Origin of the sequence: Citrobacter sp. HN-141 (assembly GCF_033341895.1) — a bacterium.
GTDB lineage: Bacteria > Pseudomonadota > Gammaproteobacteria > Enterobacterales > Enterobacteriaceae > Citrobacter.
The window spans coordinates 171,641-217,299 of record NZ_JAWPBF010000010.1 but is presented as its reverse complement, the minus strand read 5'-3'; the positions used below and the strand labels follow the sequence as shown (position 1 = coordinate 217,299).

41 protein-coding genes, 1 tRNA gene and 4 pseudogenes (1 of these 46 cut by a window edge) are annotated in these 45,659 nt (G+C 50.1%); 15 read left to right on the top strand and 31 right to left on the bottom strand.

The features are described 5' to 3' along the window. Positions 1-75: 75 nt before the first annotated feature. The 3 genes and pseudogenes from RYZ59_RS14510 to RYZ59_RS24785 form a co-directional block, all read right to left on the bottom strand. Positions 76-249 (bottom strand): annotated as a pseudogene (locus RYZ59_RS14510) (lipid A biosynthesis palmitoleoyl acyltransferase); the annotation flags it as partial. Between the two features lie 202 nt (positions 250-451). Then, entirely contained in the window at positions 452-724 is a 273-nt protein-coding gene (locus tag RYZ59_RS14505) for a hypothetical protein (RefSeq protein WP_016239704.1), read from the bottom strand. A gap of 79 nt (positions 725-803) precedes the next feature. Continuing rightward, positions 804-980, bottom strand: coding sequence for a YnfU family zinc-binding protein (locus RYZ59_RS24785; protein ID WP_220132834.1), 177 nt, complete (start codon positions 978-980; stop codon positions 804-806). Positions 981-1,133: 153 nt separating this feature from the next. Here RYZ59_RS24785 and RYZ59_RS14500 point away from each other — a divergent pair, with 153 nt between their 5' ends. Beyond that, a complete protein-coding gene (locus RYZ59_RS14500) occupies positions 1,134-1,367 on the top strand; it encodes a hypothetical protein (RefSeq protein WP_004132711.1) in 234 nt (77 codons plus the stop codon). Positions 1,368-1,386: 19 nt separating this feature from the next. Here RYZ59_RS14500 and RYZ59_RS14495 read toward each other — a convergent pair whose 3' ends face one another. The 3 genes from RYZ59_RS14495 to cspF all read right to left on the bottom strand — a co-directional run bounded on the left by RYZ59_RS14495 (position 1,387) and on the right by cspF (position 10,583). Further along, the gene (locus tag RYZ59_RS14495; protein ID WP_318048523.1) at positions 1,387-9,969 is read right to left on the bottom strand and encodes a GH36-type glycosyl hydrolase domain-containing protein; all 8,583 of its coding nucleotides are present in this window, start codon (positions 9,967-9,969) and stop codon (positions 1,387-1,389) included. A 155-nt stretch (positions 9,970-10,124) separates the two neighbouring features. Further along, positions 10,125-10,289, bottom strand: coding sequence for a YnfU family zinc-binding protein (locus RYZ59_RS14490; RefSeq protein ID WP_213076230.1), 165 nt, complete (start codon positions 10,287-10,289; stop codon positions 10,125-10,127). An 81-nt stretch (positions 10,290-10,370) separates the two neighbouring features. Continuing rightward, the gene (gene cspF, locus RYZ59_RS14485) at positions 10,371-10,583 is read right to left on the bottom strand and encodes a cold shock-like protein CspF (protein WP_001446195.1); all 213 of its coding nucleotides are present in this window, start codon (positions 10,581-10,583) and stop codon (positions 10,371-10,373) included. 266 nt (positions 10,584-10,849) lie between these two features. Here cspF and RYZ59_RS14480 point away from each other — a divergent pair, with 266 nt between their 5' ends. From RYZ59_RS14480 to RYZ59_RS14460, 5 genes and pseudogenes are all read left to right on the top strand, one after another. After that, positions 10,850-11,068, top strand: coding sequence for a cold shock domain-containing protein (locus tag RYZ59_RS14480; RefSeq protein WP_318048533.1), 219 nt, complete (start codon positions 10,850-10,852; stop codon positions 11,066-11,068). 300 nt (positions 11,069-11,368) lie between these two features. Beyond that, positions 11,369-11,596, top strand: coding sequence for a hypothetical protein (locus RYZ59_RS14475; protein ID WP_016239708.1), 228 nt, complete (start codon positions 11,369-11,371; stop codon positions 11,594-11,596). A 526-nt stretch (positions 11,597-12,122) separates the two neighbouring features. Continuing rightward, positions 12,123-12,527: an H-NS family nucleoid-associated regulatory protein gene (locus tag RYZ59_RS14470; RefSeq protein ID WP_024195748.1), complete on the top strand. Its 405-nt coding sequence runs from the start codon at positions 12,123-12,125 to the stop codon at positions 12,525-12,527. A 52-nt stretch (positions 12,528-12,579) separates the two neighbouring features. Further along, positions 12,580-12,742: pseudogene (locus RYZ59_RS14465) on the top strand (arsenical resistance protein ArsH); the annotation flags it as partial. Between the two features lie 248 nt (positions 12,743-12,990). Continuing rightward, positions 12,991-13,305, top strand: coding sequence for a hypothetical protein (locus RYZ59_RS14460; RefSeq protein ID WP_286563247.1), 315 nt, complete (start codon positions 12,991-12,993; stop codon positions 13,303-13,305). A gap of 254 nt (positions 13,306-13,559) precedes the next feature. On the opposite strand, the gene arsC is transcribed toward RYZ59_RS14460, so the two are convergent. From arsC to arsR, 5 genes are read right to left on the bottom strand one after another with little or no spacing between them, the layout of a single operon-like run. Beyond that, the gene (gene arsC, locus RYZ59_RS14455) at positions 13,560-13,985 is read right to left on the bottom strand and encodes a glutaredoxin-dependent arsenate reductase (protein WP_048998205.1); all 426 of its coding nucleotides are present in this window, start codon (positions 13,983-13,985) and stop codon (positions 13,560-13,562) included. A 12-nt stretch (positions 13,986-13,997) separates the two neighbouring features. Beyond that, the gene (arsB, locus tag RYZ59_RS14450; RefSeq protein ID WP_049014746.1) at positions 13,998-15,287 is read right to left on the bottom strand and encodes an arsenite efflux transporter membrane subunit ArsB; all 1,290 of its coding nucleotides are present in this window, start codon (positions 15,285-15,287) and stop codon (positions 13,998-14,000) included. Positions 15,288-15,334: 47 nt separating this feature from the next. Beyond that, entirely contained in the window at positions 15,335-17,086 is a 1,752-nt protein-coding gene (gene arsA, locus RYZ59_RS14445) for an arsenite efflux transporter ATPase subunit ArsA (RefSeq protein WP_286563708.1), read from the bottom strand. 16 nt (positions 17,087-17,102) lie between these two features. Next, positions 17,103-17,465 carry an arsenite efflux transporter metallochaperone ArsD gene (gene arsD / locus RYZ59_RS14440; protein ID WP_046449097.1) on the bottom strand — a complete coding sequence of 121 codons (363 nt, stop codon included), beginning with the start codon at positions 17,463-17,465 and terminating at the stop codon, positions 17,103-17,105. A gap of 47 nt (positions 17,466-17,512) precedes the next feature. After that, a complete protein-coding gene (gene arsR, locus RYZ59_RS14435) occupies positions 17,513-17,863 on the bottom strand; it encodes a transcriptional regulator (RefSeq protein WP_248188261.1) in 351 nt (116 codons plus the stop codon). A gap of 195 nt (positions 17,864-18,058) precedes the next feature. Here arsR and RYZ59_RS14430 point away from each other — a divergent pair, with 195 nt between their 5' ends. From RYZ59_RS14430 to RYZ59_RS14425, 3 genes are read left to right on the top strand one after another with little or no spacing between them, the layout of a single operon-like run. Next, positions 18,059-19,021 (top strand): ABC-three component system protein, encoded by a 963-nt coding sequence (locus RYZ59_RS14430; RefSeq protein WP_155403059.1) that lies wholly within the window; start codon positions 18,059-18,061, stop codon positions 19,019-19,021. Continuing rightward, a complete protein-coding gene (locus tag RYZ59_RS24780; RefSeq protein ID WP_046449099.1) occupies positions 18,984-19,277 on the top strand; it encodes an ABC-three component system middle component 6 in 294 nt (97 codons plus the stop codon). Before RYZ59_RS14430 ends, RYZ59_RS24780 begins: the two co-directional genes overlap by 38 nt. Next, positions 19,278-20,975 (top strand): DUF2326 domain-containing protein, encoded by a 1,698-nt coding sequence (locus RYZ59_RS14425; RefSeq protein ID WP_318048547.1) that lies wholly within the window; start codon positions 19,278-19,280, stop codon positions 20,973-20,975. A gap of 81 nt (positions 20,976-21,056) precedes the next feature. On the opposite strand, the gene RYZ59_RS14420 is transcribed toward RYZ59_RS14425, so the two are convergent. The 5 genes and pseudogenes from RYZ59_RS14420 to RYZ59_RS14400 form a co-directional block, all read right to left on the bottom strand. Further along, entirely contained in the window at positions 21,057-21,992 is a 936-nt protein-coding gene (locus RYZ59_RS14420; RefSeq protein ID WP_318048549.1) for a hypothetical protein, read from the bottom strand. Between the two features lie 192 nt (positions 21,993-22,184). Beyond that, positions 22,185-23,411: a tyrosine-type recombinase/integrase gene (locus RYZ59_RS14415; RefSeq protein WP_250671738.1), complete on the bottom strand. Its 1,227-nt coding sequence runs from the start codon at positions 23,409-23,411 to the stop codon at positions 22,185-22,187. A 164-nt stretch (positions 23,412-23,575) separates the two neighbouring features. Then, positions 23,576-23,649, bottom strand: a tRNA-Gly gene (locus tag RYZ59_RS14410). An 80-nt stretch (positions 23,650-23,729) separates the two neighbouring features. Then, positions 23,730-24,452 (bottom strand): amidase activator ActS, encoded by a 723-nt coding sequence (actS, locus tag RYZ59_RS14405; RefSeq protein WP_202037829.1) that lies wholly within the window; start codon positions 24,450-24,452, stop codon positions 23,730-23,732. A 98-nt stretch (positions 24,453-24,550) separates the two neighbouring features. After that, positions 24,551-24,759 (bottom strand): annotated as a pseudogene (locus RYZ59_RS14400) (LysR family transcriptional regulator); the annotation flags it as partial. Positions 24,760-24,768: 9 nt separating this feature from the next. On the opposite strand from RYZ59_RS14400, the pseudogene RYZ59_RS14395 reads away from it, so the two are divergent. Further along, positions 24,769-24,897 (top strand): annotated as a pseudogene (locus RYZ59_RS14395) (DUF554 family protein); the annotation flags it as partial. A 53-nt stretch (positions 24,898-24,950) separates the two neighbouring features. Continuing rightward, positions 24,951-25,499 carry an isopentenyl-diphosphate Delta-isomerase gene (gene idi / locus RYZ59_RS14390; RefSeq protein ID WP_202037828.1) on the top strand — a complete coding sequence of 183 codons (549 nt, stop codon included), beginning with the start codon at positions 24,951-24,953 and terminating at the stop codon, positions 25,497-25,499. Between the two features lie 95 nt (positions 25,500-25,594). On the opposite strand, the gene lysS is transcribed toward idi, so the two are convergent. The 5 genes from lysS to xerD all read right to left on the bottom strand — a co-directional run bounded on the left by lysS (position 25,595) and on the right by xerD (position 31,683). After that, the gene (gene lysS / locus RYZ59_RS14385; protein WP_318048556.1) at positions 25,595-27,112 is read right to left on the bottom strand and encodes a lysine--tRNA ligase; all 1,518 of its coding nucleotides are present in this window, start codon (positions 27,110-27,112) and stop codon (positions 25,595-25,597) included. A gap of 9 nt (positions 27,113-27,121) precedes the next feature. Next, positions 27,122-28,220 (bottom strand): peptide chain release factor 2 gene (prfB, locus tag RYZ59_RS14380; protein WP_096878465.1). Its coding sequence is split into 2 segments (ribosomal slippage): positions 27,122-28,144 and positions 28,146-28,220, totalling 1,098 coding nucleotides; the frame shifts between segments, so codons are not numbered across the junction. Between the two features lie 90 nt (positions 28,221-28,310). After that, complete coding sequence (recJ, locus tag RYZ59_RS14375; protein WP_318048560.1) at positions 28,311-30,044, bottom strand: single-stranded-DNA-specific exonuclease RecJ; 1,734 nt, start codon at positions 30,042-30,044, stop codon at positions 28,311-28,313. A gap of 5 nt (positions 30,045-30,049) precedes the next feature. Further along, complete coding sequence (gene dsbC / locus RYZ59_RS14370) at positions 30,050-30,763, bottom strand: bifunctional protein-disulfide isomerase/oxidoreductase DsbC (protein WP_318048562.1); 714 nt, start codon at positions 30,761-30,763, stop codon at positions 30,050-30,052. A 23-nt stretch (positions 30,764-30,786) separates the two neighbouring features. Then, complete coding sequence (xerD, locus tag RYZ59_RS14365) at positions 30,787-31,683, bottom strand: site-specific tyrosine recombinase XerD (protein ID WP_318048563.1); 897 nt, start codon at positions 31,681-31,683, stop codon at positions 30,787-30,789. Positions 31,684-31,796: 113 nt separating this feature from the next. Between xerD and fldB the strand changes: the two genes are divergently transcribed. Then, positions 31,797-32,318 carry a flavodoxin FldB gene (fldB, locus tag RYZ59_RS14360; protein WP_048213164.1) on the top strand — a complete coding sequence of 174 codons (522 nt, stop codon included), beginning with the start codon at positions 31,797-31,799 and terminating at the stop codon, positions 32,316-32,318. Positions 32,319-32,409: 91 nt separating this feature from the next. Here the strand turns inward: fldB and RYZ59_RS14355 are convergent, their stop codons facing one another. Both RYZ59_RS14355 and sdhE read right to left on the bottom strand, forming a co-directional pair. Next, positions 32,410-32,817 carry a protein YgfX gene (locus RYZ59_RS14355; protein WP_137382657.1) on the bottom strand — a complete coding sequence of 136 codons (408 nt, stop codon included), beginning with the start codon at positions 32,815-32,817 and terminating at the stop codon, positions 32,410-32,412. Then, positions 32,798-33,064 carry an FAD assembly factor SdhE gene (gene sdhE, locus RYZ59_RS14350; protein WP_005123351.1) on the bottom strand — a complete coding sequence of 89 codons (267 nt, stop codon included), beginning with the start codon at positions 33,062-33,064 and terminating at the stop codon, positions 32,798-32,800. Before sdhE ends, RYZ59_RS14355 begins: the two co-directional genes overlap by 20 nt. A 255-nt stretch (positions 33,065-33,319) precedes the next feature. Here sdhE and ygfZ point away from each other — a divergent pair, with 255 nt between their 5' ends. Then, positions 33,320-34,303: a tRNA-modifying protein YgfZ gene (gene ygfZ, locus RYZ59_RS14345; protein ID WP_318048565.1), complete on the top strand. Its 984-nt coding sequence runs from the start codon at positions 33,320-33,322 to the stop codon at positions 34,301-34,303. Positions 34,304-34,443: 140 nt separating this feature from the next. Here ygfZ and trhA read toward each other — a convergent pair whose 3' ends face one another. After that, the gene (gene trhA, locus RYZ59_RS14340) at positions 34,444-35,097 is read right to left on the bottom strand and encodes a PAQR family membrane homeostasis protein TrhA (protein WP_271442484.1); all 654 of its coding nucleotides are present in this window, start codon (positions 35,095-35,097) and stop codon (positions 34,444-34,446) included. A 163-nt stretch (positions 35,098-35,260) separates the two neighbouring features. Next, the gene (gene yqfB, locus RYZ59_RS14335; RefSeq protein ID WP_318048566.1) at positions 35,261-35,572 is read right to left on the bottom strand and encodes a N(4)-acetylcytidine aminohydrolase; all 312 of its coding nucleotides are present in this window, start codon (positions 35,570-35,572) and stop codon (positions 35,261-35,263) included. A gap of 52 nt (positions 35,573-35,624) precedes the next feature. Between yqfB and RYZ59_RS14330 the strand changes: the two genes are divergently transcribed. Together RYZ59_RS14330 and bglA are read left to right on the top strand one after the other, a co-directional pair. Then, the gene (locus tag RYZ59_RS14330) at positions 35,625-36,353 is read left to right on the top strand and encodes a MurR/RpiR family transcriptional regulator (protein ID WP_318048684.1); all 729 of its coding nucleotides are present in this window, start codon (positions 35,625-35,627) and stop codon (positions 36,351-36,353) included. A gap of 119 nt (positions 36,354-36,472) precedes the next feature. Then, positions 36,473-37,906, top strand: coding sequence for a 6-phospho-beta-glucosidase BglA (gene bglA / locus RYZ59_RS14325; RefSeq protein ID WP_318048567.1), 1,434 nt, complete (start codon positions 36,473-36,475; stop codon positions 37,904-37,906). Positions 37,907-37,995: 89 nt separating this feature from the next. Here bglA and RYZ59_RS14320 read toward each other — a convergent pair whose 3' ends face one another. The 6 genes from RYZ59_RS14320 to ubiH form a co-directional block, all read right to left on the bottom strand. Continuing rightward, complete coding sequence (locus tag RYZ59_RS14320) at positions 37,996-38,739, bottom strand: SDR family oxidoreductase (RefSeq protein ID WP_137382652.1); 744 nt, start codon at positions 38,737-38,739, stop codon at positions 37,996-37,998. Positions 38,740-38,817: 78 nt separating this feature from the next. Then, positions 38,818-41,691 (bottom strand): aminomethyl-transferring glycine dehydrogenase, encoded by a 2,874-nt coding sequence (gene gcvP / locus RYZ59_RS14315; RefSeq protein ID WP_318048569.1) that lies wholly within the window; start codon positions 41,689-41,691, stop codon positions 38,818-38,820. Between the two features lie 127 nt (positions 41,692-41,818). Continuing rightward, positions 41,819-42,208 carry a glycine cleavage system protein GcvH gene (gcvH, locus tag RYZ59_RS14310; protein ID WP_137382650.1) on the bottom strand — a complete coding sequence of 130 codons (390 nt, stop codon included), beginning with the start codon at positions 42,206-42,208 and terminating at the stop codon, positions 41,819-41,821. Positions 42,209-42,233: 25 nt separating this feature from the next. Then, entirely contained in the window at positions 42,234-43,328 is a 1,095-nt protein-coding gene (gcvT, locus tag RYZ59_RS14305; RefSeq protein WP_318048571.1) for a glycine cleavage system aminomethyltransferase GcvT, read from the bottom strand. Between the two features lie 452 nt (positions 43,329-43,780). After that, positions 43,781-44,983 (bottom strand): FAD-dependent 2-octaprenylphenol hydroxylase, encoded by a 1,203-nt coding sequence (ubiI, locus tag RYZ59_RS14300; RefSeq protein WP_318048572.1) that lies wholly within the window; start codon positions 44,981-44,983, stop codon positions 43,781-43,783. A gap of 139 nt (positions 44,984-45,122) precedes the next feature. Continuing rightward, on the bottom strand, positions 45,123-45,659 hold the final stretch of the coding sequence (ubiH, locus tag RYZ59_RS14295; RefSeq protein ID WP_318048574.1) for a 2-octaprenyl-6-methoxyphenyl hydroxylase. The gene runs 642 nt beyond the window's last position; the window shows 537 of its 1,179 coding nt (coding positions 643-1,179); its start codon lies off the right edge, out of view — the gene reads right to left on this strand; its stop codon occupies positions 45,123-45,125.

The window sequence follows — 45,659 nt, the reverse complement described above, 5'->3', positions numbered from 1 at the left end:
AGCTGATAGAAACAGAAGCCACTGGAGCACCTCAAAAACACCATCATACACTAAATCAGTAAGTTGGCAGCATCACCTCGTAATTCCTTCCCGGCGTTTCAGAAAGGGTCTGGATATTTTTCCAAGGCCAGAACCCAGAATATGTAAAACCGGGTAAGGAAGTTGAACGAGAAGCCACAGCAGACCCAAACCAGACCAGGTAAGCCAGTGGCGAGGATGAAGTAAATTATGAGTAAAAGTCTGTGCCATAAATTTCCTTAATGCTAATGAAGGTTATAACGCAAAAGGAAAACAATGAGGCAATTCGTCTTTAGCGATACATTTTGTTTAAGATAATTTAAATTCATCTAAATTCAGGAAAAAATATTTTGCAATGACTGGTGAATAATTTAAATAGCCAGGGGTGAATTGTAAGCCAGCAAATTTATTCTGTTATAAATCCATGGTTTTATCATTGATACTCAAGGAATTGTCTTCTTGATTCATCATCATCAAGGTACTCAAAAGAAAGAAGCCGAATTTTGGTAAGTTTATAAAACCACTCACAATCGTTTCGTTGAATAATTTCGCCTGGTTTGAAACATATCCCGGATGCCACCCGAATAATCGCATATTTACCATTACTAAACCTGACCCGGTGAATACAGAAAGGTTGGCCAGCCTGTCCGTGACAGCTGTTTGACAGGATATGCCCTTCAATAAAAACAGATTTTTTAGATTTCATTATCATACCCTCGACAACAGCAGTACAGGAGGAATGTTGTCATTTTCCGACATCACTGACGTTACGTGGCAGAAGCTGATCAGCCGCCGATACACCAGCATTCTGAAGGTCTGAACAACAGTCCGCAGGCAGGGCACTCAAGAACCGCATCTTTTCTTAGTTTACCTGCTTTCTGATCGGCTCTGTGTGCACATACCGGGCAGGCAACATGAACCGGTCTTTCTTTAAAATACCTGAGCCCATTTGCATAAGACATAAATAATTCTCTGAGGAATACAGTAATTATTATACGCTTTAATATAAAAATAACTGGCATAAGTTATGTTAAGTTGTGTCTGAATCAGGATATCAGATATTGAAAATTGAACGTCTCATTTATGATACACTACCCTTCCGTGAGAAATTTAAGATGAAATCAGAAGACACCCTTGACTGGTATCCGGCACAACTACCGCCTGTGAAAATTATTCTTGGCGAAGCCGTGCTGGCTGTGGGTAAACAGGGCCGACCGATTAATACCCGCACCTTGCTGGAATACCTTCAGGTCATGCAGGACAAACAAAAAAGGCGGGATGACAAAATCGCCATGCAGACTGCGATTGATGTTCTCAGGGATAATCAGCGCATTAACGGCAGACGTTAATGCACCTCCGGGATCAGTGTCAGTTCTGAATGATCTCAACCGTATGGTTTTGTCCATCATCCTTCAGCGGTATTCTGTCATCAGGGAGGAGAACACCATCCAGCGTCACGCAATATTCTGCATCGCCGCGTGAAACACTAATCTGATAATGGCTTTCACCATATTGATATGCCATAGAAAAAGACGACCACTCATCCGGTAACCTGGCATTAACACTAAAGTCAGTGCCGGAACGTTTTATCCCCAGTAATTCCTCGGTAAGTAAACGCCAGGCCCAGCCTGCGGAACCGGTATACCAGCTCCACCCTGCACGTCCGGTATGGGGAGCGACGCTGTAGACATCAGCACTCATGACATAAGGCTCAGCTTTATAAATCCCGACAGAGCCCGCATTCAGGGTATGATTTATAGGGCTGAGCATTGACCAGAGTTGCCAGGCTCGTTCGGCATTCCCCATTCGGGCAAAGGCCATCACTGCCCAGATGGCGCCATGCGTATACTGCCCTCCGTTTTCCCGCACGCCGGGCAGGTACCCCTGTATGTAGCCCGGATTTGGACCGTGTCCGTCGAAAGGAGGCGTTAACAGTTTGATCAGCCCTCCTTCGTTATCCACAAGGTGCTTATCCAGCGCCTGCATGGCCTTTGCGCACCGTCCCGGGCTCGCGGCGCCGGACAATACAGACCAGCTCTGCGCAATCGCATCAATCCGGCAGTCCTGTGAGGTTTTCGATCCCAGGGGAGTACCATCGTCAAAATACCCGCGCCGGTACCATTCCCCATCCCAGGCGTGGGCTTCGAGATTACTTTGCAGGCGCAGAGCCTGTGAACGGCACATCGCGGCGACGCTTTCATCCAGCCTGCGCTCCGCCAGCGCTGCAAACTGCTGCAAAATGTCGTACAGGAAGAAGCCCAGCCAGACGCTTTCACCTTTGCCTTCGATACCCACCCGGTTCATCCCGTCATTCCAGTCACCAGCCCCCATCAGCGGCAGGCCATGCTCCCCGAAGCGAAGTCCATAGTGAATAGCTTTGACGCAGTGTAACCAGAGTGTCTCTTCGGTGCCGCTGATGACCGGCGTGTCATAGACAGACTCTTCACCAGGCTGAAGCGAGCGTCCCTCCAGATAAGGAATGCGTATTTCCAGTGCATCCATATCCCCCGTCGTTTCAACATAGTGGCAAACAGCAAGCGGCAGCCAAAGATAGTCATCGGAACAGCGGGTACGGACACCGTTGCCGTGTGGCGGGTGCCACCAGTGCTGCACATCCCCCTCGATAAACTGCCGTGATGCACAGAGTATTATCTGTTCACGCATCCGGTCCGGAGCAGCGTGGCTCAGAGCCAGCGTATCCTGCAGCTGATCGCGAAAACCAAATGCACCGCCAGACTGATAGTAGCCACTCCGGGCCATAAGACGGCAGGCGACCGCCTGATACAACAGCCAGCCATTAACCAGTAAATTTACGGACGTGTCGGGGGTGTTAACTACGATTTTATCGAGAACATTGTGCCAGTGATTATGAATCCGGTTCAGCTCCTGGCGGACCGTATCCTCGTTCATGTAGCGGGCCAGCGTCTCCTGAGCACAAACATCATTCTCCTCTGCGCCGAGGATAAAAATAAACGTCCTCTGGTCCCCGTCAATTAATGTAACCGCCGATTGCACCGCTCCGCAGGGATCCAGACCGGCCCCCGTCTTACCGGAAAGCTTTTGCAGTTTCATGGCCGACGGGGCGTGAAGGGAACCATTACGGCCAATAAACTCCCGGCGGTCCCCTGTCAGAGAACAGTCATTACCGCTGACGGCAAAAAATGCAGTTCGGCCGCCACCATTATCACCATAAAAGTTATTCGCAAGCACCCCGCAGCCGCCGGGCGTTCTGGCCACATGTGTCACAATGTGAGGGGCTGAGCGCGTTCGTGTTTCTCCGAGCGTCCACTCTACATAGCCTGTGACGGAAAGTTGACGTGTCCGTCCCGAAGAGTTACTGAGCGTCAGGAGCACCAGTTTAACCGGATCTTCTTCAGCAACCAGGACCGTCAACTCGCTGTCTATACCACTCTCACGATGGGCAAAAACGCTGTAGCCAAAACCATGGCGGGTCAGGTAATCACCGTGTCCGCGAACAGGTAAAGCCGTCGGCGACCAGCACTCCCCGCTCTCTTCATCGCGCAGGTAAAATGCCTCGCCGCTGCGATCGCTCACCGGATCGTTCTCCCACGGCGTCAACCGGTATTCATGGGCATTCTCATACCAGGTATAGGCCTGCCCTGCCTCTGAGATCACACTGCCAAAACGGGAATTTGCCAGTATGTTCGACCAGGGAGCCGGTGTAAGCGCATTTTCCCGAAGGACGATCTGATACTCCCGCCCATCCTGAGAAAATCCACCGTACCCATTGAAATGGCATAACTGACTGGTATCAGGGCTCCAGTCCGTATGTTGATTACGCTCGCGCGCAGCACGCGGAATGAATGCCCTTGCAGGCGATTTCAGGGTATGAATACGCTGGTTAAGCTGCTCATTAATACCCCCTGCGCGGTCATCAAGATAAAGACAGGCCACGCTCATCAAAAGCAACTTATCCTCAGCGGAGAGATGCTCACCGTTGCGGACAAAAAGCCCGCCCTTTTTATCCAGCAGACTGGCTTCAGACCCGGCATAAATTAACTCCATAATCTGATTTTGTAATCCCTGCTGGTAGCCGCCGGGGCTGTTATTCAGGATAACCAAATCAACATCCAGCCCTTTCTGTCTCCAGTAACGGTGTGCCTGAATCAGTGTGGTCACTGAGGTGATACTTTCCTCGCTGGTTATACTCAGCAGCACTATCGGCAGATCCCCTGAAATTGCCCAGCCCCACAGTCCGGACTGGCCACGCCGGTTGCGGCCGATCGCCTGGCCTTCGGCGCGCAGCTCCTGGACAGGGTAAAGCACTGCGCTGGCGAGACTATTGAACAACGTGGCATCATCTTCACTGGCGTTCATCTGGCGCAATACCACCAGACTGTGAGACCAGGCCAGTTCAAAGACGCGATCGGCGATAGGGTAATCGCGATATTTCTCCAGCAACGCCAGGCTCTGCTGACGGGTCTCGCTGATGCCATAAATGATATCAATCGTAACCGGCTGCCCCGGCTGCAGAATGATGGCGTTGCGAATTGCCAGTATCGGATCCAGCACCGAGCCCGACGTGTTGCCTAGCATCCCTCCCGTCTCTATTGCCTGTGCATTCGCCGGGGTTCTGCCACGTCCAATAAACCTTGCCCTGTCCGTTTCAAACGACACGTTATGTCGGTTATCGCCGTGCACCACCATCATGTGAAACAGGCAAGGGCCCGGTTCATCCGGTGAGTGCGGGCGCCGGTGGCAAAGAATAGCGTCACGCTCAGGAGCCAGCTCAGTCTGAATAAACAAATTGCTGAATGCCGGGTGTGCCAGATCGCTGGCATCAGGTGCCAGTACCACTTCAGCATAGGTTGTCAGCTCCAGAGAGCGAGGCTTGCGACCACGATGAATCAGTGTGAGCCGTCGCAATTCAACATCATCCTCCGGAGAGATCACCACCTGAGTTTTGACGCTGAGTCCCCCTAAGCTGCGTCTGAATTCTGCCCCCGCATCGGTGAACAACACTTCCTCTTCTTGTCCGCTGGTGTGGGCTGTTGGTTGCCAGGTATTGCTCCACACATCTCCCGTCTGGGTATCGCGGATGTAGCAGAATGCTCCCCAGTTATCACGGGTGGTATCACTGCGCCAGCGCGTTAGTGCAATATCATTCCAGCGACTGTAACCACCGCCGCCCGCGGTCAACATCAGATGATAATGGCCGTTGGACAGGAGTTGAATATCCGGGGCGGGGGTATCCACGCTATAGAAAATACGGGGTTCATAGCGAACGGGTTTGACCATGCCCTCATGAGATTCAAAATGACGGCGCGGACTGTACAGATCGACCGCATCCGGCACGCGCTCCTGTAACAGCAGACTCGCTGACCGGAATACCGTGCTGGACATAAAGCGTTCAGTCATGGGGGCGTCAAGCAGCACATGAGCCAGCGCCTGAAATGCCATACCCTGGTGATGCGCCATCCAGGACTGTACCACCGCATAGAGCTGACCGGTTGCAAGACGTGAGGGGGTATAGTCCAGCGCTTCATAAAAACCGTATTCTCCGCGTGCACCATTTTTTTGCAGCCTGAACAGGTTCTCACAGGCTCTCTGTGGGGAAACCATCAGCGCCAGCAGCGTGGCGTAAGGAGCAACAACCATGTCATCGGCAAGTCCCCTGCGTAGACCGAGCCCCGGTACGCCAAATGCCTGATACTGATAATTATGCTGAACATCAAAAGCATGATAGCCAGACTCTGAAACACCCCATGGTACCCCGCGTTCTTTCCCCCAGTGAATCTGGCGCATAACCGCCGACTGACTCATTTCATCGAGCAGGCTGCCGGGCCAGGTGGGCATCACCAGATTCGGCATCAGATATTCAAACATGGATCCGCTCCATGACATCAGGGCAGTTTCATTATCAATCGTGGTAAACAATCGACCCAGCGCGTACCAGCTTTTAAGAGGCAGCTGATTAGTCGCAATGGCAAGAAAACTGGTCAGGCGGATTTCAGACGGCAGGAGATCGTAGTGGCTCTTGTCAGGCATATTGGTGTCACAGTTATAACCGACGCAGAGCAGACTGGTTGCTTCGTTGTACAGAAAGGCGAAATCCATCCGGGCATGCTCATCCAGCCGCTGTTCCAGCTCGGTGATAATATTGAGTCGCATTCGGGCCTGCTCCGCCACTGACGCCGGAGGCGTTCCTGTACCGGTTAATGTCGGACGGGCAAGCTCGCTCAGCGTCGGCAGTGTCTGTTCATTCCAGGATGCAGGCAACCAGCCAAGCAACAGAGACCACTCATGGCAAAGCTGAACCAGTTGATGCTCCAGATGTCCAGCCCAGCGCATCTGAAGAGGAGATCCCTGATGACATGCGCTGGTCAGATGGTTGCACTGGGTGCGCATGCTTTTCAGTTCGCTGAAAAGCGCCTGCGGAGAGAGCGACACCGCGTTCAGGCAATGCTTGCGCAGCAGTCTCAGGCTGTCAGGTGGGTTCTGACCCCACTGTTTTTCCAGAATATCCAGCGTATCGTTCAGTCCTGCCAGTATCTGTTGGTTGCTTAAAACAGGCTGATGACGCATGGCGGACAGGCCTGCACGCAGGGTCAATAAATGCCCGGCCATATTGCCGCTGTCGACGCTGGAGATATAGCGTGGACTGAGGGGGACCAGCGTACGGGTGTCATACCAGTTGTAGAGATGGCCCCGGTAGTGCTCCATTTTATCCATCGTGTCGAGCGTGAGCGACACGTGCCGGAGTACCTCTCCGCCAGGCAGGTAGCCAAAGTCCCATGCCGTCAGGTTAGCCATAAGTGAAAGACCAATATTGGTAGGAGAAGTTCGGTGTGCCACCGTCGGTTGTGGTATTTCCTGATAATTATCAGGCGGAAGCCAGTTCTCTTTTGCTGTGGCAAATGTTTCAAAAAAAGCCCAGATTTCACGGCTTGTCTGGCGTAACAGCTGTTTTTGTTCCTGATTAGGCGAAAAAACCTTACGCACGGGCTGGCGACTCAGCCAGCTCATCAGCAGCGGTGCCACACACCATACCAAACCGATCGGTAACGCAATCCCCAGCAGCTGTGGGGCAAATTGTCCGGTCAGTATTGTCAGCGCCACGCCACCGGCAACGTTCAGCCACATCGCCTGATAAAAACGTGCAACAGTGGGTCTGGCCTGACTGCTGTCCTGGCTGTGGCTGACCCACTGGCTGAGGTGACGCCTGCTTATCCCCAGTCGCCATAGCGTCACGGCGATCGCTTTCAGCGAATATCCGGCTTCGTGCGGCAGTATCGCAAAATTAAGGCTGATACCTGACAGACGCTTTAGCGCGCCCGCCCCCACCAGTAACAGATGCGGCTTCACGCGGCGACGCAGAGGTTTATGCAGAAGGTCGTGGCTAATGCAGAGGATGGCTGGCAACAGCCATATCAGCAACAGTATGCCCAGCCAGTAAACCGGATTGGGTACCCAAAGCAGAGTGAAGAACAGCAATACCAGTAAGGAAGGGGCGACCAGACTGCGACGTAGATTATCGAGTAATTTCCAGTAAGAAAGCGCGGTCAGCGGATTCCTGACCCGGGTTCCATCGGCTTTTCTGACGCGTGGTTTTAGCCAGTTAAGCAGTTGCCAGTCACCCCGGATCCAGCGTGAACGTCGTGCAACATCCGACAGATAATTATTAGGGTACTGTTCGTACAGTAACACCTCGCTCAGCAGACCCGAACGTGCATAGCATCCTTCAAGCAGATCGTGGCTGAGTACCAGATTTTCCGGGCAGATGTTGGTAGTGGCCTGCATAAAAATATCAACATCGTAAATCCCTTTGCCCACAAACGAGCCTTCCCCAAAGAGATCCTGATAAATATCCGAAGACATCATTGAATAAGGGTTATTGCCCGGTACGCTGCTGCGGAGGGCTGCGTAACGCCCCTGAGCGTTACGTGGTATCTCCTCCGCAAGACCGGGCTGTAAAATACCGAATCCTTTGACAACCCTCTGGCGTACCGGATCATACTCAGGCGTATTCAGCGGATGCGCCATCGTCGCGACGAGTTTGTGTGCCGTATCGCGCGGGAGCACCGTATCGCTGTCCAGGGTAATGACGTATTTTATGTGACCCGGTAAAAGGTGGGCAGGCATCTCTGCAACGCTGACGAATTGCGTTCCGGGATGGCGCAACCAGCTGTTCAGTAACGCCAGTTTTCCCCGCTTGCGTTCATAGCCCATCCACGCTCCTTCCGAGGGGTTCCATTCAGGCTGGCGATGTAACAGATAAAAACGTGGTCGGCCGGAGGGGTAGCGGCGATTAAGCGCCTGCGTATCGGCGATAGCCTGTCTGAGCAGCGCGTGACTTTCCGGCGAGGGTTCATTTTCAGAATCAGCAAAATCAGTGAGCAGCGCGAACCTGAGATTTTCGTTTTCATTCCCCAACCAGCAGACTTCAAGACTGGTGAGGAGCTGGCTGAAACTTTCTTGGCTGGTCAACATGCAGGGAATGACTAACATGGTGGCACTGTCAGCGGGAATACCGGCTGAAAAATCCATCCCCGGCAAGGGTCGAGGAACGTGAAAACGGGTGGTTGCATCACTGAGCAAATCGCTCATTAACTGAGTTAATGCGATAATCAGAGGTAATATCACCGCGATCAATAGCCAGTCTGCGCCCTGCATGGCGGTTTCGTGCAATATTGCTGCGGTCGCTGCGGTTGTCAGCAACGCCAAGCTTCCAAGCCATGACAGCAGGGTTATTCTGTTGAAACTGTGCCGCAAGCGTATGAGCCTTGAGGCGTCTGCCAGGAGATGAATATCCAGCGCCTGTCGACCTTCGCCCGCAAGATAATAACCAACATGATGTTCCGGTGTATCAGGCGCTTTTTCCTCTGAAAACGCCAGCGCCTTCTCAGCAACCTCAGGCTCGCTGAGACCGCTGTCTCTGGCCAGAACCTCAACTACGTGCCGGTAATGATCCCGGGTATTGAAGTGCATCCGGGGATAGATGCCGGCAGGATCATTGCGTAAGGCCTGTTCGACAACGCTTATCGTTTCGGCGAAATCAGCCCAGTCCGTTTCACTCAATAAACGCAGGCCCGCGATGCTGTTACTGACGGACAGCTGGCTGGCGGCAAGCTGCTGATTGAAACTATGTATGAGAACGTCAGTGGTGATCCCCTGTTCCCGAAGGCACTGATCAACCCAGGTCAGAGGTAACGACAGCGCGTTGCCATGCCCCTGCAGGCGCCGCACCAGCTCTGCGACAAACGCACTGGTTAACGGAGGTCGGGAGCGCGCCATATCGGCAACCACCATGATTAAATCACCAGGCGCACTCTCTGCGCATTCGACAATCCTTGTTATCCACGTATCAGCAAGGTTTCTGTCCTGCTGCGCTTTTATCACTTCCATACTGATACGACGAAGATTTTCAATCAGCGCAAGGCGCAGCATTCCCGGTAACGCCCAGACTTCACCCAGCGTCAGCGGCGTCACCTGTTGATAGGCAGTGAGATAGCTGGTCAGGCTGGCGGCATCCCAGCGGCCATCGCCATGAGCAATGGCCTCTGATGCAATATGATAAATTCGTGGGCAATTCAACGGTGATACCAGCGACGGAAGACCTTTGCCAAAGCTTTTCGGCAGATGCTGGCGGACAGTGCGGATTTGTTCCTCAATCAAATAATAATTGTCCAGCAGCCATTCACCGGCGGGCATGATACTGGTCTTTTTACCCGCGTTAAGCTCATAGCAGTTTTGGGTAATGACGGCCTCATTGTCGCCAAGCCGTTTCAGAAGATAATAAGGATGCCTATCCGGTGATACTTTATGAGTCCGCGCCAGCTTCTGGCCGTAGCGTTCCATCTGGACGGTTGAAAAGAGTTCTGACCGCGGCGAGCTTTCACCGGCAGGATCGTTCGCCGAAAACGTTATGTTTTCGGCAGCATTCATCAGAATACGGGAGCGGTTAAACCACGCTCTGGGGATCATTTTCATAGCATTGCTCTGATGCGACGTTAGCGCGCAGGAGCAGTTGCGAAATCAGTTCAGAAACGTTCTCTCAGGATGGGCGTCAGGCATCAGGGATTTAACAGCTGCCGGAATCTAACATAAGTATAGGACATGAGCTCTGTTCTGCGGTTTTGGTCGAGCTAGCGTCGGGAGATAAACAGAGCCTTACATCCGGGGCAAAGCATGGTCTGGTTGAGCCGGATTTTTGACAACGGTTGTACTGATTTTAAGCCACAAACAGGACAGGCAGCAGTGGCAGTAGACGCACTACTGAAGAATTTCATTGCGTAATTGATAACAGACATAACCATTAACCTTTCAATGAATGAGCTTCACCGTACCACATGTGGTTAAGTTTTAATCTATCTATTTTGACACACTGAAAATCAGGAAAGATAAATGTTCGCAGCCACAGGCCCCCTGAGACCGTTTATCCGGCAAAACTCTATGCGGCTTCCAGGGATGAGTAATTCTGATTCGCGAGAGTTAACGGCTGAAATGTGAAGCAGAACGTCTTTTCGTCCATCAGATGGGATGATGAGGCCTTTACCACTAAGAATATCAAAGCTTTTGACAATTCCTGTCATTTTATGGGACAAGTCAATTCCTTATTGAAAACACTTAAAGACTATACATTGAAAATGGCATTCAGCCACTTTTATTTTTCCTACAGGACCTCTGGATGGTTAAAAGATAATTTGCTTATATCTATTCCCTGTGCCTTAATGAATCCCATCAGTTCGATGTACTAATGAAAGTTAGAAATTTTCCGGGCAGTTCTCATTACCAGGCGCTATCGTTGATATCCCCTCTTTTTGAGTCCATACATTTACTATCAATACAATGATGTATAACAGGAGTCAGTATGACCTCTAGAATTACAGGCCTGGTAAAATGGTTTAACGAAGACAAAGGTTTTGATTTCATCTCTCCTCTTGATGGCAGCAAAGATATCGTTGTCCATTTTTCTGCGCTTAATGGCGACAACTTTAAAACTTTATTTGAAGGACAGAAAGTTGAATTCGCCATTCAGATCGGAGACAAAGGTCCTGCTGCTGCAAACGTAATACTTTGCGATAAATAAATCAATGTGGGTCTGCGATAACGATGAAGGATTATCCCTGAGTAGACAGCCCCATAACTTAAATCAGTGAAAAATCGTTTATTCTTAATATCTGATCAGCATATTCTTCACAATTATGAGTGTGCTGACCGATGTAATGAAGTGCAGGACTACTGCATAAAAATTTTAAAAGCACAAACTAACTGCTTGTTAAATAAGAAGTGCGTAATGAGCGAGGCTATCTCCGAAAGAACCACGTAATGGCTTTGACCTTAATGGCATCTGCCAGCTAACACCCACGAGAGAACAGGATAATAGAATATGATTAAAGTCCTTGTTTTCTTTAATGCTGAATCCTGTAAAGTCATGACCGTTCTGGAAGGTATATCCTCTATCAGGCAGGAATATCCAAACGGTGAAGAAACACATCTTCGGATTATGTCTGCAGGTTTTCCTTCCTTAACTGGCGATCATGGCATTGTTTACGTGGCTACTGACAGGGAGTTAACGTCACAGGAGATATTTGATGCGGCCAGGAAATATTTATAGCATTTTTGTTATGCTCTCTGATTCACGTTTAATTGCATGCTTACCCTATTTATCAGAATCGAACAAAAAATGAGTTAAAAAAATTTATGGCCTGCTAACAGCAGGCTTTTTTTTTACATTTGAAAAAATGCAGGTGTCTATACCCTGTGTGCCATCTTGCCATTTGTGAAAAACCTTACTAAGCGGCGGCGCTAATTCACTAAATGTCTCTCCTGATTTAAAACTCATCAGGTATGACTGAAGCAATAAGTTATGAGGGTATAAAAAGGCTCTTCGGATGACTCCTGGCATCATCGTTTTAAGTACCTTTAAAAATGCATGGACATTTCGTAGGGGTTAGAATTTAGTTCTTGCACATTCTTCTTAATTTTGTCTTGCGATAAGAGATTTATATCAGTAGTCTAAACCTCGTTAATAACAATATGTACCAATCGGATTAAAATGCTCAGTAAGAGAAATCGGGTTGATGAGCAACCGTCGACATTGGTATTTGCTGAACAACGAAAAAATTTTTAAAGGTCTCTTTATGTCAGATGCTCTTACACAGTTAAACAATATCCGTACCTTACGCTCTCAGACTCGTGAAATGTCATTAGATGTACTGGAAGATATTCTGGAAAAGTTTAAAATTATTCTTATAGAACGACGAGAAGAAGAGACATTACGTCTTGCAAATGAAAGTCAGCGCCGCGATAAACTGGAAACACTTCGTCAGATGATGCTTGATGAGGGTATCGACCCCTCCGAACTTATGGCTGCTATTGGCTCTCCGGGTAAGTCTAAAAGGACGCGCTCCCCCCGTCCCGCGAAGTATCGATATACTGACGAAACTGGAGAGTCAAAAACATGGTCAGGTCAGGGGCGAATGCCGAAGCGGATCTCAAATCTGATTGCTGAAGGTGGGGAATTAAAAGATTTTGAAATCAGCTAAAAAGAGCCGGGTATAACCCGGCTCTTTTTTGTATAGGCCGCAAGTTGCCTTAGAGAATAGTCGAGAAACATTTAGTTCCGTCGATGTAGCCGAGGCGCTGATTTAAAATCACAGTGCTGCTTAAGGGACAAACCGGTTATCTTGCAGATCGTTACAGCGAGCGAAAAGAGAGCCATCAGGAGCTTTCATTCCGAGTCAATCAGGACAAAAAATAACGTATGTTCTTCGTGAATCCATACTGCATGAGCTTAACAACGTCCGTTATTGGCACAAAGCGGAAAAGGTCACAGAGCTGAAGGTCCGCTGCGAGCGACGAACAGACGTTGGGTCTTAAAAATATGATAACTTCATGCAGGAAAAGCCCTGTGAAGAACAGTGGGTCAGCTATTCTGTTCAACTGGCGGTATGAAATCCTTCCAAGTAGAATGGTTGAACACAACATTAAAAATAGGAGTTATGCTTCATGGACTTAAGAAATGAGGTGCTGGAGGCTCAGGAACGGCGCAAAACTAAGTTTAGTTTTGACGACGATAAGCTGATAGCTGATTATGTTGCCTGGCTTCTTGAAAATCATGCGAGTAATCAAATAACGACCAATAAGGTCATGAACGACATCATGAGCCTTATATTCGCTTTCGATGACGGGGATGTTGTTGTAATTAAGAGAATACTGGATTCTGCTGTCAATTCTGGCTTTGTGGCCCAGGTACCAAACTGGCCTAGCAAAACAGGCAACCCATCAGGTGGAAACCGTACTAACGCGCCAGAAAGAAAATAACGTATTCCAGTTCAAGATGAGGCCGCATCAACGGCCTTTTAAGTTACTCGTTTAGTCCCCGTGCCGCATTGGACGTTAAGGTTTTTCTGTAAATATCCCTGCAAAACGGACCATCAATTTTAGAGTGCCTCTGGCACTCTAACTTCCGCTTCTGGCCCAAAGCGGACCGCCTGAAGCGTTGCGAGGTCTGCTATGAGCGAAAGGTGGACGCCCGCATAGCGTTAACAGGCGTCCGATATTTTGAAGTGGGCAGATTACTTAACACGCTTCCCCGTTTCGCCAATGACCTTCTCGCCATCCTCTTTGGTAAACGCTCCTTTCTGACGTTCTGGAAGAATATCCAGTACCTCTTCGGAAGGGCGACACAGTTTAGTTCCCAGTGGCGTCACCACAATCGGACGGTTAATCAGAATCGTATGTTGCAGCATAAAGTCGATTAGCTGGTCGTCAGTAAATTTATCTTCTACAAGACCCAGTACCTCATACGGCTCGACGTTCTTACGCAGCAAAGCACGGACGGAAATGCCCATATCCGCAATGAGTTTGACCAGCTCATCGCGTGAAGGTGGGTTTTCGAGGTAAAGAATAACGGTCGGTTCAGTACCGCTGTTTCGGATCATCTCCAACGTATTACGCGACGTGCCGCAGGCTGGATTGTGATAAATGGTGATGTTGCTCATATCAGTATCTCATTACAAAGTGAAAGAGAGACGTAGCGCCAGCGCGGCCAGCGTTACAAACAGCACAGGCAGAGTCATGACGATCCCGGTGCGGAAATAGTATCCCCAGGTGATGGTCATGTTCTTCTGTGAAAGGACATGCAGCCAGAGCAGCGTTGCCAGGCTACCAATCGGTGTAATTTTCGGTCCCAGATCGCAGCCAATCACGTTGGCATAAATCATCGCCTCTTTGATAACGCCTGTTGCGGTGCTGCCATCAATAGAGAGAGCGCCAACCAGCACGGTAGGCATATTGTTCATGATGGAAGACAGGAAAGCCGTCAGGAAGCCGGTACCAAACGTCGCGGCCCAAAGTCCTTTATCTGCCAGCACGTTCAGCACACCGGAGAGGTATTCTGTTAGTCCGGCATTACGCAGACCATAGACCACCAGATACATCCCCAGCGAGAATATGACGATCTGCCATGGCGCACCACGCAGCACTTTGCCAGTGTTAATGGCATGGCCTCGTTTCGCCACCGCAAACAGGATTACAGCGCCAACAGCCGCAATCGCGCTAACGGGAATACCGAGCGGCTCAAGAACGAAAAAGCCAACCAGAAGAAGGATCAACACGATCCAGCCGGTTCTGAAGGTTGCCAGATCTTTAATCGCTTTTGCCGGTGCTTTCAGGAGAGCTAGGTCGTAAGTAGGCGGAATATCTTTGCGGAAGAACAGATGCAGCATAACCAGCGTGGCAAAAATGGCTGCAATATCAACCGGCACCATTACCGACGCATATTTGGTGAATCCCAGACCAAAGAAGTCCACCGAGACGATATTCACCAGGTTCGACACGATAAGCGGCAGACTGGCTGTATCGGCAATAAACCCGGCGGCCATGACAAATGCCAGCGTAGTACCTTTACTGAACCCTAATGCCAGCAGCATGGCGATGACTATCGGCGTCAGAATAAGTGCCGCACCATCGTTGGCAAACAGTGCCGCTACCGCTGCGCCGAGCAGGACGATCCAGGTAAAGAGCAAACGACCACGACCATTCCCCCAACGAGATACGTGCAGCGCTGCCCATTCGAAAAAACCTGATTCATCAAGCAGCAGACTGATGATAATCACGGCAATAAAGGTCGCTGTCGCGTTCCAGACGATATTCCACACCACCGGAATATCGCTTACATGCACAACACCAGATATCAGAGCCAGCCCCGCACCCAGCATCGCACTCCAGCCAATCCCTAATCCCTTCGGTTGCCAGATAACCAACACGATGGTCAGGACAAAAATAGCGCCTGCCAGTAACATAAAACCTCCTGACAGGGCGACTTTGTCGCCCTGTATATGCCAAAAAATTAACTCATCAACTCTCTGAGCTTTTCAATACCGGCGGGCTCTGACGCCAGCACCGGAACAAGCGCTATACGGTCAGCGTGCTGATTCTTAACAGCCTCAATCTGAGGCACTTCCTGCCGGGCACGCTGGCAAAGCAACGGAGAACACGTATCCGCAATGGAAAGGCTGTTATTGATAATCCAGCCCCACGGATGAATCCCCGCTCTTTCAAGGTCAGTCTGCAGGTTAGCCGCTTCCAGTACCGGTGTGGTTTCAGGCAAAGTGACCAGCAGGACTTTGGTGCGTTCCGGGTCCTGAAGCTGCATCATCGGAGTGGAAAAATGACCTTTATCCCCCATCTTCTTGGCAATCTCACGGTGATAAGCCCCGGTAGCATCAAGCAGTAATAGCGTATGCCCGGTAGGTGCCGTATCCATGACCACAAACCGTTTGCCTGCTTCACGGATTACGCGTGAGAACGCCTGGAACACCGCAATCTCTTCCGTGCAAGGAGAACGTAAATCCTCTTCGAGCAGCCGTTTCCCTGCCTCATCCAGATTCCTGCCTTTCGTCTCAAGAACATGCTGCCGATAGCGTTCAGTTTCATCGTGAGGGTTGATTCGGCTGACCTGCAGATTTTTGAGACTTCCATTGAGCGTTGCACTGAGATGTGCAGCGGGATCTGAGGTGGTGAGATGGACATCAAATCCCATATCCGCCAGCCTGACGGCGATGGCAGCAGCCATCGTGGTTTTACCTACGCCACCTTTGCCCATCAGCATAATCAAACCGTGTTCACTGCGAGCGATATCATCAACCAGGACAGAGAGCGATAAGTTTTCAGGCGTGTACAGGACGTTCGTTGCAGGCAGCGGTAATGCTCTTGCACTGGTGTCCAGTAGTCCCTTCAATGCAGACACGCCAACCATGTTGACTGGCTGGAGTAATAAGGTATCTGTCGATAGCTCAGATAAACCGGCAGGAAGATTTGCCAGTGCTTCCTGTTCCCGTTGCCATATCGCAGCGGCAAGGGCGTCATGTTCAGCTTCTGCTTTAGGCAGCACACCATTAATAACCAGGTACTGGTTTTTCAGGCCAATTGCAGCCAGTTCTTCATGAGTGCGGGCGACTTCCTGCAGCGTAGATTTTTGCAGTCGTGCAACCAGAACCAGGCGGGTACGTTCAGGATCGGATAGCGCCTCTACTGCATGAGCATACTGCTCACGCTGCTTTTCCAGCCCGGCCATTGGGCCAAGACAGGAAGCACCATCTGGATTACTTTCAATGAAGCTACTCCAGGCACCGGGAAGCTGGAGAAGGCGAATCGTGTGGCCCGTCGGCGCTGTATCAAAAATGATGTGATCAAAGCGGGTCAGCAGAGAAGCGTCGGTCAGTAAGCCAGTAAACTCATCGAACGCCGCAATCTCAGTCGTACAGGCTCCTGAAAGCTGTTCGCTGATACTGTTAACAACGTCATCAGGCAGAAGACCTTTGATAGGATCAACGATTCTGGAGCGGTATTGTTGGGCGGCTTCCTGCGGGTCAATCTCCAGAGCAGAAAGCCCAGGAACTGCCGTCACAGGGCGAATGGTGTTACCGATAGCCTGGTCGAATACCTGGCCGACATTCGAGGCAGGATCGGTACTGACCAGCAAAACCCGCTTACCCTGTTCGGCAAGGCGGATAGCCGTCGCGCAGGAAATGGAAGTTTTTCCTACGCCTCCCTTACCGGTAAAAAACAGATAAGGCGGGATGTTCTGTAAGAATTTCATATGTCCTCCTGACATATCAGCAACAGGAAGTATTACCACCACAGCAGCTGGTGGGAGCTAACCCTACCCTCTCCAGCGGTATACCAAACCAGCGAGCTATCTCAGCACGTTTTGGGTACCGCCCTGCCATCACCGTTTCACCGTCCAACAGCAGTAGCGGAAGCCCTTCTGCTCCAGATGCTTCGAGGAATACTTTCGCTTTCTCATTATGAACAAAGCTCATGGGCTGCTGCGCCAGGTTGTAACGTTCAACCTGTACGCCACGTCCTTTCAGCCACTGCACATCAGCAGAGAAATCAACCAGAACCTGATCGACATCTGAGCCACATACGCCGGTACTGCAGCACATTGCCGGGTCAAACACCGTTAACGTCTTCATTCTGAATACCTCACATTCGAAAAATCATATATGTTCAGGCAAATTTTTTAGATGCAAACAGCCTTACCGCTACCAGAGCAGTTTGCCGATGCCAGCTTACGGGCGATGGCCTGTACGTCGTCCTGTTGGCTTAACCAAGCCTGCTCAATTACCTGAGCAGCCCATGAAGGAATATGCGGAGATAAGCGGTAGTGAACCCACTTGCCCTGCTTGCGATCCAGCAATAGTCCACTTTCCCGGAGCATTGCCAGATGACGGGAGATCTTGGGCTGTGACTGATCCAGCGCCGTGCAGAGATCACACACGCACAGCTCTCCCATCTCCCTGAGCAGCAACACGATACCCAAACGGGTTTCATCGGAGAGGTTTTTGAAGAGTTGTAGGGGGATAAGCGACATTAAGGACTCCTGTTTTTCTCTGATACTAATCAGATTAACATATATGTAAAATCGTATTCAATTTGATATCTATACAACCTGTTTTGATAATTTATTACCTTTAGATACCTACTCTAAAGTGAAAGCATCTCCAATTTTGCTAATCATAGGTTTACAACAATGAATGAGAGGATATTATCATCAAAAGTGTTCATCATGGATGAGACGAAAATGAGTTCGACACAGCAAGATTACCTCTACAGACAGTTCTTTCGGTTAAAAGTACATGAATGTATGGGAGACAGTTTTCAGGCGCTTTTTTCGAAGGTTATGCAATACGCGACTCCTGGCTTTCAAGCTGTTTCCCCTTGGGGAAACTGGGGAGATGGCGGGAATGATGGGTGGATTGCTCATGAGGCTCATTACTTCCAAGTTTATGGACCTAAACCTTCAAATCAAACCAAAGAGCTAGAAGCTGTTAATAAATCGATTGGCGACTTTGATAAATTAGTCGCCAAATGGGGGAAAGTATCAAAATATACTTTTGTAATGAATGATTATTTTAAGGGTATTCCAGCACCTGTTGGACTTTCATTAAATACACTTGCAATCAGTAAAAGTCTTAATCACGCAGGTGCAATGGGCGGGATGGAGCTCCTTCAAAAGTTTATGTCATTATCCGAGGGTGAAAAGCAAGATATTGTAGGTTTCATTCCTGAGGTTGATTTAGACTTTACAGATACTCGAGCTGTTGGCGAAGTATTGACTTTTTTAGCACAAAAATCTTCTTCACCCATGAATTTTTTAAGTGAAACAGCCCCGGACTTCGAAGATAAAATAAAAATAAATGGTATTACAAAACCAATAAAAAGCCGGCTGGAATCTTTTAGCTATCAACTATATTTGATAAATGAATTTTTAGATTCTGTTGATAGCGGTCTTGAACAAACTATAGCTCAAGAAGTTAAAGATACTTATGCAAAAAGTAAATTGGCGATAACTGAAGATAACCACAATTATGCAGATTTAAGATATACTTGGATGATAGATAAACTCCTTCCCCCGCAAGTTCCCACAAGTGCGGTCGCGAGTTATCGATTTGCAGCAGAGTTAATTTTAGCTAAATATTTTGAGACATGTGATGCTTATGAACATCCAAGCAATGCTTCTGCCACATAAGCATGTTAGGTTTAGTAACTCCCTAATTGCGATTGCAGGATACATCCGTTCGTTAATTGATGGACCGGTATCCATAGAAGAATTATGGACAAAAATAGAGCGGAAAAATAAATCAACGATAATCACGCCCTCTTTTACACAATTTATGCTTGCCGTAGACATTCTTTTTTGCATCAAACAAATAACGCTAGATAATGAAAACAGAATAATGCCAATCTGTTGCAATGATGACAAATTACAAAATAAGGAAAGTTAAATGAAGTTAATTCGCTTAACTTGCGATCAGCCAACTTTTCATCCAGTGTATTTCAATGATACAGGACTAACGTTGATCATTGGTGATAGCTCTAAAGAAAAAGAAGGCAGTAGTAACGGAGTCGGTAAGACACTTATTCTCGGTCTCATTCAACATTGTTTAGGAGCTAATGCTGATAAAAAATTAACTTCAGCAGTTCCAGATTGGTGGTTCTCTTTACTTTTTTCTCATAATGGAGTTGAATACTTAATATCTAGAACGGGCAATGGGAAAAAATTATTATTAAATGACAAAACAATATCTTTAAAAGCATTTAAAGATTTATTAGATAAAATAGGGATATTTAATCTTGAGAATAACATTCCGTATTTATCATTCAGATCTTTATTTAAGCGTTTTTCGCGATATACCAGAGATGACTGCATCAGTCCAACTAGGACAAAAAAGGAGCAGGACTTTGAAGCATTGCTTCGCACCGCATTTCTTCTCGGTATAGATCATAATTTAATATTATCTAAAAGAAATAATAAGCAGGAGCTGGATAAAGTAAGTCAATCGCTAAAAAATTGGCAAGACGATGATATTCTAAAAGACATGTTTAGAGCAGGCTCTCAACCTAAAGTACGCTATGAGTGGCTAGAAAGAGAGATCCCAAGACTGCAGGATGAACTGAATGCATTTCAAGTTCACGAGCAATACAGAGCTATTGAGAATGAAACAAACAGTTTAACTATAAAATTACGAGAAGTTGAAAAAAACAAAAATATAGCTGAATTTAAAGTAAATAATATAGAAAAAACTTTATTAGCACACCCTGACATTTCAAGAGAAGACCTTCTTGAACTGTACAATGGCTTACAAGAGATTTTCAAGCCAGAAACATTGGCCCATTTTGAGTCAGTTGAAAATTTTCACAAATCATTATCTTTTAACAGAAAGAAAAGACTTGAAAATGATAAAATAAAACTTTTGTTAGAAATTGAATCTCTTAAAATTGACATTAAGGATATTTCAGCATTGCGTGATTCATATTTGGAATCCCTGCAAGGCAAGAAAGCATTTGACGAATACGCAGTCATAGCTAGACAACTAGCTGAATTTAAAGAAGAAAAAGAAAGGTTACATGATTATTTAAATTTTGCTATTAACCTTCAACAGAAAGCTCAAAATCTAAGAGAACGAAAAGTTGAACAAGACAGATTAGCGGTAAACTATGCTTCTACAAATCCTCTTTCAGAATACGATAAAATTTTTGCTGAGCTCGCAGAAATAATGTACCCAAGGGTACCAGCAGGAATAGTTTTGGATGTTAATACTGGTGACAACAAAATTCGTTATGATCTAAGCATCCAAATCGAGGGTGATGATTCGGATGGGATCAATGATGCTAGGATATTATGCTTTGACTGGTTAGTATTTACATGTGGTGAAAACCATGCCATGGATATGCTATGGCATGATAACCGTCTTTTTGCTGATATAGATCCAGGTGTTCGCGCAAGATGGTTCTCATTTGTCAATCAGTCATTAAAACGAAGCGGAAAGCAATATATAGCATCTTTAAACACTGAAAACTTTAATGCTATGGAAACAACTTTATCTGAAATCGAAATGTTAGAACTGAAATCAAAAATTGTTCTTACTCTACGTGGCGATAAAGCAGAGAATAAACTTCTCGGCATTCAATTTGGAAGTTAAAAGTAATCCTCCGGCAGGCACAGCCTGCCGAGTATCATTTGCTTGCTCGTTATCGGTAGCACTATCAACCTACCCCGAGACTCAAAATTCACTCTCATCTTTTTTCTGTAATGCCACCTCAAGGCTATCAAACAATTTTTCCCCAAGAGATTGTGCATGATCCAGCAACATTTCTAAATCTTTTTCAGTAATCACTACAGAATTACCTTCTTTATCTTTTCCGCCACGATGGACTAAATGATTACGCTTTTGAGTTGCTATTTCGATCGCATCTATTGGCCACTCTTTATGTACTTTTATATCAAATGTAGCTTTATAACGTCCTACAACTTTGTTTGTGCTATGCCAACTTGCACTAATCAAATGCTCTTTAATTACCTTAATTAATTCTGCCCTCATGTTTTCAATAGTTTCACCTTTGAATGGCAAAGCCAATATTTCTTTATTTACCTTAAATTCCGTCTTGCCTTTTCCTATAAAGTCAGCAAGATATGAGTCGTTTTTATCTATAGAGTTAATAAATAGCTCAACATAAAGTGTTTCCAGGGCTGTAATGACATTAATATATAGGATACTAAGCAGATGATCTTTTTGTTTGTCTTTAAATTCGCCTTTAGACAGCAATTTTATTCCATCAATGCTTTCAACGAACTTAGAAAAAGGATGTTCAGAAGATGTAACAGCATCATACAAGTCTTCATCGTACCAATCATTAATGTTATTTGAATTACCAGACCATTCATAGCACTGTTCTTGTAATTCATTGACTAATTCTTGGATATAATCAAATTTCACGTATCCTTCAAACATCGCTTGCAACTCTTCACTTGCTTCGTATGGGCCCCCATAAATGTAAGCATACCCGCCTTCACGGGATTCATACGGGCAAGAGTTCGCGGGATCTTCAAAATTCTCAAAAAACCAATTCCGCATAACTTCGAGTTGATTTGCTTTACTTATATATTGCAGAGATTTGAACGGAACTTTTTTACCATTAACATTAAAAACGACTTTCACGATGTAACGCCTCTTTGAAAAAGTTATAACATTTTGACTCACTCCTCAAAGACTAACATAGCATGATTTTCATCCCTAACCCCCGCAGATCTTTACATCCAACGGCACAAAAAAAATTTGCAAAAAGTATTAACTCAAAAAATAGGTTCACGTTGAGCCTCTTCGCTGAGAAGAGGCTCAACTTGCCCCTTCTCACTCTAATTCAGCAGTAAAGCTAATAGCTGCATAAGCTAGCGGTGATCCGGATTTTCCTGCTTGACCGATGAAATCACCATACCACTGCATCATCTCCCGCCGACCTTCCAAATATTGAGCATGGTTATACGTTCCACGAATTGAGTTCTTGTCGACATGAGCCAGCTGTAGCTCGATCCAGGCCGAATTAAATCCCTGCTCATGCAAAATGGTACTCATCGTGTGGCGGAATCCGTGCCCTGTAACGCGTCCTGCATAGCCGATACGCCTGACCAACACAGTCAATGCCATATCACTCATCGGTTTCTTAGGATTATTACGTCCTGGGAACAGCAACGCTCCTGCTCCCGTTATGGGTTTAAGCTGATTAAGTAGGTCAATTGCCTGGCTTGATAACGGAACCAGATGAGGGCGGCGCATTTTCATGCGTTCCGCTGGTACATTCCACACCTTTTTCTCAAAATCAAATTCCTGCCACTCCGCTTGCCTCAACTCCCCAGGTCTTACTCCAGTCAAAATAAGTAATTGCATCGCAATCTTAACAAGTACACTACCGACATAGGTGTTCAGAGTCCGAAGAAACTCTGGCAATTCATCTTGGGTTAAAAAAGCATAGTGCTCTTTCTCATGAGGAATCACGGCGCTGGCTAGATCAGGTGCTGGATTGTACTCGGCCCTGCCAGTCACAACGGCATACTTCCAGACTTCTCCACAACGCTGGCGAACCTTACGGACCTTCTCAGTTGCTCCTCGTGCTTCTATTTTTGAAAGAACAGCAAGCAACTCCATCGGCTTGATATCTTTGATTGGCCGGCGACCGATATAAGGGAACACATCCTTTTCAAAGGTTCTCAACATTTCTTCGCGGTAGGAGACAGACCAGCGGTCATAGCGACGCTGATACCACTCCCGCGTGATAGCCTCAAAAGAGTTTTCTGCATCTTGTTGACGACTAAGTTTCTCAATTTTCCGTTCAAGAGAAGGATCGTTGCCAGCCGCTAATGTCCTTTTTGCATCCTCACGCTTATTTCTGGCTTCAGCTAAAGAAACATCGGGGTAAACGCCAATAGCGAGCAGCTTCTCTTTACCTAGCGAACGGTATTTGAGACGCCAGTATCTTTTACCGTTGGGATTAACCAGCAGGTAAAGACCACCACCATCAGCGAGTTTGTAGGGCTTATCTTTAGGTTTTGCAGTTTCAACCTGACGAGCTGTCAGCTTCATTGGGGGTACCTCTCAGCAGGGGGTACAATTATACCCCCATCCATACCCCCACATTGAGCTTGACCCTGGGGGAGTACAATTGAGTTCAATAGACTAATTGAATGCTATAACTGCTGATTTATCAAGGGAAAATTGAGTTTGGTAGACTTCAGGAGACTTGAGTTTGGAGCGGGCGAAGGGAATCGAACCCTCGTATAGAGCTTGGGAAGCTCTCGTTCTACCATTGAACTACGCCCGCGAAGAGGTGCGGGGGCCATTATAGACCTTACGCATCCTCTGACAAGCCCAAACGATGCTAACTGCTGATAAAATAGCCTTTTAGCACTTAGGTTTACTCCCCTGCGGCGGTAAATAACGCAGCGGATCAATCGCCGTTGCGCGATAGCGAATCTGGAAGTGCAAGCGTACAGACGCCGCATCAGTGCTACCCATGGTGGCAATTTTCTGCCCGGCCTTCACGCTCTGCCCGTTATTCACCAGTAGCGTATCATTATGCGCATAAGCGGTAATGTAATCCTCACTGTGCTTAATCATGATGAGGTTGCCATAGCCCCGCAGCTGGTTGCCGACATAAACCACCTTCCCTGCTCCCGCCGCATAAACCGGCGTGCCGCGCGCAGCTGAGATATCAATACCCTTGTTGCCGCCATCCGCCGTTGAATAAGGCAGGATCACTTTTCCGCTGGCTGGCCACTGCCAGCAGCGTTGTCCCACCGGCGGCCACGATGACTGCGGTACGGAGGACGACGGTCTGACTGCCGCTGTTTTTGTGGACGATTTGGTGGTGGTCTTGCCGGAAGTCGGGCTGGTTTTCGTGCTACCGCTAAGCTTCAGCCTTTGCCCTACTTCGATGGTATAGGGAGGAGATATGTTGTTGAGACGGGCGAGATCCCTGACGCTGGTACCGGTAGAGCGCGAAATCGCGTACAGCGTATCGCCACGCTTCACGGTATACGTAGAGCCGGAATCAGATGAACTGGAACATCCTGCAACGATCAGGCTGCCCACCAACATTATCAAGATATAAAAGCGTTTACTCATCAGACATTCTGCACTAAACACGAACGTTCACCTCCAAACCAGAGGCAATTATCATACCAGCCAGCTGGAGGATCCCCAATCGCTTCGGCTCCACCTGGTGTATTAAACGGATATACCTGCGCAATAATATCTATCAGCGCGGGTAAAAAAGCATGGACGATAATTTCACCAGCACCGGATAAAATATGTGTGGCGAGGAGAATACATCCACCACATAGCACTGGCTGAGTTTATCCGCGCCGACTTCTGAAGAGGGTAGCAATATCGCGGCTTCCAGGCCGGACTCCAGCCAGTCGAGGACCACCCCCGACATGATGGCGGATTGCTCATGGTCGCGACCGGATTGCGCATCTGCAACATTAAACTACGTTCGGTCGCCAACATGCTGCCAGGGCTTGTTTTGGTAATGCCTTTGTCCCATTTATGGGCTACCCTAGTGGCCTGAGTACATGACCCGGCGGGTTTGTGCCGGGTTATTTTTTCTTTTCAGGAGTTGTCATGGCCGGGGAACATGTCGTTTTGCTGGATGAGCAAGATATACCTTCAGGTATACTCGAGAAGTATGCCGCTCACACCCACAATACCCCTCTACATCTCGCGTTTTCCTGTTGGATTTTTAACGACCAGGGCCAGCTGTTAGTTACCCGTCGTTCACTGCACAAAAAAGCCTGGCCAGGTGTCTGGACAAACTCGGTGTGCGGTCATCCACAATCAGGGGAAACAACTGAAGATGCCATTATCCGTCGCGCCCGCTTCGAGTTGGGAGCTGACATTCGCGCACTCACGCCCGTCTACGCTGATTTTCGCTATTGCGCCGCAGATCCCAGTGGAATTGTGGAAAATGAAGTTTGTCCGGTATATGCCGCACGAGTTATCAGTGCGATACGGTCAAACGCGGATGAAGTAATGGATGAGCAGTGGAGTGAACTTGAGGATATCTTGCGTGCTCTGGATGCCACGCCGTGGGCCTTCAGCCCGTGGATGGTAATGCAGGCATCGAATGATAAAGCACGAGAATTATTGCGCGAGTTTGCTAACCGTAATTGATTGCCGGATGGCAACGCAAACGCGTTTTATCCGGCCTACGAATCGTCTCCGCGTAGGCCGGATAAGGCATCAGCCACCATCCGGCAGTTCACATCTTACTTAACCGGGCGCATTGCCGGGAACAGGATCACGTCGCGGATGGTGTGGCTGTTAGTAAACAGCATCACCATACGGTCGATACCAATACCCAGACCTGCAGTCGGCGGCAGACCGTGTTCCAGAGCGGTGACGTAGTCTTCGTCGTAGAACATCGCTTCGTCATCGCCTGCATCTTTAGCATTAACCTGATCCTGGAAACGCTGCGCCTGATCTTCTGCATCGTTCAGCTCGCTGAAACCGTTACCGATTTCGCGACCACCAATGAAGAATTCAAAGCGATCGGTGATTTCCGGGTTTTCATCATTACGACGCGCCAGCGGAGAAACCTCTGCCGGATACTCGGTGATGAAGGTCGGCTGAATCAGGTGCGCTTCCGCCACTTCTTCAAAGATCTCGGTCACGATGCGGCCCAGACCCCAGCTCTTCTCAACCTTGATGCCGATAGATTCAGCAATCGCTTTTGCAGAGTCGAAGTTATCCAGATCGGCCATGTTGGTTTCCGGACGGTACTTCTGAATCGCTTCACGCATGGTCAGTTTTTCGAACGGCTTACCGAAGTCGAAGACTTCTTCACCGTAAGGCACTTCAGTCGTTCCCAGAACGTTCTGCGCCAGCGTACGGAACAGTGATTCGGTCAGTTCGATCAGATCTTTGTAGTCCGCATAAGCCATGTAGAGTTCCATCATGGTGAACTCTGGATTATGGCGAACAGAGATGCCTTCGTTACGGAAGTTACGGTTAATTTCGAATACGCGTTCGAAGCCGCCAACCACCAGACGCTTGAGATACAGTTCCGGCGCGATACGCAGGTACATGTCCAGATCCAGCGCGTTATGATGAGTGATAAACGGACGCGCTGCCGCACCGCCTGGGATCACCTGCATCATCGGGGTTTCTACTTCCATAAAGCCACGAGCAACCATGAACTGACGGATGCCAGCCATAATCTGTGAGCGCACTTTAAAGGTATTGCGGGATTCATCGTTAGAGATGAGATCCAGGTAACGTTGACGATAGCGCGCTTCCTGATCCTGCAGACCGTGGAATTTGTCCGGCAGCGGACGCAGCGCTTTGGTCAGCAGACGCAGTTCGGTGCAGTGGATAGACAACTCACCGGTCTTGGTCTTGAACAACTTACCTTTCGCGCCGAGGATATCGCCCAGATCCCATTTCTTGAACTGCTCGTTGTAGACGCCTTCCGGCAGATCGTCGCGCGCAACGTACAGCTGAATACGGCCGCCAACGTCCTGTAGCGTAACGAATGATGCTTTACCCATAATACGACGGGTCATCATGCGGCCAGCAACGGATACCTCAATGTTCAGCGCTTCCAGCTCTTCGTTTTCTTTCGCGTCGAAGTCAGCGTGCAGTTGGTCTGAGGTATGATCGCGACGGAAATCGTTCGGGAACGGGATCCCCTGCTCGCGCAGGCTAGCCAGCTTCTCACGACGCGTTTTCAGTTCATTGTTAAGGTCGGCTACCGCGTCAGCGCCCTGTGCGTGTTGTTCAGACATGTTGGTTCCTCATAACCCTGCTTTCAAACTTGCTTCGATAAATTGATCCAGGCTGCCATCCAGCACGGCCTGCGTGTTGCGGGTTTCAACCCCGGTACGCAGATCTTTTATGCGGGAGTCATCAAGGACATAAGAACGAATCTGGCTACCCCAGCCGATGTCGGACTTGGTATCTTCCATCGCCTGCTTCTCGGCATTCTTCTTCTGCATTTCCAGTTCATAAAGCTTCGCTTTCATCTGCTTCATGGCCTGGTCTTTGTTCTTGTGCTGGGAACGGTCGTTCTGGCACTGCGTTACAATCCCGGTCGGGATGTGAGTGATACGTACCGCAGATTCCGTACGGTTAACGTGCTGACCGCCCGCACCCGAGGCGCGGTAAACGTCGATACGCAGATCCGCTGGGTTGATATCGATATCGATATCATCGTCAACTTCCGGATAAACAAACGCAGAACTAAACGACGTATGGCGACGGCCGCCGGAATCGAACGGGCTCTTACGTACCAAACGATGTACACCGGTTTCCGTGCGCAACCAGCCGTAAGCATATTCTCCAGCGATTCTGATGGTCACGGATTTAATACCCGCCACTTCACCTTCAGACTCTTCAATAATTTCCGTCTTAAAGCCGCGAGCTTCAGCCCAACGCAGATACATACGCATCAGCATGCTGGCCCAATCCTGCGCTTCGGTACCGCCGGAGCCAGCCTGAATATCAAGATAGCAATCTGCGCTGTCATATTCACCGGAGAACATACGACGGAATTCCAGCTGCGCCAGTTTATCTTCCAGCGTATCGAGTTCTGCTACGGCTTCGTTAAAGGTTTCTTCGTCGTCGGCTTCTACAGCCAGTTCCAGCAGGCCGGAGACATCTTCCAGGCCCTGGCTCATCTGGTCGAGCGTGTCAACAATGGCCTCAAGGGAAGAACGTTCTTTACCCAGCGCCTGTGCGCGTTCGGGTTCGTTCCAGACGTCCGGCTGTTCCAGCTCGGCGTTTACTTCTTCCAGACGCTCTTTCTTTGCATCATAGTCAAAGATACCCCCTAAGAACGTCTGAGCGTTCCGTGAGGTCCTGAATGCGGTTATTTACCGGATTAATTTCAAACATGGTCTGATTTCTTTTATTGAACGAGTCAAAATGCGGTTATAAGAGCGGGATTGTAACCAATTCACGCTCTTTTTTATAGATATAGTGACGCTAAAGTGGCCAGATATTATCGATAATGATTTGCAATGAGCGGTTGCCGCGAAACTCATTAATATCCAGTTTGTAGGCAAGCTGAACTTCACGTACGCCGTTATCCGGCCAGCAGGCAGTATCGACATTAAACGCAATGCCGTCCAGCAGCGGCCCGCCGCCAACCGGCTCGACCATCACTTTCAGGTGACGCTCACCAACCAGACGTTGCTGGAGCAGGCGAAAATGTCCATCAAACAGCGGCTCCGGGAACATTTGTCCCCACGGACCGGCATCACGCAGCATTTGCGCGACCTCCATGGTCATCTCTGCCACACTCAGCGGACCATCAGAGACTACCTCACCCTGTAATAAAGCGGGGTCAAGCCATTCCGTTACCAGTTCGCCAAAACGCTGCTGGAAATGCTCGAACTGCGCTTCTTCCAGCGACAGACCTGCTGCCATCGCATGTCCACCAAACTTAATGATCATGCCGGGATAAAGCGTATTCAAACGTTCCAGTACATCACGCATATGCAGTCCCTGGATCGAACGTCCGGAACCTTTTAAGGTGCCATCACCCGCAGGAGCAAAAGCGATTACCGGACGATGGAAACGCTCTTTAATACGCGATGCCAGAATGCCGACCACCCCCTGGTGCCATTCGGGATGATACATCGCCAGGCCACCCGGGAGAGTATCACTACTGCGCTCCAGCTTTTCACACAGAGTTAGGGCTTCTGCCTGCATCCCCTGTTCAATCTCTTTGCGCGTCTGGTTGAGTGCGTCCAGCTCATTGGCCAACACGCGCGCTTCGCCAATGTTGTCGCACAGCAACAGCGCTACGCCGACGGACATATCATCCAGACGACCTGCCGCATTCAAGCGTGGCCCGAGGGCAAAACCTAAATCACTGGCGGCCAGTTTAAGCGGGTCACGATTGGAAATCTCCAGTAGCGCCTTAATGCCAGGGCGGCACTTTCCAGCACGGATACGGCTTAAGCCTTGCCACGTCAGGATACGGTTATTGGCATCCAGCGGCACCACGTCTGCTACCGTGCCCAAAGCAACCAGATCGAGCAAATCGGCCAGGTTCGGCGGTGCAATTCCGCGTTCATCAAACCAGCCTTTGTCGCGCAGGAAGGTGCGCAGCGCCAACATCAGGTAGAAGGCTACCCCCACGCCTGCCAGCGATTTCGACGGAAATTCACAGTCGTGCAGGTTAGGATTGATGATTGCTTCCGCGCCCGGCAGCGTATCGCCTGGTAGGTGGTGATCGGTCACCACCACCGGAATCTTCAGCGCTCTGGCATGCTCAACACCCGCATGAGAAGAGATGCCGTTGTCCACAGTAACGATCAACTGAGCGCCACGGGCATGCGCCTGATCCACGACTTCCGGGCTTAAGCCATATCCGTCTTCAAAACGGTTGGGCACCAGGTAGTCAACATTACTACAGCCCAACGCACGCATCGCCAGGATGCTCAGCGCCGTGCTGGTCGCACCATCGGCATCGAAATCCCCCACCACAATGATGCGGGTTCCTTCGCGAAAGGCGTTATAGAGGATCTCAACCGCTTTTTCGACGCCGTTCAAATGCTGCCACGGCAACATCCCTTTCACGCTACGCTCAAGCTCCTGCGCACTACGCACGCCACGACTGGCGTACAAACGACGCAACAAGGGAGGCAAATCCGCAGGCAGTTCGGCTGTCTCGTCGGCCTCACGCCGACGGAGTTGTATCTGTTGTTTCACGCGAATTATTTACCGCTGGTCTGTTTTTCGTGTGCGTCGAGAAATTCTTTCATCTCTTTCGGCCCCTGATAGCCCGGAACAACATAGCCGTTGCTCAGGACAATCGCCGGTGTGCCACTCACGCCAAACTGCACGCCCAGTGCGTAATGATTCGCAATATCTACATCACAGGTCGCCGCTTTCACGCCCTTACCCGCCATCGCATCGTCAAAGGCTTTGTTTTTATCTTTTGCACACCAGATTGACTTCATGTCCTGCTCGGCCTGGCTTTCCAGCCCCTGGCGAGGGAAGGCCAGATAACGGACGGTGATGCCCAGCGCGTTGTAGTCTTTCATCTCTTCATGCAGCTTGTGACAGTAACCACAGGTGATGTCGGTGAAAATGGTGATGACGTGTTTTTCTTGCGGCGCTTTGTAGACGATCATCTCTTTTTCCAGCGCATTCAGATGTTTCATCAGCAGTTGGTTAGTGACATTCACCGGGCTTGCGCCACTTACGTCATACATCGGCCCCTGAATAATATGCTTGCCGTCTTCAGTCACGTACAGCACACCGCTATTGGTCAGTACGGTTTTCATGCCCGCAACCGGAGCAGGTTGAATTTCGGTGCTCTGCACACCCAGCTTCGCTAATGACTGGCGAATAGCCGCATCGTCTGCATGCACCATGCCTGAAAACGCAGTAGCCAGCAGGGTGAACATCATAAAACGTTTCTTCATAACCTATCCTTTACTGTCAGCACTCACGCTCGTGGGTGATGCTGTTGATGTAGTTGACGCAAGCGCTCCGTTGCGACATGTGTATAAATCTGCGTAGTCGAGAGATCGCTATGCCCCAGCAGCATCTGCACCACGCGCAGGTCAGCGCCGTGATTGAGCAAATGCGTGGCAAAAGCGTGCCGCAATACGTGCGGTGACAGTTTCTCGCTGTCGATCCCTGCTAACACAGCATAGTGTTTAATACGATGCCAGAAAGTCTGACGGGTCATCTGCTGCGCACGCTGGCTGGGAAACAGTACGTCAATCGATACGCCGTTGAGCAACCATGGACGCCCATGCTCCAGGTATGTCTCCAGCCAGTACACTGCCTCCTCACCCAACGGAACAAGGCGCTCTTTGTTACCTTTACCAATCACCCGTACCACGCCCTGACGCAGGCTGACGTCACTCATCGTCAGCCCTACCAGTTCAGACACGCGCAGGCCCGTTGCATACAGCACTTCCAGCATGGCTTTGTCGCGTAGTTCCAGCGGTTGCTCAATAAGCGGCGCTTGTAGCAGCCGCTCAACCTGCGCTTCGCTGAGATCTTTAGGCAGGCGCTGCGGAAGTTTAGGTGATGCAAGCGAGGCGCTGGGGTCATCTTCGCGATATTTTTCGCGATACAGATGCTGAAAAAAACGTCGCGTCGCACTGAGCAAACGTGCTGAACTGGTGGCTTTATATCCGCCATCCATCCGCTCAGCCAGCAATGCCTGCAAATCATCGCTCTGCGCCGTCGCCAGTGAAACGCCACGATGGTGCAACCATTCAACAAGCATTGTCAGATCGCGACGATACGCACTTAACGTGTTCTCCGCCAGATTTCGCTCCAGCCACAGGGCATCAAGAAATTGCTCGATGCGTACCAGATCTTGTTCCACTCGCGCCCCTTAATTCACTCTCATTTTTGATGCATTATGCCTCATTGTGCCGAGATTGCGGCGATTCTGTTACACTAGCCGCAACGCTACAACAGAATTGAGATGTTTACGTCATGAACATGGGTCTTTTTTACGGTTCCAGCACGTGCTACACCGAAATGGCAGCAGAAAAAATCCGCGATATCCTGGGTCCCGAACTGGTGACACTGCACAATCTCAAGGATGATTCCCCGGCCCTAATGGAGCAGTATGACGTGCTCATTTTGGGTATTCCAACCTGGGATTTCGGTGAAATTCAGGAAGACTGGGAAGCGGTCTGGGATCAACTGGACAACCTCAACCTGGAAGGCAAGATTGTCGCGCTTTACGGCATGGGCGATCAACTGGGGTACGGTGAGTGGTTCCTTGATGCACTGGGTATGCTGCATGATAAACTGGTCACCAAAGGCGTAAAATTTGTCGGTTACTGGCCCACCGAAGGTTATGAATTCACCAGCGATAAACCCGTGATTGCCGATGGGCAGCTGTTTGTCGGTTTAGCTCTGGATGAAACTAACCAATACGACCTCAGCGATGAACGTATTCAGGCCTGGTGTGAGCAAATTCTCGGTGAAATGGCCGAACACTGGTCCTGATAACCGTGTTGCCGGATGACGGCGTGAATGCCTTCTCCGGCCTACATAGCGCACTAAACCGTAGCTGCTCGCCATCAGTCATTCGCCGGCGTTAACCCTGCTTCGCCTGTTGCAGCATTAACCGCCGCAAATCCCGCCACTCAGCGTCATCCATGCTGTCCGCTGCCAGCCACAAATGCTGACGTTTTCCCGCATCTGAACGCAAACGCAGCATCATGCCCGTTTTAATCATCCAGGGTGCACAAACGATAGACCACTCCTGCCCCTGCCAGCGCAGGCGACCGTCCATTAACAGTCTAATCTCTCCCTGACAAGCGTTAATGCGACGCTGACTGCGTACGCTATCAAACACCACCAGAGAGAGCAGCACCAGCCATAATGGGGTGTAGCTCAATGGCCAGGGCATCAATAAAATGAATACCGCAACCAGCCCATGAATGAGCAGAGAGAGCCACTGTGCGCGCCATGAAACGCGTAAATCAGATTGCCACTGGACCACGTTCCCGATTCCGTGTCTGGATGAGTCGCACCATCTGCTCCAGCTGCTCATCAGCCGGTTTCCCATGATTCATCAACCAGTTAAATAAGTCTGGATCATCGCATTCCAGCAGACGGATAAAGATGCGTTTTTCTTCGTCACTTAAGTTGTCATACTCATGTTCGAAAAACGGCATGATAGAGATGTCCAGTTCCCGCATACCGCGGCGGCATGCCCAATGAATACGTGCTTTGTTGTTAATATCCATGTTCTTTTCCCTGTCTCGCGAAAACGAAGTATCCGGCTATTGTAACGTGTTTTTCCCGCTCTTTTACGGGAATATCAGTAAACGGAAGCGCGATCGCTAAATAAAACCACATTAAGTCAAAGGGTTCACTTTTTTGGATGTCTCCTCGCAAAGCTTAATATAAGGCACAAACAGGACGTTTAAACCGCTTGCAATAGCCCATAGCTCTTTTACCATTAGTCATTATTACCGCGTTAAGCAAATCAGGACATTATTATGGCTTTTACATCGTTTCCTCCTCGCCAGCCGTTTGCGTCGGCACGTTTGCCTCTGACGCTAATGACGCTCGACGACTGGGCTCTCGCTACCATTACCGGTGTCGACAGTGAAAAGTACATCCAGGGCCAGGTCACCGCTGATGTCAGCCAGATGACCGAACAGCAACACCTGCTGGCAGCTCATTGCGACGCCAAAGGCAAAATGTGGAGCAACCTGCGTCTCTTCCGTCAGGCTGATGGCTTTGCCTGGCTTGAACGCCGTAGCCTGCGTGAAGCCCAATTAACCGAACTGAAAAAATACGCCGTCTTCTCGAAGGTCGTGATTGCCCCGGATGATGAGCGTGTCCTGCTGGGCGTGGCGGGATTCCAGGCGCGTGCGGCGCTAGCCAATCTCTTTAGCGAACTGCCAACCAGCGATAAGCAGGTCGTTACCCACGGCGCTTCCACCCTGCTGTGGTTCGAGCATCCGTCTGAACGCTTCCTGCTGATCGTTGATGTCGCAACAGCGGAGATGATTGCAGAGAAACTGCGTGGCGAAGCAGAATTGAATAACAGCCAGCAATGGCTGGCGCTGGATATCGAAGCGGGTATCCCGGTGATCGACACCGCCAACAGCGGTCAGTTTATTCCGCAGGCCACTAACCTTCAGGCTCTGGGTGGTATTAGCTTCAAAAAAGGCTGTTACACCGGCCAGGAAATGGTTGCCCGTGCAAAATTCCGCGGCGCCAATAAACGCGCAATGTGGACCCTGGCGGGTACTGCCAGCCGGGTACCGGAAGCGGGTGAAGATCTGGAACTAAAAATGGGTGAGAACTGGCGTCGTACCGGTACCGTTCTTGCTGCCGTGCAACTGGCCGATGGTCAGGTATTAGTACAGGTCGTGATGAATAACGATATGGAAGCAGACAGCGTGTTCCGCGTGCGTGATGATGCGAAAACGCTGCACATTGTGCCGCTGCCGTATTCGTTAAACGAAGAGTAATTAGTAGGCCTGATAAGCGCAGCGCCATCAGGCAATTCAGTGCATGCCGCCGGATAGCGGCGTTGCCTTATGCGGCCTACAAAACATATCCAGGGCGAGGTGTTTACGCCGCCCCTGGGGTTGCACTGGATCTATGCGTGTTACCCAACATACAAATAAATCGCCAGAAAGTGACAAACACTGCCACCCAGCACAAACCCATGCCAGATAGCATGGTTGTAAGGAATACGTTTGCAGACGTAGAAAATCACGCCCAGCGAATAGACCACGCCACCCACAGCCAACAACGTCACACCGCCCGCCGCCAGCTTAATCGCCAGTTGATACACCACAATCAGCGATAACCACCCCATCGTCAGATAGGTCACCAGCGACAAAACCTTAAAGCGGTGAGCAATAGTCAGTTTGAATAAAATACCAAGCAGCGCCAGACTCCAGATAACGATCATCAATCCACGCGCCAGCGGCGAATCCAGTCCCACCAACAGAAACGGCGTATAAGTCCCGGCAATCAGCAGATAAATAGCGCAATGGTCGAATTTTTTCAGCCAGATTTTCGCTTTCTGATGAGGGATGGCGTGATACAAGGTTGAAGCAAGGAACAGCAGGATCATGCTGCCGCCATACAGGCTATAGCTGGTAATCGCCATAGCACTGGCATTGGTATCCACTGCCTGAACCAGCAACAGCACCAGTCCGACAATCCCAAACACCAGCCCGATACCGTGACTGATGCTATTGGCTATTTCCTCAGCCAGCGAATATCCCTGCGCGATTAATGGCTTCTGAACCATATGTTACTCCGGTAAAACGAACACTTTCGTGATTGCGCCTCTAGCGTAACTGAGAACGGTTCCAGTGAACACCTGTTAGCTAAAATATTTATCAAATAATAAATAATTAATAAAAATCATATAATTACACTTTGAATTTCAGCTAACAGATGTACCTAAAAAATTAAAGGCATTTAAAATCAATCACATAAAATTGCGTTTGATCCGGGTAAATATCGGCAATCACCTGTTTAAGTTCTTCAAGCGTCATGTTTTCCTGCTGGGCATGTTTTTCCGTTAGCGTATCCAGTGTAACGGTTGAGGTGCCGACGACTTCAATCGTGCAGAAGTAGCCATCATCCTCGAAGCGCCCAACGCGCAGAATATCGCCGGCTTTGAAGTGTGATTCAGACTCATCGCGAATGGTGATGGTCTTACGTCCGGCCAGAATGTCATCCTGGAAGCGTTGAAAAAAAGTGATGTCATTTGGCTGCATGTTATTATTCCCTGTAGATGAAGTCTGATGAGTGAGTTTTGCCATTGTGAGTATGTTCTCCCACGCTGCCATCGCCAGTCTCAACAATCTTGAGATGCTGGTCTATAACTATGTCATCAAAAACCGTGACAAAGTCATGTACATGACCATTCGCGAACTGGCCGATGCCGTGGGTGTTTCCACTACCACCGTACTGCGCTTTTGCCGCAAGCTTAAGTGTGAAGGTTACTCAGAATTTCGCGTGCGCTTCAAATTATATTTAGAGCAGAATGAACCGCAACAGGCTAATTTTGGCGCCAGCGAGATAATCAGCTTTTTTAAAGGCGTGAACAATGACGAGTTTGATAATCTGCTCGATCAGGCTGTTGATATTATATTATCCTCCGAGCGCATCATATTCGTCGGTGCAGGCACATCAGGAGCGCTTGCAAAATATGGCGCACGTTTTTTCTCAAATGTGGGTAAATTCAGTAACCATATCGACGATCCTTATTTTCCGGTAACCAATGATATGGCCAGAAACGCGCTGGCGATTGTCCTGTCCGTCTCTGGCGAAACAGAGGAAATCCTGCGTTTCGCCAGTCAATTCAGCCTGCATAACTGTAAAGTCCTGTCGATTACCTGCCATGAGCACTCGCGACTGGCGAAACTCGCCGACTTTAACCTCTCCTGGCACGTACCGCAAACCCGTATTGCTGGGGTCTATGATATTACCACGCAAATCCCTGTTATTTATATTCTGGAATCACTCGGCCGCAAGCTGGCGAAAAGATTAGCGTAAAAAACAATATGTTTTTTTGATGTAACAAATCACATTCCGGCTATTTTGTTATATCGTGACATTTATCTTTCCTTTGTTAGACTCAAAATCAGATTGTATTAATTTGAGACTGAGCGCAGATGAAAGAACTTACCTTACCAAAAGATTTTTTATGGGGCGGCGCAGTAGCGGCGCATCAGGTTGAAGGCGGCTGGAACAAAGGTGGCAAAGGTCCCAGCATTTGCGACGTACTGACCGGTGGGGCACACGGCGTTCCACGAGAAATCACCCCGGAAGTCGTGCCCGGTAAATACTACCCCAACCATGAAGCCGTCGATTTTTACGGTCATTACAAAGAAGACATCAAGCTGTTTGCCGAAATGGGCTTCAAATGTTTCCGTACCTCCATCGCATGGACCCGTATCTTCCCGCAAGGTGACGAATCACAACCGAACGAAGAAGGTCTGAAGTTTTACGATGATATGTTTGATGAATTGCTCAAATACAACATCGAGCCGGTTATCACCCTTTCCCACTTCGAAACGCCGCTGCATCTGGTTCAACAGTACGGTAGCTGGACCAATCGTAAAGTCGTCGATTTCTTTGTTCGTTTTGCCGAAGTGGTCTTTGAGCGCTACAAGCACAAGGTCAAATACTGGATGACCTTCAATGAGATCAACAACCAGCGTAACTGGCGCGCACCACTGTTTGGTTACTGCTGTTCCGGCGTAGTGTATACCGAACATGAAAATCCAGAAGAAACCATGTACCAGGTGCTGCACCACCAGTTTATTGCCAGCGCACTGGCGGTAAAGGCGGCACGTCGCATTAACCCGGAAATGAAAGTGGGCTGTATGCTGGCGATGGTACCGCTGTATCCGTTTTCCTGTAAGCCTGAGGATGTGATGTTCGCGCAGGAATCAATGCGTGAACGCTACGTTTTCACCGACGTTCAACTGCGCGGTTACTACCCGTCTTATGTGCTGAACGAATGGGAACGCCGCGAATTCAACATCACGATGGAAGAGGGTGATAAACAAATTCTGCGCGAAGGCACCTGCGACTATCTCGGCTTCAGCTATTACATGACTAACGCAGTAAAAGCAGAAGGCGGCAGCGGCGATGCAATCTCGGGTTTTGAAGGCAGTGTGCCAAACCCACACGTCAAGGCCTCCGACTGGGGCTGGCAGGTAGATCCCGTTGGGCTGCGCTATGCGTTATGCGAACTGTACGAGCGCTATCAGAAACCGCTGTTTATCGTCGAAAACGGTTTTGGTGCCTACGACAAAGTGGAACCAGACGGTAGCATCAACGATGACTATCGTATCGACTATCTGCGTGCTCATGTCGAAGAGATGATGAAAGCGGTAACCTATGATGGCGTGGATCTGATGGGCTACACGCCGTGGGGCTGCATTGACTGCGTATCATTCACCACCGGCCAGTACAGCAAACGGTATGGCTTTATCTATGTGAATAAACACGACGATGGCAGCGGCGATATGTCGCGTTCGCGCAAGAAAAGTTTTAACTGGTACAAAGAGGTAATTGCCAGCAACGGCGAGAAACTTTGATTTTTGCCGGATGGCGTAAACATCTTATCCCGCCTACAGGTTATGCTCCCGTAGGCCGGATAAGCGCAGCGCCATCCGGCGATTAAATCCTACTTCCCGCCGGCCAGCTCCAGAAAACTGCCCGTTACGTAGGACGCCTTTTCACTCAGCAGCCAAACTATCGCCTGCGCGACCTCTTCCGGCTGTCCGCCTCGCTGCATTGGCAACATGGATTTCACGCGATCAACCCTTCCTGGCTCCCCACCTGACGCATGCATCTCAGTGTAGATCAGGCCTGGCCGTACGCAGTTTACACGAATCCCCTGCGCCGCCACTTCCAGCGCCAGTCCGGTCGTTAGCGAATCCACAGCGCCTTTCGATGCGGCATAATCAACGTATTCGAAAGGCGCGCCAAGTCGTGATGCCGCTGAAGAAACATTCACAATCGCCCCGCCTTGCCCCCCGTGCTTGAACGACATCCGTTTTACCGCTTCCCGACAACACAGAAAATAGCCGGTCACATTGGTTGCCAGGACACGGTTGATTCGCTCAGCCGTTAGGTTCTCCACCGTGCTCTGCTCAAACAAAATCCCGGCATTATTGACCAGTGCAGCCAATGGTTCGCTTTCGCGGTCAATCGCGTCAAACATCGCCGCCACCTGACTCTCATCGCTGATATCCGCACGCAGAATGAACGCGTTCCCTCCAGCAGCGATGATGCGATTGACCACCTCCGTTGCGGCGCGAATATTATGATGAAAGTTAACCGCAACCGTGTACCCCTCTTCTGCCAGCTGCAACGCGGTTGCCCGCCCAATACCACGACTGCCGCCAGTAACCAGTGCGATTCCCATGCTTTCCTCCAGATATGAAAAAGCCGGGAGGCGGCTTCGCCTTACCCGGCCTGGAAACGGCTTTACTACGCGAAAAAGTTACTGATATTCGCTCATCGGTACGCAGGAGCAGAACAGATTACGGTCGCCGTAAACATCATCAAGGCGTTTCACGGTCGGCCAGTATTTGTTTGCCACACCCGCCGGGAAAACGGCGATTTCGCGGCTATAACCGTGGGTCCACTCCGCCACCAGCTCGTTCTGGGTGTGCGGTGCGTTAACCAGCGGGTTATCTTCCAGCGGCCACTCACCGGCTTTCACGCGCTCGATCTCAGCGCGGATAGCCAGCATCGCATTGATAAAGCGATCCAGTTCCACTTTGCCTTCGGATTCCGTTGGTTCGACCATCAGCGTACCCGCAACCGGGAATGACATGGTCGGCGCATGGAAACCGTAATCGATCAGACGCTTGGCAATATCCAGTTCGCTGATGCCGGTCTCTTCTTTCAGAGGGCGAATGTCGAGAATACATTCATGTGCCACACGGCCATCACGACCGGTATACAACACCGGATATGCATCCTTCAGACGGCTGGCAATGTAGTTGGCATTTAGAATAGCCACCTGGCTTGCCTGCTTCAGGCCTTCTGCACCCATCATGCGGATGTACATCCAACTGATTGGCAGAATAGATGCGCTACCGAACGGGGCCGCAGAAACTGCGCCCTGACGGGTGAGCATCCCTTCAATCTGTACCACACTGTGGCCCGGCACGAACGGTGCCAGATGCGATTTAACGCCAATCGGTCCCATACCTGGGCCGCCGCCGCCGTGCGGAATGCAGAACGTTTTATGCAGGTTGAGGTGTGAGACATCTGCGCCGATAAAGCCTGGCGAAGTGATACCAACCTGGGCGTTCATGTTCGCGCCATCAAGGTAAACCTGACCGCCAAACTGGTGCACAATTTCGCATACTTCACGGATGGTTTCTTCATAGACGCCGTGCGTAGACGGATAGGTGACCATGATGCAGGAAAGATTCGCAGCATGTTGTTCTGCTTTTTCACGCAGACAGGCAAGGTCGATATTGCCGTTCTTATCACACGCAACAACCACGACCTGCATACCTGCCATTTGAGCAGAGGCCGGGTTGGTACCATGTGCAGAAGCCGGGATCAGGCAGATATCACGATGACCTTCATTACGGCTTTCGTGATAATGACGAATTGCCAGCAGGCCAGCATATTCGCCCTGTGCACCGGAGTTCGGCTGCATGCAAACGGCGTCATAACCGGTCAGTTTAACCAGCCAGTCAGACAGTTGACCTATCATCTGGTGATACCCTTCCGCCTGCTCTGGCGGGCAGAACGGGTGCAGTTCGGCAAATTCCGGCCAGGTGATTGGAATCATCTCAGCTGCCGCATTAAGCTTCATGGTGCAGGAGCCCAGCGGGATCATCGCCTGGTTCAGCGCCAGATCTTTACGCTCCAGCGAGTGCATGTAGCGCATCATTTCAGTTTCGCTATGGTAGCGATTAAATACCGGATGGCTGAGGATTGCGTCATCACGCAGCATGCTGTCCTGAATAGAACGGCTGTCGAGCGCCACGTCTTTATCCAGGGTGTCGATGTTCAGGCCGTGGCTGTCGCCCAGCAGGACGTTAAACAATTGCACAACATTTTCGCGAGTGGTGGTTTCATCGAGCGTGATACCTACTGCGTTATGAATATCGCTGCGCAGGTTGATTTCAGCCGCTTCAGCACGCGCCAGTACCGCCGCTTTATCGGCCACTTCTACACACAAGGTGTCGAAGTAATGCGCATGTCGCAGCTTCAGCCCTTTCTGTTGCAGACCCGCCGCCAGAATATCGGCCAGGCGGTGGATGCGGTTAGCAATACGTTTCAGGCCTACCTGACCATGATAAACGGCATACAGGCTGGCGATGTTGGCCAGCAGGACCTGCGAGGTACAAATGTTGGAGTTCGCTTTCTCGCGACGGATATGCTGCTCACGAGTCTGCATCGCCATACGCAGTGCGGTATTGCCCGCCGCATCTTTCGATACGCCGATAATACGGCCAGGCATAGAGCGTTTGAATTCATCTTTAGCAGCAAAGAACGCCGCGTGCGGGCCGCCGTAGCCCATCGGTACGCCGAAACGCTGCGCAGAGCCGAACACAATGTCTGCGCCCTGTTTACCCGGCGCGGTCAGCAGAACCAGCGCCATAAAATCGGCAGCGACGCTGACCACGACTTTACGTGATTTCAGTTCAGCAATCAGTGTGCTGTAGTCGTGCACTTCACCGGTGGTACCCACCTGTTGCAGCAGCACGCCAAATACATCCTGATGATCCAGTGCTTTTTCCGCGTCATCGACGATAACGTCAAAGCCAAAGGTTTCTGCACGAGTACGCACGACATCCAGGGTTTGCGGATGAACATCAGCAGCAACGAAGAAACGGTTGGCGTTTTTCAGTTTACTGACGCGTTTGGCCATCGCCATAGCTTCAGCAGCCGCAGTGGCTTCATCCAGCAGAGAGGCGGAGGCCATATCCAGACCCGTCAGGTCCAACGTCACTTGCTGGAAGTTCAGCAGCGCTTCCAGACGGCCCTGAGAAACTTCTGGCTGATACGGCGTGTACGCGGTGTACCAGCCCGGGTTTTCCAGCATGTTACGCAGGATAACCGGTGGCAACTGCACGGCGGTGTAGCCCATGCCAATGTAGGACGTGAAGCGCTTGTTACGCCCGGCGATGGCTTTTAATTCAGCCAGCGCAGCGTATTCGGTCGCCGCCTCGCCCACCTGCGGCGGGGTTGCGAGCTGAATGTCTTTCGGCACAATCTGGCCGATCAGCGCGTTTAACGACTCGGCGCCAACCGCATTCAGCATCTCTTGCTGCTGCGCGGCGTCCGGTCCGATGTGGCGTTCAATGAAAGCGCCGCTGTTTTCAAGCTGGCTTAACGTCTGTGTCATGGGCGATGGTTCCTGAAACGTGCAGTGAATCGTGATTGTCTCTAACTCAATTGCCCGGTGGCGCTGACGCTTACCGGGCCTACATAAAACCGTAGGCCGGATAAACGCAGTGCCATCCGGCACAATTTTATTCGTCTTCCAGTAATGCCTCGTACGCAGTGGCATCCAGCAGCGATTCAATCTCACTTTCATCGCTGGCTTTGATTTTGAAGATCCAGCCACCGGCATACGGCTCGCTGTTAACCAGCTCCGGAGAGTCGCTGAGTGCATCATTCACGGCAACAATCTCACCGCCGACTGGCGCATAAATATCAGATGCCGCTTTTACGGATTCCGCAACGGCGCAGTCATCACCCGCGCTAACGGTCGTGCCAACGTCGGGCAGATCAACGAAAACCATGTCGCCCAGCAGCTCCTGAGCGTGTTCGGTGATACCAACGGTGTAAGAACCGTCAGCTTCTTTGCGCAGCCATTCGTGTTCTTTGCTGTATTTCAGTTCTGCAGGTACGTTGCTCATCAATCAATCTCCAAAAAAGGATGAATTACGCGACGGCTTTGCCGTTACGCACAAAAATAGGTTTAGTGACTTTAACTGGCATTTCGCGGTTACGAATTTGCACAATCGCCGTTTCGCCGATACCCGCCGGAACGCGTGCCAGCGCGATGCTGTAGCCCAACGTTGGGGAGAAGGTTCCGCTGGTGATGATGCCTTCATGCTGGTTGCCCGACGCATCAGTAAAACGCACTGGCAGTTCATTACGCAGCACACCTTTCTCCGTCATGACCAGGCCGACCAGTTGCTCGTGGCCTTTTTCGCGCTGCATTTCCAGCGCTTCACGACCAATAAAGTCGCGATCGGTCGGTTCCCACGCGATAGTCCAGCCCATATTGGCCGCCAGCGGGGAGATACCTTCATCCATCTCCTGACCATACAGGTTCATACCGGCTTCTAAACGCAGCATATCACGCGCGCCCAGGCCACAAGGCTGAACACCGGCTTCGACCAGCGCACGCCAGAAATCCGCGGCTTTTTCATTCGGCATGGCAATTTCATATCCCGCTTCGCCGGTATAACCCGTGGTCGCGATAAACAAATCACCCGCCTGAACGCCGAAGAACGGTTTCATACCTTCAACAGCATGGCGTTGTTCGTCAGTAAACAGCGTGGCAGCTTTTGCCTGCGCGTTTGGTCCCTGCACCGCGATCAGCGACAGGTCATCACGAACAGTGATGTCGATGGCATAAGGTTCTGCGTGTTGGGTAATCCAGGAGAGGTCTTTTTCGCGGGTGGCGGAGTTTACAACGAGGCGGAAGAAATCTTCAGTGAAGTAGTAGACAATCAGGTCATCTATCACGCCGCCCGACGCATTGAGCATGCCGGAGTAGAGGGCTTTCCCTGTCTTCGTTAGCTTCGCGACGTCGTTTGCCAGCAGATAACGCAAGAACTCCCGGGTGCGGCTACCGCGCAGGTCGACGATGGTCATGTGCGACACATCAAACATACCGGCATCGGTGCGGACAGCATGGTGCTCATCAAGCTGAGAACCGTAATGCAGTGGCATCATCCAGCCATGGAAATCAACCATGCGCGCGCCACATAGCGTGTGTTGTTCGTACAAAGGAGTCTGTTGAGCCATCTTTTCCTCGTTGAATAAGCGGGGCTATCAACTCTTTCGTGGTGAAATCTTCTCCACGAAACCCAGCACCACAGCCGCTCCAGGGGCTGCGACGCAAACGTTCTCTTTGTCCTGAACTTACCACCGAAACAGGCGCTAAACCATAAGGCAAAATTAACCATCACATTAGCTTATGACTAAAAACGACCAGATCGTCGACAGCATAAAAAACCAGTTAAATGCCATTACGTCAGAACAATAGGCACAAATAAGCGAAGCTGAGCCGTATCAATCCATATTAAATGTGGAAAAAATGTCAAAAATGGCGTTATGAAAAAAACGTAATATTAAAAAAACTAATGCGAAAAAAGGCGTGGAATTAGATTATTTCAAATGAGAGATCCATCCCGGCGCGTACGCCGGGAGAGGAAAGTGTGACGGGTTTCAAACTCTTAAGATTGTCCTTACGGACACTAGCGAAGCCACTCAGGAAGATCGTTCAGTCCCATCGCCTGACGGATGAGTTGTGGTTTTACGCCCGGGAGGGTATCGGCCAGTTTCAGACCGATATCGCGTAGCAGTTTTTTCGCCGGATTTTCGCCTGCAAACAGTTCACGGAACCCCTGCATTCCCGCCAGCATCAGCGCAGCACTGTGCTTGCGGCTACGCTCATAACGGCGCAGATAGAGGTACTGACCGATGTCTTTCCCCTGACGTTGTAGCCGCTTAAGTTCATCGATCAGCTCCGCCGCATCCATAAAACCAAGGTTAACCCCCTGACCCGCCAGCGGGTGGATGGTGTGCGCCGCATCCCCCACCAGGGCCATACGATGGGCGGCAAACTGGCGGGCATAGCGTCCCGTCAGCGGAAACGTCTGGCGTTCGCTTTCAAGCTGGCATAACCCCAGGCGATTATCAAAAGCGATATTCAGCGCCTGATTGAAATCCTCTGCGCTTGCCTGCTGCATACGTTCAGCATCCTGTGGCGAGAGTGACCAGACAATAGAGCACAGATGGGGGTCGCTAAGCGGCAAGAACGCCAGGATACCTTCGCCATGAAACGCCTGACGCGCAACCGCGCCATGGGCTTCTTGCGTACGGATCGTCGCCACCAGCGCATGATGACGGTAATCCCAGAACGTCAGCGGAATATCCGCTTTGTTGCGCAGCCACGAGTTTGCACCGTCAGCACCAATCACCAGACGGGCGGTCAGCATGGAACCATCTTTCAGCGTCAGGAACGCCTCGTTTTCTCCCCAGGCCACCTGCTGTAACTCAGCCGGTGCCATCAGCGCGATATCCGCTGAACGCCGCGCTTTTTGCCACAATGCGTAGTGAATCACCGCGTTTTCGACGATATGCCCCAAATGGCTGTAACCCATACTCTGGTCATCAAATTCAATGCGTCCAAAGCTGTCTTTATCCCAGACGTCCATGCCGTGGTAACAGCAAGCGCGACGGGCAACAATATCCGACCATACGCCAAGGCGGGTCAGCAGTTTTTCACTGGCCGCGTTAATTGCCGACACGCGAAGCTGAGGGGGTGCATCCGCCGCCAACGGCTGCGGAACATGTTGTTCTAACACAGCAACGCGTAATCCGCTGCCCTGTAGACCGCAGGCAACCGCCAGTCCCACCATGCCGCCACCAACAATTGCTACATCAACACTTTGCACTGTTTGCTCCTGAAAATAGGACAATCAAAAACCGTAGGCCGGATAAGGCAAAACCGCCATCCGTCATCCATTCCGCTACATTGCCTGATGGCGCTGTGCTTATCAGGCCTACTTCTTTAATTCGGCCTACAGGTCATATTTATCGCGCAACCCAACCCAGGGTCCGCTCCGCCAACGCATCGCGCGCGGGTGTGAATAATTCCATCGCCATCAGTCCGGCGTTACGCCCAACGACCAGCGGAGCCCAGCGATTGGCGAACAGATACACCAGACTGTTGGTGACACCAATCGTCGCCTCACGATCGCGCTGACGACGCTGTTGATAACGCGAAAGCACCGCATAATCGCCCACATCTTCGGCGTCATCCTGGGCCTGAGTCAGCGTTTCGGCAAGGCTCATAACATCACGAAGCCCAAGGTTAAAACCTTGTCCGGCAATCGGATGCAGCGTCTGCGCCGCATTACCTACCAGCACCGTACGATGGGTAATCGCTTTCAGCGCGGTTGTTAAAGACAGCGGGTAAGCACTGCGTTTGCCCGCTTGTGTAATGCGACCCAGTCGCCAGCCAAATGCGCGTTGCAGTTCGCGGCAAAACTGTTCATCTGACCAGGACATGATCTCTTCACGCTTCTCCAGCGGATGACACCACACCAGCGAGCATCGCCCCTCCGCCAT

Coding starts and splice junctions, on each gene's coding strand:
- RYZ59_RS14320 (WP_137382652.1), bottom strand. CDS start 38,739: ATGGGAATCGCACTGGTTACTGGCGGCAGTCGTGGTATTGGGCGGGCA.
- lysS (WP_318048556.1), bottom strand. CDS start 27,112: ATGTCTGAACAACACGCACAGGGCGCTGACGCGGTAGCCGACCTTAAC.
- RYZ59_RS14330 (WP_318048684.1), top strand. CDS start 35,625: ATGTTCTCCCACGCTGCCATCGCCAGTCTCAACAATCTTGAGATGCTG.
- RYZ59_RS14495 (WP_318048523.1), bottom strand. CDS start 9,969: ATGAAAATGATCCCCAGAGCGTGGTTTAACCGCTCCCGTATTCTGATG.
- trhA (WP_271442484.1), bottom strand. CDS start 35,097: ATGGTTCAGAAGCCATTAATCGCGCAGGGATATTCGCTGGCTGAGGAA.
- RYZ59_RS14460 (WP_286563247.1), top strand. CDS start 12,991: ATGGACTTAAGAAATGAGGTGCTGGAGGCTCAGGAACGGCGCAAAACT.
- arsC (WP_048998205.1), bottom strand. CDS start 13,985: ATGAGCAACATCACCATTTATCACAATCCAGCCTGCGGCACGTCGCGT.
- RYZ59_RS14415 (WP_250671738.1), bottom strand. CDS start 23,411: ATGAAGCTGACAGCTCGTCAGGTTGAAACTGCAAAACCTAAAGATAAG.
- yqfB (WP_318048566.1), bottom strand. CDS start 35,572: ATGCAGCCAAATGACATCACTTTTTTTCAACGCTTCCAGGATGACATT.
- RYZ59_RS14425 (WP_318048547.1), top strand. CDS start 19,278: ATGAAGTTAATTCGCTTAACTTGCGATCAGCCAACTTTTCATCCAGTG.
- RYZ59_RS14505 (WP_016239704.1), bottom strand. CDS start 724: ATGAAATCTAAAAAATCTGTTTTTATTGAAGGGCATATCCTGTCAAAC.
- RYZ59_RS14470 (WP_024195748.1), top strand. CDS start 12,123: ATGTCAGATGCTCTTACACAGTTAAACAATATCCGTACCTTACGCTCT.
- bglA (WP_318048567.1), top strand. CDS start 36,473: ATGAAAGAACTTACCTTACCAAAAGATTTTTTATGGGGCGGCGCAGTA.
- gcvH (WP_137382650.1), bottom strand. CDS start 42,208: ATGAGCAACGTACCTGCAGAACTGAAATACAGCAAAGAACACGAATGG.
- arsD (WP_046449097.1), bottom strand. CDS start 17,465: ATGAAGACGTTAACGGTGTTTGACCCGGCAATGTGCTGCAGTACCGGC.
- arsR (WP_248188261.1), bottom strand. CDS start 17,863: ATGTCGCTTATCCCCCTACAACTCTTCAAAAACCTCTCCGATGAAACC.
- RYZ59_RS24785 (WP_220132834.1), bottom strand. CDS start 980: ATGTCTTATGCAAATGGGCTCAGGTATTTTAAAGAAAGACCGGTTCAT.
- RYZ59_RS14480 (WP_318048533.1), top strand. CDS start 10,850: ATGACCTCTAGAATTACAGGCCTGGTAAAATGGTTTAACGAAGACAAA.
- fldB (WP_048213164.1), top strand. CDS start 31,797: ATGAACATGGGTCTTTTTTACGGTTCCAGCACGTGCTACACCGAAATG.
- ygfZ (WP_318048565.1), top strand. CDS start 33,320: ATGGCTTTTACATCGTTTCCTCCTCGCCAGCCGTTTGCGTCGGCACGT.
- idi (WP_202037828.1), top strand. CDS start 24,951: ATGGCCGGGGAACATGTCGTTTTGCTGGATGAGCAAGATATACCTTCA.
- RYZ59_RS14500 (WP_004132711.1), top strand. CDS start 1,134: ATGAAATCAGAAGACACCCTTGACTGGTATCCGGCACAACTACCGCCT.
- RYZ59_RS14490 (WP_213076230.1), bottom strand. CDS start 10,289: ATGTCTGTTATCAATTACGCAATGAAATTCTTCAGTAGTGCGTCTACT.
- gcvP (WP_318048569.1), bottom strand. CDS start 41,691: ATGACACAGACGTTAAGCCAGCTTGAAAACAGCGGCGCTTTCATTGAA.
- arsA (WP_286563708.1), bottom strand. CDS start 17,086: ATGAAATTCTTACAGAACATCCCGCCTTATCTGTTTTTTACCGGTAAG.
- dsbC (WP_318048562.1), bottom strand. CDS start 30,763: ATGAAGAAACGTTTTATGATGTTCACCCTGCTGGCTACTGCGTTTTCA.
- RYZ59_RS14430 (WP_155403059.1), top strand. CDS start 18,059: ATGGATGAGACGAAAATGAGTTCGACACAGCAAGATTACCTCTACAGA.
- sdhE (WP_005123351.1), bottom strand. CDS start 33,064: ATGGATATTAACAACAAAGCACGTATTCATTGGGCATGCCGCCGCGGT.
- gcvT (WP_318048571.1), bottom strand. CDS start 43,328: ATGGCTCAACAGACTCCTTTGTACGAACAACACACGCTATGTGGCGCG.
- RYZ59_RS24780 (WP_046449099.1), top strand. CDS start 18,984: ATGCTTATGAACATCCAAGCAATGCTTCTGCCACATAAGCATGTTAGG.
- actS (WP_202037829.1), bottom strand. CDS start 24,452: ATGAGTAAACGCTTTTATATCTTGATAATGTTGGTGGGCAGCCTGATC.
- RYZ59_RS14475 (WP_016239708.1), top strand. CDS start 11,369: ATGATTAAAGTCCTTGTTTTCTTTAATGCTGAATCCTGTAAAGTCATG.
- arsB (WP_049014746.1), bottom strand. CDS start 15,287: ATGTTACTGGCAGGCGCTATTTTTGTCCTGACCATCGTGTTGGTTATC.